The following is a 57,671-nucleotide window of genomic DNA, read 5'->3' as shown; positions in this document are numbered from 1 at the left end:
TTCCTGATCGCCAAGTTGATTCCGATTGCCGTCATCTTAATCTGCGGCTTGCTGATGGGTCAGCAGACGCCCAATTTAAGCCTGATCCCTGCTTCTCAGCCTTCGTTTGTGCAGCTCTGCGGCATGATTGCCTTTGCCGTGGTGGCAACCCTGTGGGCTTATGAGGGCTGGACCAACCTGAATACGATCAGCGAAGAAATCAAGAATCCTCACCGCAATTTGCCGCTGGCCATCATCTTAGCCATCACGGGCGTCACACTGCTTTATACCCTCTTCAATTTTGCCATTTACCGTGTGCTGCCGCTCGACGCGATCGCCGCCCTGTTCAACAGTAAAAGCTACTTTTTAGGTACCGAAGTTGCCGGCACCCTCTTCGGCAGCACCGGCCGGCTGCTGGTCAGTCTGACCATGGCCATCTCGGTTTTCGGCGCTCTCAACGGCTGTGTTATGGTTTTCCCCCGCACCTATTATGCTATGGCCAAAGACGGTCTGTTTTTCCCCTCCTGCGCCAAACTGCATGAAACCTATAAAACACCGGTCAATGCGCAAATCGCTTCTGCCGTCATTTCCATCCTGCTGGTACTCTCGCGCAATCTGGATCAACTGACCTCCCTCGTTGTCTTCAGTGCTTTTATCTTTAATATTCTGATTTTCTATTCCGTGATCGTCCTGCGTAAAAAATACCCCGACCTGAACCGTCCCTACCGCGTCTGGCTCTATCCGGTCAGCGTCATCCTGACCATGGTGATTATGTTTGGCCTGATGATCAATACCTTGATCGAAGATCCGACCACCTCCCTGATCGGCCTGGTTGTACCGGCGGCCGGCTTTGTCCTCTATGAAATCATTCGCCGCAGAAAAACGGCTGCGGCAGCATAGGAGAATAAAAAAATGACTACTATCCTCTATCATGGCAACATCTACGTCCGGCAAGGTCAATTTGCCGAAGCGCTGCTGATTGAAGACAACCTGATCCGCCGGATTGGCAGCACTGAAGAAATTCTGCAAGAGGCTCCGGCTGATGCGGAGCGCATCGATTTAGCGGGACGCACGGTCCTGCCCGGTTTCAATGATTCCCATATGCATCTGCAAATGGTCGGACGCGAGATGCAGACCGTCAACCTCTATGGTGCTACATCGATTACCGAAGTAATCCGCCGCGGCCGCGCTTTTCTCAGCCAGCATCCCGTCCCTGCCGGCAGCGTCGTCAACGGCAGCGGCTGGAATCAGGACTATTTCAGTGATGAAGTGCGTCTGCTCAACCGCCACGACCTCGATCAGATTTCAACGGAACACATCCTCATTTTCAGCCGTGCCTGCGGTCACGTTCTGACAGCCAATACCCTGGCGATCGAAACCGCCGGTGTAACCGCCGCCACGCCGCAGCCAGCCGGCGGCCATTTCGATACCGATGCGGATGGCTGTCCCAACGGTATTTTCCGGGAAAGCGCCAACGCCCTGATCTACCGGCTGCAGCCGGCAGAAAATCTCGCCGCCATCCGGCACAGTCTCCGGCTGGCGATGGCTTATGCGGCCTCGCAGGGAATCACCTCCGTGCAGACCATGGACGTCAACAGCAACAATACGGAAACCATGCTGGCTGCCTATACGGAAGTGCTGGCGGAACGCCCGACTTTGCGCGTTTATCATCAATGCAATATCACCACATTAGATGCTCTGCATGCTTTTGCCGCCAAAGGCTACCGTACCGGTCAGGTGAACGGCCTGCAAACGATTGGGCCGATTAAACTATTCATGGATGGCTCCCTGGGCGCGCGTACCGCCCTGATGCGGCAGCCTTATGCCGATGATCCCACCACCCGGGGCATTCAATGTGTCGATCAGAAGGAATTGAATCAACTGGTTGCCGCGGCGAATCAACTTGGTTTTCAGGTTACTGCCCACGCCATCGGTGACGGTGCCATCGAGCTGATCCTGAATGCTTACGAATCCACCCTGCAAAAAGGCCGGAATCCCCTGCGCAACGGTGTGGTTCATTGTCAGATCACCGATTTGGTACAGCTGCAGCGGTTTCTCAGCTTTGATATTCTGGCTCAGGTTCAGCCGATTTTCCTGCATTATGACCTGCATATCGTCAGAGAAAGAGTGGGAAGTACGCTAGCCGACACGTCCTACGCTTTCGGCAGCATGCATCAAATGGGCATCCACGTCAGCTTCGGCACCGACTCCCCTGTAGAAAATATGAATCCTTTTCATAATATCTATTGTGCCGTGACGCGCCGTGATCTCAACGGCAGCGCACCTTATAACCCAAGCGAAGCCTATACCGTGGCGGACGCGATCGACGCTTATACCACTGAAAGCGCCTATGTTAGCTTTGATGAAAACAAAAAAGGCCGTTTGCAGCCCGGTTTCCTTGCCGATCTGGTTGTGCTGAGTGATGACATTTTCAGCATTGCACCGATGAAAATTAAGGATGTCACCGCTGTGCTGACCATGGTGGACGGCAGAATCGTTTATAGAGTTTAGCTCAAATTTCTCCTGAGAGGAGAATACAAAAAGCCAAAGAGAATCTGCAGCAAAACGGGAAAATTGTTGCAGGTTTTCTTTTTTATATACCGGCATCACTTGTCAAAATCCGTCAAAGCTTTTTTATATACCTGCTTCCTGCTCGATCGCCGCACCACTCGGCCGGGAAGAGAAAGACAGCATCTTTAGCATAGACTTTACCTGTTTAGAACCATTCGATCATTTATCTCATCTATTGTATTATATCGAATATTCTTATTTATTTATGGATATATCAGTAGGTTAATAGATTTACGTTATAATTAATTTACTGAATAATCAAGAATTTATTTGTCTTATTTATAGATTCATTCTCATAACGGATGCTTTGCGGAGAATGCACGTTGATTAACAGTTATTCCATGGTTTTAATTCGTTTATTTTTTCTTAATATTCGTAAAATACCAAATTCCGGAAAGCTTGACTTCCCTTCTTATTTCCTATATATTCATAGCAGTTCATTGGATTATTATCTGGGAGACGTTCCCGTTGAACAAGATGCAATGCAAGCTCTGAAAAATTAAACAGAAAAAGAGCAGGATATTTTATGAAACGGAACTCACGATACCGCTCGTTTTTTTTGGCTATCTAGAAATGATGCCACGGAAAGGTGAATAAGATGGCAGCAGAAATGACTCAAACCGAGCCTTTCCCACTTTGGGATGTTGAAGCTTTTGAGAAGTATTTGCAAATAATGTCTGCTAAGGGCTGGCATTTGCAAGAACGCCAATCCAAACTGACGAATTCGCGAATTCGTTATGAGGAAGAAAAACCAAATTTCGCAATGAAGTATCGAATATGGTTAAGTGAGGCCGCACTAGACGAGCAATTCATCCATACGTTAACCAGCCAAGGTTGGGCACGAGTAACGGTTCTTCGCAGCGATTTCTGTCTTCGGAAGTATTATTTTAATATCTTCCAAAGCCAAGAAGATCAGGCGAGCCCAGAAAAGATGTTTGATGACCAACTAGAGTACGTCTACAATCGGTTGGGTAATGTCAAGCTGAAAGCTGCCGGTGGAGTTATCGTGATCCTTCTTTTTTGGATCGCAATCACCTTTTTTATCCGATTCATGCATTGGCCTGATCCATTGACATCGGCTGCTGCAGTTTTTCCCTATGCTATGCTCAGAACGATTTTTATTGCATGGACGATGATTCGTTTCGGCAGCCGCCTCAAGGCACCTCAAACGAATGAATTAACACAAATAGAAGTAGAAGAAAAAATCAAAACAAATCGGCTCTTGAAAATCTTAGGTTTCGTGATATCAGCATCGTTATTTACCTGCCTATACTATTTCCAGCTGGGTAAATGAAAGCAGGTACGCTAAGGAGGAGCTGCAGCAAAAAAAAACGCTGCAGCTCCTCTGCTGTTTTCATCAAGACAATCGATTTGGTTCACAGTGCAACCCCAATCTATTATTCTTGCTCGAACATCTCTTTTACTTTGACCAGTTCTTCGATAATGGCAATATGCTGCGGGCAGTGGCTTTCGCAATTGCCGCAGGCGATGCAGTCAGAAGCTTTGCCGCGTTCCAGTGTCTGGCGGGTATAATGCATGGCGGGGAAATTATTGCTGCCGAATTGCTGCACCATATTGTAAATGCTGAACAGGGAAGGAATATTGATCCGCATCGGACAGCTGTCGACGCAGTACTGACAGGCCGTGCAGGGGATTGCGGTCGATTGTTTGATGATCTCGACCGCCTCGGCAATCGTTTCGCGTTCTGTTTGTGTGAGAGGTTGGAATTCTTTCATGTAGCTGCAGTTGTCCTTCATTTGCTCCAGATTCGACATGCCGCTCAGGACCATAAAGACACCTTCCAGCGAAGCGGCATAGCGAATCGCCCAGGAGGCGGCGGAAGCGGTGGGATGCACGCTCTGAAAGAGTTCGCTGATTTCCGCCACGGGATTGGCCAGCGCACCGCCCTTGATCGGCTCCATGACAATGATCGGCTTGTTGTATTTACGGGCTACCGCATAACAGGCGCCGGACTGCACGCTGGGACGGTCCCAGTCGGCATAGTTGATCTGTAGCTGGACAAAGTCCACTTCCGGATGCTGTCCGAGAATTTTTTCCAAAACTTCGGCTGTATCATGAAAAGAAAAACCGACAAAACGAGCTTTGCCTGCAGCTTTCAATTTTTGCAAGTAATCAAAACCACCGGTACGCTCCGCACGCTGGTTATTCTCAATGCCTAAATTGTGCAGTAAATAAAAATCAAAATAATCGACGCCGCAACGTTCCAATTGTTCTGCGAAGAAGCGGTCATAATCCTCCGGCTTCTCGATCATAAACACCGGCATTTTGTCGGCAAGCAAGAATTGCTCGCGCTGATGGCGTTTGACCAAGCCTTCACGCAGCGCGACTTCGGATTTACCGCCATTATAGGTATAGGCTGTATCAAAATAGGTAAAACCTTGCTCTAAACAAGTATCTACCATTTGATTGACCTGCGCTTGATCAATGGTTTTACCATCTTCCAGCAGCGGTAAACGCATCGCACCAAAGCCGAGTCTCTGAGGATTTAAACCGGTTATCATATGTTTCTCTCCTTTTAATCTCCCTAATTTTGCTTTCTGAACCACTAAGACAACAGAGGGCGAAAAATGTTCCGCCCTCTGTATATTCTTGCCGTCCTGCCGTTTTTCCTGCTTTTTTTACTCTCCGAACTCTTTCAGATCCATCGCAACCGCAAAATCCGCTTCTGTCTTTTGGCGCAGCTCTGCCAATGACAGACCTTTGCGAATCTCCCGCAGCAACAATCCTGCCGCTGTTACTTCCAGCACTGCCAACTCGGTGATGATCAGATTCACTTTATTCTTTGCCGTCAACGGCAAACGGCAGCGTTTGAGAATTTTGGCTGCCTCACCTTTGGCTGTATGAGTCGTTACCACGATCACCCGTTTGGCACCCGCTGCCAGATCCATCGCACCGCCCATGCCCGGGATTAATTTGCCGGGGATGATGTGGCTGGCCAGGGAACCGGTTTCATCCACTTCCAAAGCCCCAAGAATTGTCTTGTCCAGATGACCGCCGCGAATGATGCTAAATGATTCAGCGCTGTCGAAAAAGCTGGCGTGACTGCGCACTGTCACCGGCAGGCCGCCGGCATTGACGATATGCGCGTTTTTCATCTCACCGGTCGCGCTGCGGTCCATCCCGATGATGCCGTTTTCCGATTGCAGGATCACATTATAGGCTGCCGGGATATAATCAGCGACCAAGGTCGGCAAACCAATACCCAGATTGACAACATCGCCGTCTGCCAGCTCCAGGGCAGCTCGGCGGGCAATCACTTCTTTCGCGTCCATCAGGCTACTCCTTTCAGAATATAATCCACAAAGATGCCGGAGGTCATAATATAATTGCAGTCCAGTTCGCCGACTTCTACCGTCGTCTCGGCTGTGGCGATTACCACATCGCAGGCCATCGCCATCAGATGATTGAAATTTTTGGTCGTTCCTTCATAAAAACAATTACCGGCCTGATCAATCACGGTCGCATGAATCAGAGCGATATCCCCGTGCAGCGGCAATTCCAGCAGGTAATCCTTACCGTTGACAGAGATGATTTGTTTGCCCTGCTCGATTTCGGTTCCCAAGCCGGTGGCAGTCAGCACGCCGCCCAAGCCGCTGCCGCCGCAGCGAATCCGCTCGGCTAACGTCCCTTGCGGCACCAGTTCCACTTCCAATTCGCCAGTGCTCATCTGCCGCCCGGTTTCCGGATTCATGCCAATATGGGAGACGATTAATTTCCTGACTCGTTTGGTAGCGATCAACTTGGCGATGCCAATCCCCGGCATTGCGGTATCATTGGCAATGACCGTGTAATCTTTTACATTCGTTGCAATCAGAGCATCCACCAACTGTTCAGAAGTGCCATTGCCAAGAAAACCGCCAATCATCACAGTCATCCCATCACGAAATAACTGCATGGCTGTGTTGAGATCGATCAATTTATTCTTCATGTCATCACCTTTCCCTGTTGCTGCTACTCATATAGGAAGAATCCTGCTTTGCTTTTGCGTCCCAGTTTTCCGGCTCGCACCATTTTTCGCAAGTAAGGCTGCGGCCGATATTTACTGTCTCCGGTTTCCCGCTGCAGTACCTCCATAATGTCAAGCACCACATCCAGTCCGATCAGATCAGCCAAAGCCAAAGGACCCATGGGATGATTGGCCCCCAGCTGCATGGCTGTGTCAATATCCGCAGCGGAAGCAGTCCCTTCCGCCAGAATCCCGATCGCTTCGTTGATCATCGGAATCAGGATACGGTTGACGACAAAACCAGGCGCTTCCTCCACCAGTACGGCTTGTTTGCCCAATTTCACACAGAACCCCCGAACCGCCTGGACCGTCGTTTCGTCGGTTTGGCTGCCTTTGACAATCTCCACTAATTTCATCAGAGGAGCCGGATTGAAGAAGTGCATGCCGATCATCCGCTGCGGACACTGCACAGCGGCAGCCAGTTCGGTTATGGACAGTGAGGAAGTATTACTGGCAAAAATCGTCTGCCTGCCGCAAATCAGATCGAGCTGCCGAAAAAGCTCTTTTTTGACTGTCGCTTTCTCCACCACCGCTTCCAGTATCAATTCACACGGAGCAGCTTCCTCCAGAACAGCAGCCTGATGCAGATTGTTCTGCAGAGCGCATTTTGCCTCTGCTGTGAGGCGGCCTTTCTCCACCTGGCGGCTCAGGATTTTATCGATGTTGGCAAAACTTCTCTCCATCGCCAGGGGATTGAGATCATAAAGGTACGTCGCATAGCCTGCCGCCGCAAAACATTGCGCGATGCCGCTGCCCATCGTGCCGGCGCCTATCACAAAAACACTCATTTTCAGCTTCTCCCCGTTTTTTTATTTTTGTCTGGATCTGCCGCGTTGCAAAAAGGCTGCCATCCGCTCCTGCCGGTCCTCTGTCGCAAAACAACGCTGAAATGCGCCGGCCTCCCGCTGACAGTCCGCCGCCAGTGACGCTGTCTGCTGCGCCATCAACAGTTGTTTGGCTTCCCTGACAGCGCTGCGGCTGCATTGACCGATCCGCTGCAGCGTTCGCTCCAGCAGTGCTTCCAGCTCTGCCGGTTCAGCCAGATATTCCACTAAACCAATCCGATATGCTTCCTCACCTTGAATGGTTTCACCGCTGAACAACAGGCGTTTGGCCTGACCTAAGCCAACCAAACGGGCCAAACGGAAACTTCCGCCAAAAGCGGGTGTAATGCCGAGCCCGGTTTCCGGCTGGCCAAACACAGCGCGGGTGGAGGCGACGCGCAGGTCGCAAGCCATCGCCAATTCCATACCGCCGCCCAGGGCGTAGCCTTGCACCAGCGCAATGCTGGGGATGCTCAGTTGTTCCAGTTGAGCAAAGACCCGATTCCCGTTTTGGGAAAATGCGTAGGCTTGTTCCGGTGTAAAATCCTGCATTTCGCTGATATCGGCGCCGGCCACAAAGGCCTTTCCCTCGGCGCCGCGTAAAACCAGACAACTGAGCGACTGATCGGCAGCGAGTGCGGCGAAGGCTTCTGATAGTTCCTGTAAAACTTCGCTGTTCAGCGCATTCAGCGCCTGTGGCCGCCGGATCGTCAGCGTAGCAATGTTCTCCCTGCTCTCCATAAAAACATAGTTCATTTCAATTCTCCCCGCAGCGCTCGTCGCGTTCGATAATTAAGGCTTCTCCCATACCGCCGCCGATACAAAGCGTTGCTAAACCATAACGCAGACTGCGTTTTTTCATTTCATACAGCAAAGTTACCAGGATCCGGGCACCTGACGCACCAATGGGATGTCCTAAGGCAATGGCGCCGCCATTGACATTGACTTTTCCCGGATCCCAGCCTAATTCTTGCATGACGGCCAGCGATTGAGCGGCAAACGCTTCGTTCGCCTCAATCAAATCCACTTGTTCCGCTGTCATCCCCGCTTTGGTTAAGGCTTGCTCTACCGCCGGGACCGGTCCCAGCCCCATGAAGGCCGGATCCAAACCGGCTGAACCGCCGGCCACAATCCGTGCCAGTGGTTTCAAGTGATTTTCCAGCAGAAAACGTTCGCCGCAGACAATCACCGCGGCTGCTCCGTCGTTGATACCGGAAGCGTTGCCGGCGGTGACAGTGCCTTCTTTGCTGAAAGCAGGCCGCAAGCGTTGCAGTCCCGCCAGGTTGCTGCCAAAACGAGGATGCTCGTCCTGCTGAAAAATCGTCACGTTTTTTTTGCGGTCCACCAACTCGAGCGGCACAATTTCATCAGCAAAACGTCCGCTCCGGATGGCAGCCTCCGCTTTCAGCTGCGAAGCCAGGGCGAATTGATCTTGGGCTTCCCGGCTGATCTGATAGCGCTCGGCGACATTTTCCGCAGTCAGACCCATATGATATTGCAAAAAGACGTCCGTCAGGCCATCATAAACCATCAGATCCGTGGCCTCGGCATTACCCATACGGACACCGTAACGCAAACCTTGCAGCGCATAAGGAGCAAGATCCATATTCTCCATGCCTCCGGCGACCACGCAATCGGCTTCTCCGGCTAAAATGCTGCGCTGCGCGTAAACAACCGCTGCCAAACCGGAACCGCAGACTTTATTGATGGTCATGGCTGGGCAAGTATAGGGAATCCCGGCTTTGACTGCTGCCTGGCGGGCAGGATTTTGACCCAAGCCAGCCTGCAGAACATTGCCCATAACCACTTCGCAAACCTGATTGCCCCGCAAAGCTGCCCGCTCCAGCGCGGCAGCGATCACTTTAGCGCCCAATTCTACCGCGGGCGTGTCCTTCAGACTGCCGTTCATCGTACCGATGGCGGTACGGCAGGCACTGACAATGTAGATTTTCTCCATTGTTTCCCTCTCCTTTGTTTTCTTCGCCGGATTTTTCATGCGGATCCGGTTCCGCTTGCACCCGCAAAAAAAGCCATCGTCTCAGGCAGCCATACTAAGTTCGCCGCAAAGCCTGCCGGCGAATCATTTCTTTGGCAATAAAGGTCGCCACATCATCGGCATATTTGCCGGCACCAAATCCGGCGTCATAACCCAGTTCTTTGGCCAATTCACTGGTGATACGCGCACCGCCGCAAATCATCAGCAGCTGCTCCCGCACCCCCTCCGCCTCGCTCAATTCAATCAGTTCGGTTAAGTTTCTGATATGAACCTCCTTCTGTGTCACAGTCTGTGAAACCAAAAGCACATCCGCCGCCACTTGCAGCGCTTTCTGCAGCAGCTCTTCATTGGCAACCTGGCTGCCGAGATTATAGGTTTCAAACATCTCATAGCGTTCCAGACCGTAATGACCGGCAAAGCCTTTGCGATTAATAATGGCGTCAATCCCCACCGTATGCGCATCACTGCCGGTAGAAGCGCCGACCACAACGATCTTGCGGCCCAATTCGCTGCGGATCAAGGCATCCGTTGCCGCCAGCGGCATGGCTTTTTCGCTGACTGCCGCAACCGGAAGCTTGCTGTAATCCACACTGTGCAAGAGAGAACCATAGAGAATATAAAAAGAAAAACTGCTGTCCAAACGCTTGTGATGAACCACGGAGGCGTTGGACAAACCCATTTGACCGGCCAGAGCCAGGGCGGCCGCCACGCCTTTTTCATCGTCGGCAACCGGCAGAGTAAAGCTCAGCTGCACTTTGCCATCATTCATCGTATCTCCGTAAGGTTTCAGGTGTTGCAGGTCCAAGGCAGTCTCGGCAGCAGAACTCTGCTGTTTGTACCAGCTCCCGCTCATCGTGCCATCCCCTCTCGCTGCATCGCTTCCGCAAACGGATTGAAGTAAACATATTCTTTGGCCATAACACCCTCCAAACCCTTGCCGCCTGTTTTACTGCGGCGGATATTGGCGAAAATGCCCTGCTCCAAAGCGGCAAAAAGCTGGATGCGGTCGATTTCCCGCAATAAATCACAGGCTTTTTGCAGCACTTCGGCGGCGCGTGTCTCGACGATCCCACCGGAACGGAAGCTGATTTCATCCCCTAAATTCTGCATGGTACGAAAGACATACTGGGCATTGGCAATGGAAAGAGCGCGGTCGGACATCAAAGGCGTATGAATGGCTTCGGTGAGCATCCCGAGCAGATGGATCTTCTGCCCGGTCAGGATGGTCACCATATTGAACAGGGTATCCTGAACCTGACCTTGAAAAATATCACCGGTCATAAATTTCGTGGGAGGCATATACTTCAGCGGTGCCTGCGGGAAGATTTCCCGGGTCATTTGAGCCTGTGCCAGTTCCAGGACAAAACCATTGGTCACCTCGGGTGAAATTTCAAAAGCGTGGCCTAAACCCATTTGCTGCGCGGGCAGCCCCGCCTGCAGGGCCAATTGCTCATTTAAAAACTGGGAAGCCAATACCGTATGCGCTTCCTCCACCGCATCGGCCGTCGTCAGATAATTGTCTTCCCCGGTATTGATGATCACACCGGCAAAGGCGTTGATCCGGCGCGAAAAAGCCTGGTCGATCAGCGTCCGCTGCATGTTGATATCGCGGAAGAGGATCCCGTAAAGCGCATCGTTGAGCATCACATCCAGGCGTTCCAGGGCGCCCATGGCGGCAATTTCCGGCATACAAAGCCCGGAGCAATAATTACAGAGACGGATATAGCGTCCCGTTTCCTCACCGACTGCATCCAGGGCTGCCCGCATCAGCCGGAAGTTTTCCTGGGTGGCATAAGTGCCGCCAAATCCTTCGGTTGTGGCGCCGTAGGGAACATAATCCAGCAGACTTTGCCCGGTGGTGCGGATCACGGCAATCACATCAGCTCCCTGTTTGGCAGCCGCGCTTGCCTGCGTGATGTCTTCGTAAATATTACCGGTCGCCACAATCAAATAGAGCAAGGGACCTTCTTTGTCGCCATGCTGTGTCAGAAAATCCTGCCGCGCTTGCCGGTTGGCTGTAATCCGTTGCAGTGCGGCTGCCAGAAAGGGAGCCAAAGCCCGGCGCTGCGCCGTTTGGTCCAGCCGCGGCATCCGACTAAGGTCGAGCGAATCGTCCGCGACCGCTTCGGCGATCTGCTGTGGGGTCAAGCCGGACTGAATAACAGCATTGGCAAGGGCATCGGCAGCACCGCAAGCCAACATATTCTTACGGACCAGGTGATCCACCAAAATATTCGGCAACGGTACCTGTGCCGCTGTAACGCCATCGATACCGAGCAAGCGGCAAATCGCCCGTTCCACACTGACGGTTGTGTGACCATCAATGAATTGTTGGGTATGCCGGGCAATACTGGCCGCATAGCCGCGTGCCTGAGTCACCAAATCATGGTTCAGATTTAATTTGCTTTGCATGAAGATGCCTTGCTTTCCTGCTGATTACGCAGATGGCGTGCCAAATGATCGGGTTCCAAAGAAAGTCCAATCCCCTGTCCCAATTGAGCGACTCCGCTGATGACTGCCGCCTGCTCTTTGCGGCAGACCGGACAATGACAGAGATTTTCATAATGACGCGGCTCGGTATAGGCGGCGGTCACACCTTCAAAATTGCGCAGGATGACGCGATCCGGCGTCTCACTGATCAGATAATTCGGCATAACCGGAATTTTGCCGCCGCCGCCGGGCGCATCGATCACATAAGTGGGAACGGCAAAGCCGGAGGTGTGTCCGCGCAAAGCTTCGATAATCTCAATCCCTTTGCTGACCGGAGTACGGAAGTGTTCCAATCCGAAAGAAAGGTCGCACTGATAAAGATAATAAGGCCGCACTCTGATTTTCACCAATTCCTGCACCAGATTTTTCATGACATAGATACAATCATTGACGCCGGCCAGTAAAACGCTCTGATTGCCCAGCGGAATCCCGACATCCGCCAGGCGGCTGCAGGCAGCCGTGGATTCGGCGGTAATTTCATTGGCATGATTAAAATGCGTATTCAGCCAAATCGGATGGTATTTTTTCAGCATATCAGCCAGTTGTACCGTAATGCGCTGGGGACAAACCACCGGCATGCGTGTACCGATTCGAATGATTTCAACATGCGGAATCGCCCGCAGCGCGGCAATGATCGCTTCCAGGCGATCGTCGCTCAGCGTCAGGGGATCACCGCCGGAGAGCAGCACATCCCGTATTTCGCTATGGGCGGCAATGTAAGCGATACCGCGCCGGATGCGGTCCATGGACACAGCGCTGTCATGCTGACCTGCGAAGCGCCGCCGCGTGCAGTGTCGGCAGTACATGGAACACTGATCGGTTACCAAAAAAAGCACTCGGTCCGGATAACGATGGGTCACACCGGCAACCGGAGCATCCTCATCCTCATGCAGAGGATCCATTAAATCGGCAGGTGCCCGCTGCAGTTCCTGCGCGGTGGGAATCGCCTGACGACGAATCGGACACCAGGGGTCAGTCGGGTCGATCAGGCTGAGATAATAAGGTGTAATCGCCATGCGCAGATTGCCTAAGCACTGCGCGATGCCCAGCTCTTCTTCCGGCGTGAGGGAAAGATAAGTCTTCAGCTGCGCAAGCGTTTCAATTCGATTTTCAATTTGCCAATGCCAATCCTGCCATTGCTGATCCGGGACATGCGGAAATAACTCGGTTCTTCTGGATACGCTGGACAAAATAATCACCCTTTCCTGTTGCAATACTGTTTGATCTGGCGGGCTAAAATCTAGACATATTTTTCCTCAAAATAAGCCCGCAGCGCTGCGTTTTCCCTTAATTCAGCTAAAGTCACTTCGGCATGTCCTTTGGTGTAGCCATTGCCGATGATCATAGTCACATCCTTACCGACTCCTTCCGCACCCAGGGCTGCCTTGGTAAAGCTGGTCGCCATCGAGAAAAAATAGACAATGCCATTCTCACGCACCGGCAGGATACAAGCCATCTCCGTGTTCGGAATATTGACGCAACTGATGGCAATATCCACTTCTTTACCCTGATTCGCCGCCAGTGTTTTCTCTAAAACATCCAACGGCTGCGTAGCGCTGGAAACAATAACCCGATGCGCTAAATTCAGTGTTTTCAGCTTGCCGATATCGCTTTCTTTGCGTACCATGGCGATGACATTACCGGTCGGTCCCGCACACTTCATGGCTTCATACAAACAAAGCATACCGGATTTACCACCTGCTCCCAAAATCAGCACACTGTCGCCTGGTTTGACCAGTTTGGCTGTTTGAGCGGGAGCTCCGGCAATATCGAGTGCGGCTAAGGCAAGGTTTTCGCTCATATCATCCGGTAATTTCGCATAGATACCGCTCTCAAAGAGAATAGCCCAGGCTTTCACATCCACACGATCGATCGCTTGATGTACCGCAAGAATTTCTTCGATGCAAAGCGGAGTCAGCGAAAGCGAAACCAAGGTAGCAATTTTATCGCCGATTTTCAGTGCGGTTTCTTGCAGGGCAGGGCCGATGGCGGCAACATATCCGATCAGCATTCCGCCGGAACCGGTCACGGGATTCTGCATTTTGCCTTTTTCGGCCACGATTGCCATGATTTGCGCCCGTATTTGTGCTTCATCACCATTGACCGCTCGTTTGATCTGATTAAAGGAAGCGGAGTCGATGTTCAAAGCCGTGACATTGATCAGAATTTCATTATCATAAAGCACCGACATATCATTGTTGATCCGAGTGGCAGCCTGCGGCAGCACCCCTAACGGTTCCAGCACGCGGTGCGTGCCATATTTATTGCCTAAATTCATGTTGAAAACAACTCCTGTTCCGGTTTCTTTTATTCTGCGCTTGGCAGTCCCAAAATGTTTCTCGCTTCCGCCGGTGTGGCCACCTGACGTCCGAATTCATTGGCCAGGCGAACCACTTTTTCAACCAACTCGCCGTTGCTCCTGGCTTTGATTCCTTTGGCCAGATAGATCGTATCCTCAAAGCCCACTCTGACATGCCCACCCAGGATAATCGCCATAGCGGCCAGAGGAAAAGCCGTGCGGCCGATTCCTGTCACCGTGTAACTGGCTTCGCGCGGCAGGCTTTCAGCCAGAAATATAAGATCACGCGGTTCTCCGCTGATGCCGCCATTGACACCGAACACCAAATTGAAATGCAGAGGTTCGCTCAAGTAACCTTGTTTTGTTAAACGCAGCGCCATATCGATCATACCCTTATCGAACACTTCGATTTCCGGTTTGACCCGGCGCTCCTGCATCCGGAGCGCAAATTCCTTTATCGTAGTCTCCGTATTGATAAAAATGTCATCACCGCCGAAATTGCAAGTACCGCAATCCAGCGAAGCCATAATCGGATTCAGGCTCAACGGCTGCAGACGTTCCGTATTGCTCATGCCAACAGCTCCGCCGGTTGAGGGCTGCACAATCAATGCAGCGGGACATTGCCGGTAAATTTCATCGATACAAGCCCGAAAACGATCCGCACTTTGCGTCGGTCTGCCGTCATCTTCTCTGACATGCAGATGAATGATGCTGGCTCCGGCCAGCCAGGCCCGCTTCGCTTCCTCCCCAATTTCCGCTATTGTGTAAGGAACGGCTGAATTCTGCTGTTTCGTCACCTCCGCGCCGCAGATGGAAGCAGTGATGATTAGTTTTTCCATCGCGATTCCCTGCTTTCTTTGCTTCTCTGCCTGTCTTTTGGCACAACGCAGGTACCGATTGCCTGACAAACCAGCACGGGTTCCGGCAGGACATCAGCGGCAGAAGCATTCAAATCGGGTCGCGGCATAATCACCTTATGAGCGAAAAATTCCATTTGCCGCGAGGTGTTGCCGATACGGATGATCTGCCCCGTTGCTTCGATAAAATCCCCGGCGTAAACGGGACTGAAAAACTCTACTTTCTCGTAGGCACGGAATAAACCTTCATCTCCGTCACTGCGGATCAAAAGCTCCGTAGCGACATCCCCGAACAATTGCAGCATTTTTGCCCCATCCACCAAATTGCCGCCATAATGGGCATCCTGGCTGCCCAGACGGACACGAATCATCACCTGCATTTTGTTCCCTCTCCTTTTTGTTTTGTTCTGTTTTTAACCGCAAAAAAAGCGCCGGGGTAATCAAATACAAGATTTGATCTCCAGCGCTCCATGGCTATTTTACCATGACAGAACCGTTGCTCTTGGCAGCGATTCCAAAGCAGGCAGCAAACGTGCCGTCAGCTTTTCGGCAGGCGTTACATTCGGCCAGTTCATTCAGGACGTTCCCTATCCCCGGTTTACCTTACAACCCGCTCCTCTAGCCCTATTCACTTATTTTACAATATAACAATTTTTTACAAAATAGTCAAGTAGCAGAACGGAATTCTCACAAATAATTTATTTTTCCAATTGATCTAAAATCCCGGCTTCCAATCCCAGCAACCGACAGATCCGGCGCGCTTCCTGCGGTATTGCCTCTTCACGATCAACCGGCAACAGCGTATAATCCATGCTGCGGTTCAAATAAAACACCGGGTCTTCTCCAGACTGTATGGCTTGGCTAAACTGCGCGGCATCCAGCTTCTGCAGTCCCGTCACTTGATAATGGGCATTGGCAAAGCTTGCCACGCCGTCATAATGCGTTGTCAGCACGGTCATGCCGGATTGTCGGTTAAAATATGCCGTGATTGCCTGCAGCAGCAGCGCACCTTCTTTGGGGTTGGTGCCTCTGACAAATTCATCCAGAGCCAGAAAAGTAAACTGGCCTTGATGATCTTGTATGAAGTGATTCAATCTGCTGATTTCCGCGCCGAAACTGCTTAATCCCAGTTCGACCGATTGCTGATCTTCTCCCAGATAAGCCAAATGGCTGAACAATGGCAAGACTGCCGCTTTTGCATAAATGAAAAATCCCATCTGCCAGAGCGTGAGATTCAGCATCAAGCTGCGTAGGAGAACGCTTTTTCCTCCCATATTGGCTCCTGTGATCACGGTGGCGCCCGGCTGCAAACGAATACTGACCGGGGTGAAACGGCGCTGCCAGTTCTGCAGAATTGCCGCAACTCCGGGGTGGATCATCTCCTGGAGAATGACAAACGGTTCCGGTGCCAATGCCGGTCTTGTGAGATGCTCTCCGATTGCTAAGCTTGCTTTGGCAAGATCCAATTCCAGGCGGCCTAACGAACGGATTGCTTGCTGCAGCTCCGTTGTGTAAGGCGTTAAATGTTCTGTGATCGCCCGTTTCGCCAGCATTTCTTCCGCTGCTTCGGCTGCCACCCATTTGCTCCGTTCGGCTAGCAGACCTGCCTGTTCTGCCGCTGAAGCGAGACGCAGCCGCTGCTCACAGAGCAGTTTCTGCTGCCGTACGCAAGCCAAAGCCGGATAGGACTGTTCATCCAGGTAAAAAGCCCTTAAGCCATATTGCTGCGGATCCAGCCAAAGCAGCGCCGCCGCCAGCGACGGCAGCTGAATTTGGTGCAAACCCAATCGGTTCAAGAGAGCGGCCCCCTGCGACTGTAAATCCTGATACTGCAGCAAGAAAACTTTCAACTGAAAAAGCGCTATTTCATCCAAAACCTCATTTCTGCTCAAAGCAGTGAGAATGCCTTCGATTTCCTGGACAGAGTGATAGAAATCCCGCAATTTGACGAAGAAAATAGGATAATTTTCCTGCGCCTGCATAAGAATTTCCACATTATCCAAAGCCAGCTGCTGCTCTTTTTCCTCTCCCGGCAGATAAAAAGCCATATTTTGCAAAGCACGCCGACCATACGGAGAACACACCTGCAACTGATCCAACACGAAGCTTAAATCCTGCGGATAGCAGGATGTGACTTGGCTAAATTGCATACAATTCCCTCCTTCACATCAATGATCGGTAAATGGATGGCTTCGGCCAGCTCTTGTATAAATTGTTCCGCTCTGTATACCGGATAATCAAACGCATAGGCGTTTGCCGTAATGGCCAGGATGGGAATCTGCTGCCTGACCCGAATCCCGGCGCCTGCCGCTAAAAATTGCCGGAGAAGACAATCCTGCGCCAGAATACAGCTGCCATTATTGACGATTAAAGTAAAATCCTGCAGTCGAATCCCGCTGTGCAGTAATTGCCGTAAAAGCAAATCGGTTACGGCACCGGCGGTATAAAAAGCGGTACTGTCCCGCTGCAAATAAACCGGTAAGGAAAATTCAGAACTGCGGGCCAGGGAAGCAGAAATATACTGTCGGCTGCCGTCTTTCTGACAAATCAGATACTGTGATCCTTCCAGGGCAGCAGAGGGCAATTCAGTCAATGGTAAAGAGAATAACTGAGTGATGCGCAGCGTTTCTCCAATGGTTTCCGCCATGCTTTGATGAAAGGCGGCACCGCTGCAAAGAATCACACCATCCCCACTTGCTTCCTCAGTGAAAACACGGCGTCCCATCGCCCCGTCAACCAAAATTCTTTCCGCTCCTAATTGCTTCAGTTCCTGTTGAATTTGCCATAATTGTTTCCGAATGGATGGTCCCGCTAATTGGATATACCCATCACTGCGGGCGCGCACCAGGACGATTCTACCTAACGGGGTGGCTATCTCCGTCACTTGTTCGATCTGTTTGGTGATATCACAAAGCGGCAAGAGATCTGCCGCCGTGGCAAACAAGCTTCCCTTTAAGACGTAAATTTCGGGTTTCAGCGTCTGACTGAGCAGATCATGGCTCTCACCGTCAAGGCCAATGGAAGTCAACCCGATGCACGGATGCGCAGCACTGCTGCTTAATCCTTGCAGCAGACTGTTCAACACTGTCGTTTTGCCGGCATTTTTCGACAAACCGATGATCGAAACGATCGGATAAGCGTCCGTTAGTTGTGCTAAAAGCAACGAGGTTTGTTTGGGTGAAATATGCTGCAGCATCGCAGAACCTCCTTTGCCATCAATCAATCTGCTCCTATTCAATTCGCGGATGACCCGCACTATCCCTGCCGATTTTCCCCGGCCGATAAAAAGCAAGGCAAAAGGGAATGCGCTGTTTCCCTTCGCCTTGCTGATTTATATGGCTGCCTTGCCGGCATAATCTTATAGTAGGATGAGTGTCACACCTTGATTTCCCCGGTTTAAGTCCCGATCTTTGCGTAAATCGGGGCAAGCGTTCAGCATGATGCGGGTAGCTTCATCAAAAACCGTGAAATTCTCTCCATATACAACCGCTTTAATTTTCTGCAGTTTTAATTGCTGATTCAAAAACGTTCTGCTGCCGCTGCGCAACGCGCCGCCTACTCCGGTTGAGCCATAGCCATGAATTACTTTCAGGATCTTGCCGCCCAAAGCCCGGCAGGTGAGGATTTCACTGCCCAGCAGGATTTTCGCTTCTTCCACAGTGGGATAATTGCGTTCCAAATTATAGACTATAATTTTCTGTCTGCTCATGTGACGCCGCTCCCCTACCGCAGAGAACGAATATGACCAAGCGGCCAGAGCACGGCAACCGCTCTGCCAATCACATCCGCTTCCCTGACAAACGAAGTCGTATGCCAGAAACGGGCATCCTCGGAGTGTTCCCGGTTGTCCCCCATGAAGAAGAGGTAACCGGGCGGTATTTCGTATTTTTGGGTGTAACTCACGGTAGTACCCACCGCATAACTTTCATTCAGCAATTCCCCGTTGCGATAAACCAACCCGCTGGAAAATTCCAGCACATCGCCGCCTTTGCCGATCAACCGTTTGACATAGGGAGCGACACTCGGCGGTTGATCCGGACAGGGAAAAACTAAAATATCACCGTATTCAAAATCACGGTAATATTTGCTGAATTTCTCGACGACGATCCGCTCGCCGGTCGCAATGGTTGGACTCATCGAACTGGTAGGAACCAACGGGAATACTGCCACAAAAAAATAAATAAACGCCACAATTGCGGCAGAAACCGCCAGTTCCACCAAAAATTCTTTTACATCTTTCAGTGTCAAACAACACAACCTTCTTTCCATAGAAAACAAAGACCCGATGCAACGTATTATAGCATGATCGCCTGCGCTTGTCATCTCTCTTTTTCGCGGAGTAATTCTCTTTTTTAAGCTGGCTGCTGAACAAGCCAAAATATCACCTGATATTTATTCTGAAATCAGGCAGGAAAGAACCGCGTAAAATTGAAAGTAAAGGTATCACTAACAGCTTTGCTGTTTCAATTATAAGGAGGGAAAAAACATGGCTTTGGTAATTAAGAGTGCGAACTTATGGAATGGGACTGGGGCAGCGTTGCAGGAGAATATGGGGATTGTGATGGAAAATGGTAAATTTACCCGGATTGCTCCCAGTGACGAAGTGATCCCGGCAGAAGGCGATACCGTCATCGACGCAGCCAGTAAGTTTGTTATGCCCGGCATGATTGACTGTCACGTTCACGTTTGCAGCAGTGGCGAACCCAACGAAGCGGTTGCGATGAGAGATGCCAGTGACGGCTATAAGGTACTGATTGGCACACAGATGATCCGTCAGGATTTGGAAGCCGGATTTACAACTGTCCGCAATATGGGTACCGAGCATTATCTGGATTTGGATTTAAAGAAAGCCTGGTCGGAAGACCGCATCACCGGCAGCCGGATCATTACTTGCGGACCTGCCATCACCATGACCGGCGGTCATGGCTGGACCTCCGGGCTGGAATCCGATGGGGAAGACGAATGCCGTAAGCATGCGCGGCAGCTGCTGCGTCAAGGCGTAGAGGTTGTGAAAATCATGGCGACCGGCGGCGTGATGACTCCCGGCGTGGAACCCGGGTCTCCTCAATTGACTGAACCGGAAATTCGGGCCGCCGTGGAAGAAGCACACAAAGCCGGCCGCAAAACCGCTACCCATGCGCAGGGAACCGAAGGAATTAAGAATGCCGTGCGCGCCGGTATCGACAGTATTGAGCATGGCATTTTTCTGGATGAAGAATTACTGGAAATGATGAAAACCCGCGCTACCGCTTTGGTTCCCACCCTGGTAGCTCCCTGGCACATTAATGATGGCGGCGTAGCCGCTGGAATTCCGGCCTATGCCGTGGAAAAATCCATGCGCATCGCTCCTTCCCATATGAAGAGCTTCCGTATGGCGGTGCAAGCCGGTTTAAAAATCGCCCTCGGCACCGACTCAGGCACACCGCTGAATTTCCATGGCTGTAATGCGTTCGAGCTGCAGTTAATGATCGAAAACGGAATGAGCAATGAAGAAGCACTGTTGGCGGCAACCAAAGTGGCCTCCGAAGTGGTTGACCGCGCCAATCTGATCGGCAGCGTTGAAATGGGTAAATTGGCTGATTTACTGATCGTTGAAGGCAATCCCCTGCAGGATATTCAAGTCCTGGTAGAAAAATCTCATATCAAGACCGTAATTCAAAACGGTAAGGTTGTCCACACCAGATAAAAAATAGCCGCGGCATCGCGCAGGATGACTTTGCTGCCATCACAACCGTGATGACTGCGGCTTTTCTTGAATGACCGCCGCCGGATTCTTAACCTCTCTGCTTTCCGATGCGCTCGCGGCTGCTTTTTCTCCCTCGAAAGAGAGCAAAAGCAGCGAAACCGCTTTTGTTCAATTTTCAGTTCAAGAACAGTAAAACTTTCTTTTCCGATCTTGGCCAGCTTCCAAAATGAAATAGAATCTTTTATGATCCGGCCATCGTCGCAAAAGGACTTTTAAGCGGAAGACAAGAATTTTATTACGATAAGTTTAAGAATATGTAAAATCCGATAACGAGCGCTAAGAGTGAGAAAAGCTTAGCTGTTAGCCGCTTTCGGGAGGGCTTTTATGGAGAAGTTTATTTTCGGTATTCTGGGGGGAGCCAGTCTGCTCATGATCGGACTCGACATGCTGGGGGACGGTCTGGAACGGGCTGCAGGAGATTCCATGCGGAAAATCCTGAGTATGTTGACCAACAATCTTTTTGTCGGTGTTTTGGTAGGTACTGCGCTTACCGCTGTCACCCAGAGTTCCACTGCCGTCACCGTTCTGACTGTTGGCTTTGTCAACTCTGGTCTAATGACATTAAAACAAGCTCTGGGTATCATATACGGAGCAAATATCGGTACTACGATGTCCGGTCAGCTCTTGCGTTTGAATATCACGAAATATGCTTTACCGATCATTTTTGTCGGGGTCATTTTTCAATCCATGGCCAAAAGCCAGAAACTGAAGAACCTTGCCGGTGCCATTATCGGTTTCGGTTTGCTATTTTTGGGCCTTTCCACACTGACTTCCGGCTCAAGTTACGTCTCCACCAATCCGGCTCTGAAAGAAATGCTGGTCCGTTATACCGCCAATCCGCTTTGGGGTGTGCTGATTGGATTGGTTGTCACGGCAATCATTGAATCCTCCGCTGCGGTAACCGGTCTGGTCATCGGCCTTGCTTCCTCCGGTTTGTTGGATTTTTCCGCAGCAACCGCGCTGATTTTAGGCAGCAATGTTGGAACTTGCGTCACATCGGTAATTGCTTCGCTGCGTTCCAATCGGGCAGCGCAGCGCACCGCGCTGGGTCACACGATTTTTAATGTGATCGGGGTTGGCGCCATGCTGATCATCTACAATCCCATGCTGACCTGGATGGCTTCCACCGCCACTAACATCATCGGTCAAATCGCCAACATGAACAGTATCTTTAACATTGGCAGCACGCTTATTTTCATCCCTTTTACAAATCTTTTTGCCAAACTGCTGTATAAAATAATTCCGGACCGTGAGCAAGACGCGCAGCGTATCGTCGGACCGCGTTATCTGGATAAAAATCTACTGGAAAGTCCCGGTTTGGCTCTGCAGGCTATGTATCGCGAATTGGTCGACTGCCTCGATTTGGCAGTCGGCATGTACCGCAAGGTTTATCTTTCTCTGATCAACAATGACAGAAAACCCTTGAGTGAAGTTCTGGATGATGAGGCCGTCCTGAATGAGCTGCAGGATGAACTCACCCGCTATGTGGTGGATTTCGGTCAGCACGAACTCACCGAAGACCAGGCGGCACAGATTCCTTCGATTCTGCATATTGCCGGTGATGCCGAACGGATCGGCGACCATGCCAAAGAAATGGTTGAGCATGCGGAAAAAAAGGTCGAACGCAAGATCGTTTTCTCTGCTGTCGCGCAGCAAGAGTTGATTGCCATCATCGCCAAGTTGGACGATCTCTCGTTGATCGCCAGAGAAACCCTGAGCGATCTTGCCAGACCCGTTCCCAGTACCATCCGCAGAACGCAGACAATCCAATGGGAAATTGTTGAAATGATACAGCAAAGCCAGCAAGGACATATCGAACGTCTGGAAGCCGGCAACTGTACAGTCAGCGCCGGTATCCTCTACATGGATATTCTCTCCCATATTGAGCGGATCTCCGAACACCTGATGAATATCGTACTGCGCGGCCCCGGTGATGTGCTGCGCTACAATGCCCTACCCAACAGAACACCCGCGGCCGGCTACCCTATCGGTTCGCTGGAAGTTTAGATTGAATTGCCCGAAATCAACCAGCCTGCCGACGATTCGCTCAGCAATCGTCGGCAGGCTGGTTGGTTTTTCAGAACATTTTTCGTTTGTAAAGCCAGATAGCACAGGCTCCGCTCAAAAAAGTAGCAGCCAAAACAATCAGCCAGAAAGAATACGGTGAAGCGGCAAAAGGTAAATACTCCACATTCATACCATAGAAGCTGCCAACAATCGTCGGTACTGAGAGTACAATCGTGATTGCAGCCAAAAAACGCATGACGATATTCATATTATTGGAAATAATCGATGCGAAGGCGTCCATGGTGCCGGTGATAATATTGCTGTATATATCGGTCATTTCGATCGCCTGGCGATTTTCTATAATGACATCCTCCAGAATCTCTGCATCTTCGGGATAATTCTTGACTTGTTCATGCCGGGTCATTTTTTCCAGAACCATTTCGTTGGATTGCAGAGCTGTGGAAAAATAAACCAGACTCTTCTGCAGCGCCATCATGCGATATAATTCTTTATTCTCGGTCGAGGCATGCAAGGCGTCTTCAATTTCATGGCTTTGTTTGGAAATCAAACGCAGATAATGCATGAAACGTGAATCATTGCGATACAGCATCTGCAAAATCGTCCGTGTTTTGTAGGCGGTCTGGATATTGCGTACTTTGCCGCTCATAAAATCATCCAGAATCGTACCTTGATACAAGCAAACCGTCAGCAGCGCTTTCGGTAAAATAATCATGGCAACCGGGATGGTGGTAAAGACGCCGACCTCCGCATCCGGTTCCTGAAACGGTGTATCCACGACAATTAATGTCTGTCCTTCATCGGTTTCAATGCGGGCACGTTCTTCATCATCCAGCGCTGCTCGTACAAATTCGGGTAGAACATCCAGAGTCTCGCAAGTTTGGCGAATTTCTTCTTCCGTGGGGCTCACAAGATGCACCCAACAGCCTTTTTCCTGTTCCTGTAACGTGATCAATTGACCATTCTCATCGGTTTTGAAAATAGTGATCATTTCTTTCAGCTCCTTTTTTGCCTGCAAAAAAAGAGTGCCGGATCAGGTCGAAAAAACAGATAAATCGGCAGCGGTTTTCATGCAGAACTTATTTTGTTTTAGAAGTATCCTGTGTATAGGGCAACTACTTCCGGGGTCGCCGTCCATTCAAACCACCTCCGCTGTTTAGTGTAACGCAACAGGTCAGAAAAAGCAAGAAGAAGATTGAAAATCAAGGAATATTTTTTGGTTTAAGTCTGTGGGGATCGATTAGGACCGATTTGCTCTCTTTTTTTCGTGATTGCAAGCTCTCAACCGAGATTCTTACCTTAAGTAAAAAGGCAGATCGAACTGTCTTCGATCTGCCCCGGTTCTATTGCTGTAACTGCATCACTGCGCAGACACTGTTGAGAAAGAGTGTCATGCCCAAATCAATTCCCTCGATCTGCAGCCATTCATCGGTGCGATGCGCATTGCCGCCATAGGCGCAGCCAAAGCAAACCGCCGGCACATGATAAGACATTGCGACATTGGCATCTGTGCTGCTGGCGCTGGTAGCTGTACTCAAGCCAAGCTGCGCCAATTGCTGCCGGATGGTGACGACCAAAGCATGGTCAGCAGCAGTCTCCCCACCGGGACGATCGCCTTTCAGGATCACCTCTACCTCAACACCGTCTGTTTTTTGAACCTCTGCGATGATCGCACGCACCTTGGCTTCCACTGCTTCCAAAGCCGAGCGCTGCGTTGAACGCATATCGATCAGCATGCTGGCCTGTGCCGCAATCGTATTGATCGAAGTACCGCCTTCAATCACACCAACATTATAGGTGGTTTTCGGATTCTGCGCTACTTTGATTTCCGCAATCTGCGCAATCATTTTTCCCAAAGTATGCACCGCGCTGGGAACGCCAAAATCACCGTAGCTATGACCGCCGCCAGTGTTGATTTTCACCTGCAGCCTGCGGCTGGTGATACCGCCATTGGTCACTCCACCCAAAGCGCCGTCAATCACCAGCACATAATCCACTTGCTGATGATAGGTTTTCATGGCTTCCTTCATGCCTTTCAGATCGCCAAGACCCTCTTCACCGGAGGTGGCAACACAAAGCAGATCACCGGGCAACTGTATCTCGAAGGCTTTCAGCGCTTCAATCAGCCAAATCATACTGGTGACGCCAAATGAATTATCCCGGATGCCAGGTGCATACAGCCTGCCGTCTTTTCTGGTGACTGTAAGATCGGTCCCGCGCGGAAAGACGGTATCATGATGCGCCGCCAGCATCACAACCGGACCTGAACCGCTGCCGGGATACCAACCAATCACGTTGAGTGCGCTGTCGATTGCAACATTCTGCAAACCAAGGCGGGTGAAGCGTTCCTGTAAATAGGCAGCGCGGTCTGCTTCATCCCAGCTTGGGGAAGGAACAGAGCAAATGCCAATATCCTCCTGCAGCATCTCTTCGACATGATCTAAAAACCACTGCCTTGTTTGTAATAACTGCGGATATTTGTGAGAAAGTTCCATGTTTGATTCCAACCTTTCCTTTTGATTTGATATCTGCCTCGGCATTGATAAAAAAGTCAGCTAGTCCCCCGGTTTTGCTTTCTTTTTCTCCTCCGCTTCGGATGATTCCCGAACATCCTTTGGCTCTTCTGTCAGCGCAAGAACCGGGGCTGCGGTTGTTGCGAGACAGCCCTGCCTGGCAGCGCTATCCTCTGCCTCGGTCAGCGGAAAAATCTCTGCCGCCATTTCCAGTTCCTGTAAAGGCTGCTCCGGCAGCGCTGCCATCACTGCCCGTTCCTCTGCCCAAAGATGTAAAGCCTGCATATACTCGCTCATGGTGCGCGACAGCGGTACTGTCTTTTTGATACCAGCCAGCAAGTCCTGCTGATCCAACTGCCTGTTGGCATCGAATGCTTCCACCATACCGGTAATCACTGCCTGTTCTATTTCCGACCCGCTGTAACCTTCCGATGCGTCAGATAAAGCCCTTAAATCAAATTCGCTTATTTTTTTTCTGCGTTTGCTCAAGTGAATTTGAAAAATATCCATCCTTTCCTGCGGTTGCGGCAAATCCACAAAAAAGATTTCATCAAAGCGCCCTTTCCGCAATAACTCCGGCGGTAGCTTTTCAATGGCATTGGCCGTAGCAAAAACAAAAACCGCTGTTGTCTTCTCCTGCATCCAAGTCAGAAACGTGCCGAAAACTCTGGCGCTGACACCGGAATCTCCGCTGCCACCAGTACCGGCCAAACCTTTTTCGATTTCATCAATCCATAAAATGCAGGGAGCAATTGCTTCGGCTGTTTGAATTGCCTTGCGCATATTTTCCTCGGATGATCCGACGATTCCGGCAAAAATCTTACCCATATCCAGGCGCAGCAGCGGCAATTGCCATAGTGCGGAAGCCGCTTTGGCGCACAGACTCTTACCGCAGCCTGGGATACCGGTGACCAAAACACCTTTGGGTGCCGGTAAACCAAAAGCCTTGGCTTCATCGGTGAAAGAACGCCCGCGCTTACGCAGCCATTCTTTCAATGCGCCCAAACCGCCTACCACTTCCATTCCTTCTGTGACCGGATAATAATCCAGAATACCGGTTTTGCGGATAACCTGCCGCTTTTCCTCTAAAATTAAATCGATATCCGCTGCGTCCAGCACCCCATCGGTGACTACCGCCTTGGAAAAAGCATTCTCAATCTCATCCAAGGTCAATCCCTGCGCTGCTTTCACCAATTTTTCCCGTTCCGCCCCGGATAAATTCACCTTATATTGATGCTCACCCTGTTCCTGCACCACGGTATCCAACAAGGTGTTGATTTCTTCTTCGCCGGGCAATAAGAAATCCACAACGGTAACCACCTTTTGCAATTCCACCGGGATGGTCAGAGTAGGACTGATTAAGATAATCGTTTTAAAATCCTGCTTGATCACGCCGGCCAAATTTTTCAGTTTTCTGACTGTCACATTGCGTGATTCCAGAAAAGGATGAAAATCCAAAAAACAAAAAATAGCCGGGCGGTTGAATTTTTCCACAAATTCCAAAGCCGCCAAAGGTTCAACCGTATTCGGTACCGCCGCCAACCCTCTGCGATACAACCCGGTCGCGACAGTCCAGGTATAAACAACCTTGGCGATCGGTCCGTTGCTTGCCACTTCCTGAATGGTATCGACAATGCGTTTTTCTTCCCAGGAAGGCACATACAACAAAGGGTAACGGGCTTTGATCAAAACAGAAAAAACTTCTCTGTTGATTTTATTCGTAACGATCTCTCCTTTCTTCTTCCGGCAGTGCGGACTTTTTCAGAATCAGCCGCTGCATCAATTCTGTCATCTCTGCCTGAAGATCAGCCAACGACCAATGAGCAATTCTTTCCAGGCTAAATTCAGGATAGCGATATTGAAATGTTTTTGGCGCCACATGGAAAACCATGCCGATGCCAGAGCTCAAGTAGCTGTAAATTGCCGGCGGCGCGGTTTCACCCAGCATTTGACGGCGTAAAATCTCTTCGACCTGCGTCTGTCGGAAAGCAATGCCATTCTCGTGCAGAAACGCAAGATGATACTGCACCGGCTGAGTCCACTCGGGCAACAGAAAACTGCTGAGTTTCAGATCCGGCTGAACCGGACGCTGTTTGCAAGCTAAATAGATGACTGGTGCCTGACCGACCGTCAAGGGAAACCGCAGCACCAACCCTCCAGCCGGTTCCAGGACTCGGGTCGTCTTTTCTTCATCAATAAAACGCAGCAAATTCTGTTCGGAACGGCTGACGTGCAACGGAAAAAAATCCTCCAGATCATACCCGGTTGCCGCCAGCGGTACTCCGGCTTTTAAGAAAACACTGATCAAGTTATACATGGAAGCTGCCTCAATTCGGGTAACACTGCCTTCCTGCACCCCGCTAACCTGCAGAATCGCTTCGGCATCCCGGCGAATCTCCATTCGTTCCTCAATAGAATAGGTGACATCTTCCCGCACAGCCAATCGCTCCTTTGTTCGAATTTTCTGATCCGGGAAGGAAGAAGCCAACCCGGCTAGAATTGAATAAGAGAATCATACTATTTTAAATAAAGGATAAAGGTTGATATCATATGCAAATCGCTCGTTTAATCCCCACCGATCTTCGCTTGGAACCGTTGCTCGGGGAAATCGCTGCCAGCCTGGAACATACCGTCTACAATAAAACGGCCACGCTCCGTAATTTAAGGGATCTGATTCAGAGTTACCAAGGCTTGGTTGTCTCAGACAGCAGTAAAATCTACGCCTTTCTCATCTATCATTTAAAGGGTTCGGTTTGTTTTCTCGACTTTGCCTTCGCCGGAACCGATCGGACACACAAAGCAATGCTGAACCACTTGATTGCGGCACTCATCCGCCTGAGCAGAGAGGATCCGGAAATCGACACCATACGCTGTGATTTTATTCCCTGGTTTGCGGATGCTTTGCCGGAAGCATTGCTTGCCAATCATTTTCTCCTGAGTCCCCGGCTTTTGATGCGGGCAGATGCCCCTTTCCGTTTTCCGGTTGAAGCCCATCCGGACAGATCCATGCTAGCTTGGCAGCCGGAATATCATCAGCCGGCAGCTCAATTGCTGGCGCAGATCTTCAGCGGCAGTGAGGAAAGCCTCTGGGATTCCTCCATCCGCAATGTTGCCGGCTGCCGACAATTTTTGTCGGAAACCTACAGCGGTCGCTTTGGCATTTTTGATCCGGGTATTTCCACTTTGTTACGCTATCAGGATCAACCGGCAGGACTGGCTCTGTGCACCTGGGGAGAAGAAGGGGACGGTTTTATTGCGGCTTTCGGCGTTCTGCCGCAATTTGCCGGGCTTGGTTTGGGCGGCAGCTTATTGCGTCATGTTCTGCATAAATTCGATACGATGCAAGCTCCGGCGGTGGAATTGGCTGTTAGTCAAACCAATGCAGCGGCAATCCGCTTGTACACCTCTCATCAATTCGAGATAAAAGACAAAGCTTCCTTGTATTACTTTTCGATCTTACGTGATTAATTTTCTCATTCCCTGCTTTCCTGTTTGTGGTAAACGGACCCGCAATCTTCCGTAAAATCGAATCTTCATGGCTGCATTCGCTGCGAAAAAGGCAGATACTGATCCTGCGGTATCTGCCTTTTTACCTGCCTCGAAAGCGCCGCGGCGTGGCGCTCAATATTTCCCTGTCTCTTCAGGGATCAACTGAAAACCCATTCCATATCGGATATATGGCAGTAAGGCAAGGCTTTTTTCGGCGACTTGACCGATCCTGTTCTGTCGCGGATCGGCTGGCAGCATCGATGCGGGTAAAATCCAGCCGCCAAGCTTTAAGCGCCGCGAGGTTCTGGCACTGCAGTTCCGTAAGGCTGACCGGTCCGCTATCGGCAATCAATTGCAAGTCATACTGCCGGGTTAATCCGGCTAGATAACGGAATTGCTGCCGCCAATGGACGGCGGACGGTCTGTTCGGGCAGATGCATTGAAGTAAAAATCCAGCGCATACCAATTTTAGCCGTCTGCGCAACAGACGACTCCATCTGCGCCCGGGAGCCATTCAGATAGACTCCAATTCCCAGGCCCGGCAGTTTGATCACGCTCCTATTGCGTCTTTTCCCGTTTGATAAATCTCATTGCTCGCCTGCGCCCAATTCGAGACGTCAGCCGCTTGCTTCTGTCCGGGTATCACCCGTATGTTCTCTTTTGTCGGCAGAACCCCGCAAAAAAGCCGCAGTCGCAAAAGGCTGCAGCTGATCATCGAAAGCACAGTAAAATCTGCGCTTCGGGCTAAAATCCACCCAGGAAAGCCAAAAAGGCCAGGACGGCTATCACAATCGCCATGCCACGGGCTGTCTTTTTTTTTGCTTTTTCCGGCTCGGTCTTTGCCATCCAAAAGAATAAGGCCGCTGTAATACTATAACTGAAGCAGGGATTCAATTCGACTCTGGCTATCAGCTGCAAAATGCTCAAACCGCTGATCACATAAGCATAAATGGTGATTTGCTTTTTTCGGCGCTGATAACCTGCCGGATCTGTACCAGTCAGCTTATCGGCAAATTGATTGATACCAAAAATCAAGAACCCGCTGAAAACCAGCCAAATAAATGCATTCCAGGGAATCGTACTCCAATCGATCATACTTTATCCTCCTCATTTGGTTTGCCGTTGGCAGAGATCCGAATTCTTGCAGCGGACCTGTCAGAGTTTTGCTGTTTTTCATACGGCTGTAAACCTTTTCCCGGTATCAATTTGATTTCTATACAGCATTTTCCTTCTTTTCTCCCGATATCTTTTCCGGATTACCCTCTTTACCATTTGCATTTATAAAGGTATAATGATAGGAGTATCCTAAGAAATACAGGAGGTCATTCTCGATGAAAGTGTTAGTTCTCAATTGCGGCAGCTCCTCTTTAAAATATCAATTATTTGATGCGACCGATGAAAGCGTTCTTGCCAAAGGCCGCGTAGAACGGATCGGTATTGACGGGTCTTTCCTGGTGCATAAAGGCAGCGGAGACGAAATTACAGTAGAGACAGCAATGCCCGATCACACAGTAGCTATTCAGAACGTTTTAAATATGCTCACCGATGAGAAATACGGCGTAATCAAATCCTTTGATGAAATTGGAGCGGTGGGGCACCGTGTTGTGCACGGCGGCGAAGATTTCTCCGGATCCGTGCTGATCACCGAAGCAGTCAAAGCCTCCCTGACCCGCAATATCGAACTGGCGCCGCTGCATAATCCGCCGAATCTGATGGGTATTGAAGCAGTGGAAGCAGCCATGCCCGGTGTGCCGAATATCGGTGTCTTTGATACCGCTTTTCATTCCACCATGCCGAAGTTCAGTTATCTTTACGCTTTGCCTTACAGCCTCTATGAAAAGTATAAAATCCGCCGTTATGGCTTCCACGGCACTTCTCATAAATTCGTTTCCCAGCGCTGTGCTGTGATCATGGGCAAACCAATCGAAACATTAAAAATCATCACAGCCCACTTAGGCAATGGCTGCTCCCTGACTGCCGTCGACGGCGGTAAATCCGTCGACACTTCGATGGGTTTCACTCCCCTGGAAGGCGTTATGATGGGAACCCGCTCCGGTGATTTCGATCCCGCCATTGTTGGCTATGTCATGCAAAAAGAAAATATGAGCTTCGATGAATTCAGCAAAATGGTCAATAAAGATTCCGGTATGCTTGGCATCACCGGTATTTCCAGCGATATGCGCGATGTGGAAACCGCTGCCGATGCCGGCAATGAGCGCGCCTTACTGGGTTTGGATATGTTTGAATATCAGATCCGCAAAACGATCGGCTCTTTTGTTGCCGTTCTCAATGGTGTCGATGCGCTCGTCTTTACGGCGGGGATCGGTGAAAATGATGCCGTTATGCGCAGTAAAATCTGCAGCCATCTGGGATGGTTGGGCGTCGAGATTGACGAAAACCTCAACAACAATCGTAAGATCAAAGAAAAAGAAATATCTACGGCAAATTCCAAAATTCGTGTTTTTGTCATTCCCACCAATGAAGAACTCGCCATCGCCAGAGATACCTACGCCATCGTGACCGGCAAAATGAAATAGCGAAAGCGAATCCAGTCATTCGAACGATTGCAGCAAAATCCGGACAGCCGCCTGTGACTATTTCCTCAGTATTACTGAAGATGGTCATAACAACTGTCCGGACTTTTTGATATCCATACTGCTATGAATCAATTTATTCAATGTCAGTAGAGGTCCATCTTAACGCAATATGCTGTTAGCCAAGGGTGATTAAATCTCTGGAAAAACCGGTAAGGATCCGCGCTCCGCCGGCTGTCATGACAGCATCATCCTCGATCCGAACTCCACCCAAACCAGGCAGATAAATTCCGGGTTCGATCGTGAAAACATTGCCAATGGCAAAGGGAATCTGATTGCCTTTGACCAGATAAGGTTCTTCGTGCGTATCGAGACCAAGACCATGACCGGAGCGATGGATAAAGTAAGCGCCATACCCGGCAGCCGTTATTTGATCACGCGCCAAAGCATCCAATTCTTCTCCGGTCATGCCGGGTTTGCTGTTCTGCCGGGCAAATTCCTGCGCTTCCTGTACAATCCGGTAGATTTTCTTCAGTTCAGCCGACAGTTCACCGATGGCAAAGGTTCTGGTAATATCCGCCGTATAACCTTGATATTTGGCTACAATATCGAGAATGACAGTTTCTCCTTCGGCTAAGGCTTTGTCGGAGGTAATCGCGTGCGGTAAACAGCCGCGTTCACCGGAAATCACACTGCCGCCGCCGCTGCCGCCAAAAGCCCGGATCGTTTTTTCCAAAAGAGCGGCTACTTCCAACTCTGTCACACCGGGTCTCATGGTTGCCTGCGCCGCTTTCAGCGCTTCTTCCACACAAATAACCGCCTTGCAGATCAATGAGATCTCTTCTTCTTCTTTCACACTGCGCATTTGATTCAAAATCGGATCCAAAGCCCTGATGCTGACCTGATGATTCATGGCGGTCAGAATTAAATCCCATTCCAGCAAACGTGTGCTGCGATATTCACAGGCAATCACTTTCCCGGCTAAATGACTGGCGTGAAAGGCTGCTTCGCATGCTTTTTGCGGTCCCTCTTCATCTGTCCAGGTAAATATCTGCACAATGCCGGTAATGCGGCGGATTTTCTCCGCTTCCAACTGAGGACAAACCACAAAAGGCTCTCCCTGCACAGGAAAAACCGCCATGGTGACGCGTTCGCTCAGATTCATGGTCAAACCGGTCAGATAGAAAAAATTGGAACCGGGAACGATGAGAGCGGCGTCAAAACCGGATTGCTGCAGCAAGAAACGTAATTTTTCCAGCCGATTAATCAATAAAAGCAACTCCTTTTCCAATTATTCTGCTTTATCATTTCGCTTTGATGATACGGAATCCTGCCGCTCCTTTACCTCCAAAGCCGGCGGTTTTCGCTTTTTAACCCGGAATAAAATCATAATACCCAAAATGATCATGACAACGCTGAAGACCTGCGCCGCTTTAAAAGGACCCATCCATTCGCTGTCCGTGCGCAGCTGCTCAATAAAAAAGCGTCCGACCGAGTACAGGATCAAATACCCGGCTGTTACGACCCCGTGCTCTTGTTTTTGTTCCCGCAGCATGGCATATAGGAAAGCAAAGAGCAAAATATCCCAAATCGATTCATAGAGGAAGGTTGGATGACGGTATTCCCCTGCAATCAACATTCCCCAGGGCAGTGTTGTAATACTGCCATAGGCTTCCTGATTGAACCAGTTGCCCCAGCGCCCGATGGCTTGCGCCAGTGCCATACAAGGCATTGCCAGATCCAGATAAGGCCAGATATTCGTTTTTCTGTGGCGAAAGTAAAAATAAGCGGCTGCGATTCCCGCGATAATACCGCCATGAATCGCCAGTCCTCCCTCCCAGATACGGATGATCTCATTAACATGACTGCCGTAATAATCCCAATGAAAGAGGACATAGTAAATACGCGCCCCCAGAACACCGCTGGGAATCGCCAACAAAACAGCATCCAACAGATATTCCTCATTCAATCCGGAACGTCTGGCTTGGCGTAAGCCAACGATCAACGCGAGGGCCATACCCAAAGCGATTAATACGCCATACCAGCGAATTGAAAAATAAGCCGATTGAAACAAATAAGGACTGTCAGGGACCGGCATTTTACCATCACCTTTCTTTATGAAAAATCTCCGTTGCAGGCGCCGTTCAAGAGAAAAACAAAGCTAGCCTGACACGGATTCTTTTTGCAGCCGTTCGGCCAAATCGCGTCTCTGTTCCAAACTGTAGCGTTCAGAGATTACCAATTCGATAATATCTTCAGCCAATTTGACCTCATCATGGCGTACATAATTCTGATACTTCAAATAATCATTTTGTATCACTTTTACTCCGAGCTTACTGATCGTGCCAAGATCCGCTTCCACCGGCGCGCCGCCTTCTTTGGAATAAGACTGCACCCATTTTTCGATGACTGTACCGGTATTGACGATGGCATAATCCAGCACATTCCGATCTAAAAACTGCATGATTGTTTTCACATAATCGGAAGCCCTATGATAATCGGTCTCTCCCGGCTGTGCCATCACATTGCAGACATAGATCGTCAAAGCCGCGCTGGCGGTAATCGCTTCGGAAATCCCCAGAACCAGCAGATTGGGAATGATACTGGTATAAAGGCTGCCCGGTCCTAAAATGACGGCATCCGCCTCATGGATTGCTTTTATGACTTCCGGCAGCGATTTGGGATGAGCAGGTTCTAATCTGACGGTACGAATCTTGGCATGAGCATGACCAATCGCTGATTCTCCGCGGATCAGCTGCCCATCCTGTGTTTCCGCCACCAAGGTCACATCCTCCAGAGTTGAAGGGTAAACCTGACCTCCTACCGCCAAGACTTTAGAAGTCTCCTGCACTGCTTTTTCAAAATTTCCGTCGTTGACCGCAGTCATGGCAGCCAAAAACAAATTGCCGAAATTATGCCCGGCCAGACTGCCTTCGCTAAAACGATATTCGAATAAGCGCTGCAGCGATGGCTCCGCATTCGCCATCGCCAAAATACAGTTGCGGATATCGCCCGGCGGCAGCGTGCCCAATTCCTCACGCAGCCGACCGGAAGAGCCGCCGTCATCGGCCATGGTAACAATGGCGGTCAAATTACTAGTATACTGCTTTAAACCGCGGATCAGGACAGACAAACCGGAGCCACCGCCGATGACGACCAGTTTTGGCCCGCGTTTCAATTGACGTTTCTGATAAAACAAATCAGCCAGATGCTGAGCGGAATCGGGCAGCATAATTGCAGTTACACTCTTCGTCAAGCGACGGACAGCATAGATGATCAGCCCAAGCCCTGCGATCAGCAGCAAACCACCCAAAGAAGGCCCGAAGCGAGTCCCGGTAATGCGATATAAGATCACTTGAATCTCGTCAGCAAAGCGCTGAAAGTCTAAACCGTAAACGATGAAGAAACCAAAGCCGATGAAGCAGAAACCCAGCAGAATCAACACCAGCCAACGTTTCACCCGCATTCCGGGTGAAAACCACCGACCGAAGCGTTTCATGGACTGCTTTTATCCTCCGATTCTTCCGTATCGTTATGCCTTTTTTTGACATCACGATGACTGACATCGACCGTATAGCCACGCAAACGCAGCTCCTCAGCCAGTTTCTCTGCAACAGTAACCGAACGGTGACGTCCCCCTGTGCAGCCGATGGCAATTACCAATTGATTCTTCCCCTCAAATTTTTAATTTGGTAAGAGGAAATCCAGCAAATCCACCAATTTATTGAGAAACATACGGCTGACCGGCCATTTCATCACATAATCGATCACACTGGCATGCAGTCCGGTGAATTCTCGCAAATCTTCTACCCAGTAGGGATTGGGCATAAAACGGACATCAAACAGCAAGTCAGCATCCAGCGGCAGGCCGAATTTAAAGCCAAATGAGACGATATGCACCTGTAACTGTGATTTTTCCTCCGGATGCATGAATAATTTCTGCACAGTCTCTACCAATTGATGCGGTGTGATCTCGGAAGTATCCAGGATATGATTCGCTCGCCCTTTGATAAAGCTGGTTTTGCTGCGCTCTTTTTCGATCCCCTCCAACAAACGGCCATTGGGCAGCAGAGGATGCGGACGGCGCGATTCTTTAAATCGGCGGATTAAAGCTTCATCACTGGCATCCAAAAAAAGAATCTCATAACGTACATCCTGCTTGTCGAGCTGCTCTAAAGCGGAAAAGATCGCATTGAAATACTCACCGCCCCGTACGTCGACACAAATCGCCGCCCTTCGGATGTGCTGCGGCTCCTCATTGAGTAATTTTGTAAATTGCGGTAAAAGTGCCGGTGGTAAATTGTCGACACAAAAGAAATCCAGATCCTCCAATGCATGCAAAGCAGAGGATTTGCCGGCTCCGGACATACCGGTTACGATCAATAAAAAACGATCGTTCATCATACAGCCTCCTATATCATTCATCAGCATCCAGATTGTCAGGATCCAGCGATGGAAAACAGACCGCCTTTCTCTATTCGCCGCTTGACAGAAATTATCCTTATCCTGAAAGAGAAATTTTCAAAAGGTTTCATGATCGATGCGACGGAATCTGTGATATAATCGTGGTGGTGCATCGCATCTTGAATGCCGGGAGGAAAAGCATGGAATTATTCTGGAATGGCAACAATTGGTCTCTGCAATTGGACGCACTGATTGCACTTGGCAGCTCAATGCTGCTTTTTCTGTTTGGCAAGAAAATAGCCCAATGGTTACCGGTCATCGGCCGTTCTTATATTCCGGCGGCCGTCATCGGAGGCGTACTTTTCGCAATCATCAATTTCATCGGTTACCGAACCAATTTTTTCACGCTCAGTTTTGATACCAGCGTGCAAATTCCGGCGATGGGCGGTTTCTTCGCCTGCATCGGCTTAAATTTGGCTTTCAGCAAACAAGCCAAATTGGAACGCAAGTTAATGATTTATTGGCTGCTCTGCATCCTGACCATCATCGGACAAAATCTGCTCGGCGTCACTCTGGCAGCGCTCTTCCGTTTGCCGCTGTTTTTTGGTGTATTGACCGGTTCAGCCTCCCTGGTAGGCGGTTACGGTCTGGCCGCTTCCATCGGACCCGCCGCTGAAGAGTTGGGCATGGTTGGCGCATCTGAAATTGGTATTGCTGCCGCCACCTTCGGCTTAATTGCCGGCGCTTTTACCGGCGGACCCTTTGCCCGTTTCCTCAACAGGCATTATCATGTGATAGAAAAGCAGACCGTTTCTGCCGCTTTACAAGAGGAAGCAGCCGTCCGGCCTGAACATCGCCAACCAGGTGACGAAGTGCTGCTTATTACCATCAATTCTTTTCTGCTGCACACAGTGCTGATCAGCTTTGTCCTGGCTGTCAGCGCCGCTACGGTACCGATTTTGCAAAAATTCTTCCCCGGACTGACCATTCCCAGCTCGGTTGCCGCCATGATCGTCGGCATGCTGATTGGCTATTTGATCAAACTCAGCGGCAAATTTCAATTAAATCATGCCATTCTTAATTTATACAGTGAACTCTTTCTGGCTGTTTTCCTGACCATGGCAGCCATGTCGCTGCAGCTCTGGGAACTCTCCAGCTTGGCTTTGCCTCTGTTGGTCATCCTCGTCTGCCAGGTTTTATTTACCTTTCTCTTTTGTTATTTTGTTACCTTCCCCGTCATGGGCAAAAACTATGAAGCGCTTGTGATGTGCTCCGGTATGATCGGTCATATCTTAGGCGCCACCCCCAATGCGATGGCTAACATGGAAGCCATTACTTCCCGGCACGGTCCTGCCGACCAGGCTAATTTCATCGTTCCTATGGCAGGCGGCTTCATGGGAGATCTGGTAAACGTGCCTCTGGTCATACTGCTTTTGAACCTGTTCACTTAATAATTAAAAAAAATATGAAAATCATGGTTTTCCGAACAGCACGGGTTGATTTCTTAAAGGAGCCAAAGAAACCGCCGGCGAAATAGAATTCTGATAAATAGGTTTCCCTACAATAAAAGGAGATGGCAGATCAATGGGTAATGTGAAACTGTTTTGGATCGATGAGAGTAAAATGGAAGAGCTGCGCATGGAAGATATTGCCTTAAGCGAAGAGCAGAAAAACCTGATTGAACAGAACATCAGTACGATGTTTGGTTTACGCCTCGTCACCGGCGACTACCAGATGAGCGACAGCCATACCTTAGCCATTGATACTTTGGCCTTAGACGCCAATGATCATCCTGTCATCGTCTACTACCGCCGTCCTTATGTAACCGATACCGTCAATCGCGGCTTAAGCGCCATGGCTTGGCTGCATTCGCACCACAGTGAATTTCAGCTGTTGGTCATGCATCATCTGGGTCAGGAAGCGGCCAATCGCATCCAATGGTTACAGCCGCGTCTCTTCTGCATCAGCGATGAATATACCAAATATGAACTGAACGCAGCCGCTCTCACCAGAGTCTCTACGGAATTGATCTGTTATTGTTTTTATGGTGAGAATTTATTGCTGATCGAACGACTTGCGCTGCCGGAAGCAAGCAGGCGGGAAAATCCGTTTCAACCTCAACTCGACCGCTATTTGGCCAACGCCAGCCTGCCCGTGCAGCATCTCTACCAAGAATTTACCAGCTTGATTGACAGTCAGGGCAATGACGCGAATGTCAGCATACAAATGGATTCGATTGCCTGGGCCAGATTACGCAATTTCGCTGTGCTGCAGGCGCAGAATGATACCTTACATATTTACCTCAACCTGCCATTGGAAGCCGTCAGTATTGAAGAAATGCAATATGACTTTGTGCATAACAACAAACTCAATGAATCGACTCTTGGCAGCATCGAATTGACCATTCGAACTTCGGAAGAACTGATGCTGAGCAGCGATTTGATCATACGCGCCTATAAATATAACTAAAAACGGCACTTCGCAATTGGAAAACCTAATTTTAGCCAAAATATTCCTGCTGCTGCCCTGTAACACACGGCAACAGCAGGGATATTTTTCTTGTTCAACGGTATCATTAGCAAAAAACCGCAGGTTTGCCGTTTTTTTATTTGTGATTGGCGACGGCTCCTGCTTACATTTCCTGGGCGGTGCGGGAAATGATCTCTTCCTGATGGAACTTATCCAGGTTGACAAAGTAATCGCTGTAACCAGCCACCCGTACCAACAAATCACGATATTCCGCAGGGGCCGCCTGCGCTTTGCGCAGCGTTTCGGTATCCACCACATTAAACTGAATATGATGACCGCCCAAGCGGAAATAAGTGCGCACCAGCTGCGTCAATTTCGTAATCCCCTCTTCGCCAGCCAAAGCCGACGGCAGAAAGCGCTGGTTGAGCAGAGTTCCGCCGGTCAGACTCTGATCCATTTTACCCAAGGATTTTACAACGGCGGTCGGACCGTTGCGGTCAGCACCTTGTGAGGGGGAAGTACCATCCGATTCCGGCAGCAGAGCAAGACGACCGTTCGGTGTCGCTCCCAGCATTTTGCCGAAGTAAACATGGCAGGTAGTAGAAAGCATATTGAGATGATAAGTAACACCTTTGGTGCTGCTGCGACCTTCGATGTTCTGAATAAGAGAAGCAAAAACGCGCCGCATCAGCAAATCCGCCTCGTCCTCATCATTACCGAAGAAGGGAGTTTTATTGAGCAGGTATTGGCGCAGAGGTTCTTGCTCGGCAAAGTTCTGCGCTAACGCCGTCAGCAGCTGTGCCATTGAAATCGTTTTCTCTTCAAATACATGCTTTTTCAGTGCCGACAGACTATCTGTAATGGTAGCGATACCGCAGCATTGAATATAGGTTGTGTTATATTTCGGCCCGCCGTCATAATAATCGTGTCCGCTTTCAATACAGCCGTCCATTAAAACAGAAAGAAACGTCGCCGGCGCGAAACGCCGGTAGAGATATTCCAGATAATTATTCACTTTGATCTTTGTATTGACAACAAATTCCAGCTGCCGTTCAAAAGCAGCATACAGGGCTTCAAAATCAGAAAACTGTGTTGGATCGCCGGTTTTCAGACCGATTGTCTTACCGGTCAAGGGATCGACACCGTTGTTCAACACTAATTCCAGAATTTTCGGCACATTCAGATAACCGGTCAGCAGATAGGCTTCTTTGCCGAAACAACCGGTTTCAATACAGCCGCTATTGCCGCCTTCCCTGGCATCTTCGATACTCTTACCGGCTCTGACCTGTTCCATTACAACCTGATCCGTGTTAAAAATAGAAGGATAACCGTAGCCTTTGCGAATAATCTTCGCCGCCGTCTTCAGGAAATGTTCCGGTGTCTTGGCGCTGATCTGCACGTTGCACTGCGGCTGCAGCAGATGCTGCTCCTCGAAGACTTCCAGCAGCAGATAGGAAACCTCGCTGACCGCGTCGCTGCCATCCCGATGCAGGCCCCCGATATTGATATTGACAAAATCGTTATAGGTACCGCTCTCCAGGGCAGTCACACCCACTTTCGGCGGAGCGGGGTGATTGTTGAATTTAATCCAGAGGCACGCCAACAATTCCTTGGCTTGTTCTCTGGTTAAAGAACCTTCGGCAATTCCTTTTTCGTAAAACGGCGTCAGATGCTGATCCAGGTGTCCCGGGCTCATCGCGTCCCAACCATTCATTTCTGTAATGGTGCCCAGATGCACAAACCAGTAGATCTGCAGCGCTTCCTGAAAGTCACGCGGCGCCTCCGCCGGAACCCGATGGCAGACTTGCGCGATTTTCAGCAGTTCCGCTTGCCGCTTGGTATCCTGACAAACGGCCGCCATGGCTTCTGCCCGTTCGGCATGCCGTTCGGCAAAGCGGATCACAGCCCGGCAGCTGATGATCATGGCTTTCCATTCTTCATTTTTACTGCCAGCCTCCGGATCTTCCAGCCAATCCAGCTTACTTTGCGCCAGCTCAATGGCGCGGATAAAATCCAGCATCCCTTTTTGATAGATTTTACCGTCCAAAGACGTATGACCCGGCGCCCTTTGCTCCATAAACTCGGTGAATAAACCAGCCTCATACAGCGATTTCCAGGTTGTATCGATTTCGGCAAATGCTTTGTCTCGCAGGCTGCGGCCGCGCCAATATGGGATAATTTCTTCTTCATATAACTGACGGTCCTGCGCTGTGACCCGATAACTCGCCATTTCCCGGGAATTGAGAATATCCAAATCCTCCAGAGAATGACAAGTCAGTTCCGGAAAAGAAGGTACGACGGCGGGAGCGCCGCCCCGTTCGCCGACAATCAACTCATCTTCGCCAAAATAGATGGTCTTTTGATCGCATAAATGATAAAAATTCAACGCCCGCATTACGGGGACAGAATACTTGCCGTCATTCGCTTTATAAAAATCAGTCACCAATTTCGCCCGCTCCGCTGAAAAAGCAGGCTGTGCCTCGCGGCTGAGCTGACGCAAGCGTGCAATGCGTTCATTCATCAAAAAATCCCTCTTTTCATTCTGTTAGATCATTCATGGTAGTCTAACCGCCAATTTGGGTTGACTAGACGATACTGCTCACCTGTAAACCAAAACTGCGCAGCAAAAGGACGGCTGCTTGTATCTCTGCTGCCGTTGGGATGGCTGTTTCGCTCAATTGGTAGGTGCGGCCTAATTTCTGATACTTACTCTTTTGCATTTGATGGAAGGGAAGCAGGTTTACCGGCCAACTGCCGCCGGTTGCAGCGAGGAATTTCCCCATTGCCTGCAAATTCTCTTCCGCGTTATTAATGCCGGGAATCAATGGCATTCTGATGATACCATGCTGGCCAGACCGGATCAGTTTCTTCAGGTTAGCCAGAATTAATGCGTTCCCTACCCCGGTATATTTTTTATGCTGCTCGCTGTCCATGATTTTTAGATCATAGAGGAATAAATCGGTTTCGGCAGCAATCGGCTGCAGCACTTCCCAAGCCGCAAATCCACTGGTGTCCACTGCCCGGTGAATGCCTTCTTTGCCGCAGGTTTGCAGCAGTTCCAGCAGAAAATCCGGTTGACAGAGCGGCTCTCCGCCGGAAAACGTCACACCGCCGCCGGATTGATCGTAGAATAAGAGATCACGGCGGATTTTTTGCATCACTTCACTTGTTGTTTGGATCGAACCTGCCATCACACGTCCCTGCGCCGGGCAAATTTCTGCACAGGCGCCGCACTGCTGGCAGGTATCCGTTTCACCTAAACTGACAGGACAAACCGTCAGGCAGCGCCCACAGCTGATACATAGCTCAGGCTGGCGCATCAACTCTGCCGCAAACGATTGACTCTCCGGATTGTGACACCACTGGCAGCGCAAAGGACAGCCTTTGAAAAAAACAGTGGTCCGAATCCCGGGACCGTCCTGTGTTGAATAGCGACGAACATCAAAAACCAGACCTTCCATGCCATTACCTCGCTGATTGAAATAAAATAAAAAACGTGTAAATCTCCGAAACCACAATGCTTCTCGTTTTGTATCGCTTGTTTATTTCGCTGTTTTCGCTGGAAATCCTGCTGCAGCAGCGGCAGCAAAATGGATAATGCCAGGCAAGAAGAAGGAATTCTCCCTATTTGACCGAACATTAACAGAGTAAGCTCATTCAAATTCAGACAAAGAAAGGGAAGCGATCAGATGATGGAAACCTCTGCTCTATTTAAATTGACTTACGGGTTGTTTCTGATTGGAGCAGCCGACGGCGGCCGGCAAAATGCCTGTATCACGAATACAATAATGCAAGTCACCAGCGATCCGCTGCGTTGTGTCGCAACCGCGACTAAAACACATTTCACCCACGAATTGCTGATCAAAACCGGCAAATTATCTGTTTCCGTACTCTCCCAGGAAGCGAAGCTCGATGTGTTCAATTGGTTTGGTATGCAGAGCGGGCATACTGTGGATAAACTCAGCAACTACCCGCACGAGACAGATGCCAACGGTTGCCCCTACCTGACGGAAGGTGTCTGTGCGGTCTATGAAGGAACCGTCGTAGAGACGCTCGATTTAGGTACTCATACTCTATTCCTCTTTGATGTCACAGCAGCGCGCAATATCAAAGATGTCCCTCCCATGACTTATGCCGATTACCGGATTCTCAAAAGCGGCAAGCAGAGTAAACCGGCAGAACCGGTCAAGCTGCCGGCAAAGTGGGTCTGCAGTGTCTGCCATTACGAGTATGATGGTACAATCCCCTTTGAAGAGTTACCGGATGACTATACTTGCCCTGTCTGCGGTGTAGGCAAAAACATGTTTGTCAAAGTTTAGTTCTATCTGAAACAGCAAATGCTCTATTCCAAAGATCGGAAGCACATAACTGCTTTGCATTGTTCGAGTAAAAACTATTCAGGAGGTCGGCTATCCATTCTTTGGGTAGCCTACCTCTCATTATATTGTACAACCAATTGGTGTATTATCTTTTTAGTTTAGAATTATCAACTATTAACAGACTATTGAAATAGTTTTTAGGAAGCTCTTGTTGGATCGTGCGACTTACGGATTACAGCCGCCTAATATAGCAAGCCAATATAAGCCAGGGCATCATGAAAATCTTATTATAGCTTACTGTATTTTTCAATCTAAAATTTACCACCCGGGTTCAACATTTCGATTAGCATATAAACCCGCTCTGTCTTCACTCAATTAAATTATTTGACTCTTTATGTTGCTTTGTTAAGCACTTGATTCCGTCAAAAAAGCCAATTAATTTTCTCATTGTTTGCAGCAGATCAAAAATAACATCCATCTTCAACCTACTGCAAAATCATGATTTCAGATCAATTCTGTTATTATTGAAATATTGTGTAATTTACATTGAATTATCAACAAAAATTGTATCTGTTATCTAAATTTCCAGTAATTCTTTTCCTCTATTTGCCCAATAAATGAAAGTAAAAAAATTAAAGCATGCTTTAATATTATTTTTCTATTTAATTTCATAATATTTCCACATAGAATATATTATTTTCGAATTTAATTTAATATTGACATTCGTATATAATATGATAAAATTCATATAGTGATAAATAGTTTCTAAATCCTCTATAGCATAGATTGCTAAAGACTCATGACAGGGTTGGCGGTTCAACATCCAGAACAAGATAGATATCTTTTACATTTCCGGAATTTCACACACTCTCAATCTACTGCTTGAAGATAAAAAGCAATCAATGACATTCGATTTATCCAAAGCACTTGGAATGTTGTAATGTTTGAATAAACCAGTATTTTTGATAACTTATATGAGAGGAGGATTTGTAGATATTTATCATTCTGAAGCGAGGAAGCCATTATCACTATTTAAACAAATAATAAAGGAGAAAAAATGAATAGAATATGAAAATATTTAACCTTCATACTCGTTGTTTCTTTCTTATTAAATGGTATTGCCTATGCAAATGAGATTAAAATTAATCAAGCTAGACAAATAATAGGAGATCAAAATGGAATAGGTAGGGAATTGACAGCACAGGAAATCAATTATTCGAAAGAAAAAGCCAAAGCATGTAAAGAAATAATGTTGATACGCGAAAAATACTTTAAGGATACAAATAGTGTAAACGCAAAGGAAATTGAAAAATTAGATAGTTTGTTAGGAAAGTTTTATCCAGATACTACGTTATCGGATTATTTACCTGGTTATGGTAATGATGTAGTATTAAGGACCAATCCTGGTGACTATATGTACAAAAACTTAGATTTGCCGGGGCAAGAGCAAGATGAAGAATTTAATTGTGGTCCAGCAGCAGCAAAAGCTGTTTTAGCTGGACGCGAAATTTATGTATCTTTTGATGATTTAGAAGAAGATATGTATACAACAATCGATGGCACATATTTAGGTAATATAGCCCCGGCTTTGAATCTTTATAATGGCGTTAACGGAAATTGGTTCAATTATGCTATCATGTATGGAAGCACTTTATCTTCATGGCCAATGGAGTTTGCAAATGCAACAATTACGACTTTGCTTGGAAATTACGGTGTAGTTATTAATGGTCATCAACTTGCCAATTCATCAGTCTATTTTGCTTATTATGACGGGGGGACAGGTCTTTCTCAATCCGAAATAGGTCACTATGTTGCTGGAGAAGGATTTGATAGCACTGACCCTTCGGCTCGTATACTATATTATTATGATTCGATTCCTTCAGAAGATATGTTTCTACCTACAAGACATGTAGAAATTTCTTTTCAGCGTATGGCAATATTAACGAATGACAGAGGGTTAGTCTACTAAATTTTAGGAGATTTTATGAAAAAAATATCTTTAAAATTGTTGCTTTTTCTAATTGCATTAGTTCTTACTAGTTGTAATAATCTTCCTACAAATGTTCCTGATTTGAATCAAACGAATATCGGTAAACCTCCTATCACTGTTGATAGTATTCCTGAGCCAACTCCATTAGATACAAAAGTTGAATACTTAACAAATGATCAGATCCCACAAGGTAATATCGAAGATGTTTTAGAAGAAAGTGGTGTGTTGGGAGAGACCGCTTATTTCGATTTTGAAAATGGTTTAATAACCTTCCTTGGCTTTGATAAGAATCGTAATTTAATCATGATTGAAGACGGAACTACTTTTGATCTCGTATCTATCCCAAAAGAAGGTAAGAAGAAAGTTCTTTTTGAAAACGTAATGGGGGACCGGAAGCGTGAGATAAAGTATGGTGTTTACCAAGAACCTTATGTTGTATGGTCTGAATGCCCTAATGCAAGAACAATACCAAATCCAACCAAAGGTACAGATTGGGCTGTGTATATGTTAAATATCCAGACAAAAGAACTCACCCTAATAGATTATGATCAAGGCCTACGTGTTGACAATAATTATCCTGACTCATATTTGTGTCCTAAGCTTATAGATATTGATGGAGACTTCATTGTATATCCTGGTTTCGCTAAGAATGCTAAAGGGATAATTGTTCCAATCATTAAAACTTTTCAGATTTCTACTGAGGAGATAAAGATAATTGGAGAATTAAAATCCGATCCCTTTAATAACTCATTTGGTGCACCAAGTATTTATGGTAATTTGATTACTTGGCCTGAAGCTTTCTTCAGAAAGGATGGATTGTATGAAGGTTTTTGCGTCTTATACAACATTGACACTGGCGAATCTAAGAAAATAATAACTCCAGAAAATGTAATTAATCCTACATTGACTAATGGTTATCTAGTCGCGTCCAGTCAACCAAATAAGACATTTTATGACGCTGAAGTTGTAGTTCTAGATCTAAGTGACTTTACTTGGAAATTAAAAGTCAATAGTAATCTATCAATCTATTCTAAACACGATCGTAATTCTTTTTCTATTACTGGATGTATTGATACTATGTGTGCTTGGTATGCCCTAAGCCCAGATACGGATGCTTTAGTTATTCTGGATATCAAGCAGCAGTTACTGTACACAATTATTGGAAAGGAAGAGGGGCATTTAGTCAATTATCCAATTTTACGTACTGGCAAAGTATTGACATGGTATGAACATGTAATGACAGAAAATGGCTTAAAACCTAGGCTGTATTATCATTATATAAAGTGAATTAACAATTAGGAATCAGCGGCTAAACGGTCGCTGTTCCTTTTTATTTAGGGCAACACCGCGCAATGCCATCCAATAAAAGCGAGTCCCTGCTCAATTGGAAGAAAAGTAAAAAATACCCTATGTTTGCCGTCACGCTGAAGTCAGATGATCCCTATCTGAGTACACCAGGTCCTTATGAGCCCGGTTTGGCGCTCCACAGTCGGAAATACTCACCCTATCCACTCGTTCCATGGTATGACGCGCTCCTTCTGCTCCAGTGACTCCTTTTTCCGCATTCTAACCTACGACAATTCATCGGTCAGTTCCGACAACGTTATTTGTCTATTCATTGCTCTGTTTTACCATTTTTCTTTCAATATTGCGTCTGTTGTGGTGTTACCTTAATCCTGCTTGTGAAGCATTTGATTTCATTAAAAAGCAAGTAATTTTTTCAAAGCCTGCAGCAAAATTGAAGTAACACCCTTCTTCTATCTACTGCACGATCATAATCTCAGATCAATATTACTATTATTGTAACATTGCGCAACTTACTATGAATCATCAGTGAAAATTGGCATCTGTAATCTGGAGTTTTTGGTTACACTCCATCGCTTTTTCCAGTAAATGAAAGCTAAAAAAGCCAAAGCATGCTATAATCTTATTTTTCTATTTCATATCATAATATTTCCGCATAGAATATATTTATTTTGAATTTAATTTAATATTGACAATTGTCTTTTATATAGTAAAATTCATATTGTGATAAATTGTTACTAAATCCTCTGTTGTATAGATTGCTGGAGGTTCATGACAAGATTAGCGGTTTAGTATCCAGAACAAGATAAATGTCTTATGCATGTGGTGCTATGAGGAGTTTTACTTTTGAGGATTTTATAACTATAGCTACAATGATAACAACTGGTAGATGGCAGATTGCTTTGTATGGAATAGCTATCTGTAGCTTTGAGCATTATCTTGGACAACATTTCATATCAAGTGAAGAGGTTTTGGCACCTTATTGCAATGCATGCCAAACATATGCAGATTGGCGGGAGAACTATAACTGGCAGTGCCCCATATGTCAAAATTGGTTTTAGTGCAAGATTAACCAGGATAAGCCTTACAGTAACATATTATTGTTTGATAATACAGGAGATAGTTTCTGCGCACTAGACATTAATATCTGATATGAAGAGCAACAATCAGCCTTTGATTTACGTTGATCAAGAATAACCAGCGCGCCTAATTGAACTATCCATTTTCATTACGGAAAGGTTTTGGTGGAGACAGATGAAAAGTGAGTTTGAAGTAAAAAAGAAATTTACAATGCTGGAAGTGGGTGGATTCCTTTTTTTGGTAAGCTTATGCCAATGCATCTCTGGTTCTCTATTTGTCTTTTTCGTTTTTCGTTACTTCGGCATCTCTGTATTTGTCCCCTTTACCAGGGCGTATTCCTGTGGCAGTCCCACTATTTTTCTGGCAGAACTGGCGACGGTTCCGCTTGCTGTTAGCTGTTTCCTGCAGATTCCGTTTTTTCTCAAACCTACCTCAAAAAAGTGGCTGTATTTCCCTATCGCAGTTGCTCTGACGTTTCTTGCGACAAAGGTTAGCGAAAGCTATGTAAATTCCCGGCTTGCTCCTTATCTGGCTATTGGGTTAGGAGTCGCTCTTTTACTGCTTTCCTATCGACTCCTGAACGCAGTAAAAAAAACAACCGTCGTTTGGGTTGTTTTTCTAGCTTTTACACTTGCTTTTACTTCACTGAATATCATGGCTGCCACACAGCTTCGCAATACTTTTACGATCAGCGTTTCTGAGGAAGGTAGTTATGCCCGCCTTTTGACAATTGATGACCGTGTCTATCTGGTTCGCTGTGAAGTTCTTGAAGCCGATGGCAAGGTGGTCATGCTCATCAACCAGGGAGACTATAAGATCGTTGATCGGCAGGAAGCTGAGGACCTTGCAAATGACGCTCAAGTTGCAGTAAAGACCATTCAAGCTGACTTAGTGTCAGTCAGTAGATAGACATTGTTCTTTTTCGTGTTCTTCAAGGGAAACACCGGTTTTCTCTTTTATAACCGCCGACGGTACAATTTCCTTCGGTGATTGCTTTACTTCCCCAAGCAGAGTTATCGGGTTTAAAAAAGCTCTTCTTCCGTGCAGAACACCGTTCGAATAGGACGGTGTTTAGTTGAACAGCTCCCCATAGCGTAGTCTCGAATTTTTGTTATTTCGAGTGTCTACTGCATGGAGAGCTGTTTATTTTTCTACATCCGGGATTGTCTTGTATTTACCTATTTTGAACTAATCGACAATCTGTGTCCAGCCGAATTCGTCGGGTATTCTGCCCCATTGGATTCCGGTTAAGGTATCATAGACTTTCTGGGCAATTTCGCCGTTTTTAAAGTTGTTGATGATCATTTTCTTGCCTTTGTAGAACAATTCACCAACCGGAGAAACCACGGCGGCAGTGCCGACAGCAAAGACTTCATCCAACTGACCTGCGTCATAAGCCTGCACGATTTCATCAATGGAAAGCTGGCGTTCGCTGACCTTCAATCCCCAATGACGCATCAAGGTCAATGCGGAATCGCGGGTAATGCCCGGTAAAATGGTTCCATCCAGGGGCGGAGTGATGATCTCACCATGAATCTTAAAAATGATATTGGTGGTGCCGACTTCTTCAACAAATTTCCGATGAATCCCATCCAGCCACAGCACCTGTGAATAGCCGAGCTTTTTCGCTTTGACCTGACCGATGATGGAAGCGGCATAATTACCGCCGGTCTTCGCTTCACCGGTACCGCCTTTGACCGACCGCACAAACTCATCTTCCACAAAAATCCTGACCGGATTTACACCTTCCGGGTAATAGGATCCGGAGGGCGAGAGCAGAACGATAAACTGATAGGTTTTGGAGGCAGACACACTGACGGAGGCTTGCGTTGCATAGCAGAAGGGGCGAATATAGAGAGAGGTTTCCGGCAGACGAGGCACCCAATCCTGATCTACTTTGACCAGTGCGCGCACTGCCTGCAGAAAGTCTGCTTTGGGCACGGGTGGCATGGCAATCCGCAGATTGCTGCGTTCCATCCTGGCAGCATTGGCTTCGGGGCGGAACAATTGAATGCGCCCATCGGCACGGCGATAAGCTTTTAAGCCTTCGAATGTTTCTTGAGCATAATGCAAAACCATCGAAGCGGGGTCCATCGCAATCGGCCCATAGGGAACGATTCTGGGATCATGCCAACCTTCTTCTTCGTTATAGTCCAGCAAAAACATATGGTCGGTAAATAGCTTACCGAAGCCCAGTTTGCTTTCGTCCGGCCGTACTTTGGGGTTGGTCGTGCGGGTAATCTTAATGTCCATTGATTAAAATCCTCTCTTTCATCTGAAAGGCTCTGCTTGCTTCTTTCTCTCTCTCTCTTCGAACCAGAAAGCCTTTCTTGTTTCGGGAATGCGCTGTGCCTGAACCCTGGCAGCGCATTCCCTTATTTTGTTCTACAGAAAGGCTCATTTCACCTTCATCAAACTGTTGAAGAACGGTTTGTAGGTGCCGTCCGTCTGGGCACGATATTGTGCGTTATAACCCAATAGGATGAGATCGCCTTCTCCATAAATAACCCGGACCGCCGCTGCTTTACCGGCAATCAAATCGCCGCCATACAATAATCCGCTCTGCAGAATATCACGTTCGGGATATTTTGCCAGAACTTGATAATTTTCAGCATGCTTATTGTCCGTAATCACATACGCCGGACTATCGAAATTGAGCGTATAACCCACTTCCGGCATACCCCAGTTGATGGGATTCGCCAGATGGATGGTGCGTAAGGTAGCGCCGTTGGTGAAGAATTCGTCCATCGTCTTGCCGTCTACCACGTTTTTCAGCCCAAGATCGAACGCTTTCACAAGCCAGTCACAGGATCCGGCTTGCGCAACCACACGGCCGCCGGCTTTGACGAATTCCTGGAGTGCCTGAATGCCTTCTGCTTTGATGCCGCTGATATACTCTTCCGGTATGGCACCCATATATTGACGCATCCTGCCGAAAGCAGCTTCTTTGGTCACATCTGTCAGCATTTCTTTGCGATCGGCCGGAATATAGATGACATCGTATTTTTCGATTAAATTACCTTGCCGGAGATCCTGATCCATAATAGTGATGAAGGGGAATTGGAATTGTTCCATCACGAGACGAGTCCAGCCTTCGTCCATGGCGCCACCCAGATAACGTTTGTAAATCGCGAGACGTACCGGCTTGTACTCCATTTTTTCCGTTTCCGCCAAAGAATGCGGGAAAACACTGACTTCAAAACCAAATTTGGCAGCGCCGGCCTGCAATACTTCTTTTGCCTCCGGCACCGTCAGGAAGTTACCGCAGCAACCAGACCGCCAAACGGGAAATCCTTGCGCCAGCAGCATATTGGCCAGGATAAACGAATCATTGTAATTGGCTTTGAAAGCGTAAGCTTCGATTTTCTTTGCATCCGCCACCTTGCCTTGCAGTGGAACCAGCTTCTCGATCTTATGGGTTTTGCCTAAAATGGGTTTTTCGGCTTCCAGGACTGTCACTCCCATGAATTCGGCATAGGTATCGGTGGTGGTATCATAGACATTTGACCTGCCGTCCACCCGTTTGCAGAACCAGTTGTCATTGTAGAAGGTTCGCGCTAAGAGGGTCCGAATGGCAGCCCGTTTTGGTTGAGCGGTAAACACAACGATACTGCCGGCAGCAGCGCTGAGATCGCCGGAGCTGATTGTCTCGTCGGCCAGATGCAGTTCAATGCCCTGCTGTTCCAGCACTCTCACCAACTTTTGAGCCGTCACTTTATCGTTTTGTTTGTCCATAGGAATAATAAAGCCATACGGTTTCTCACTGGCACCCAACGCGGTTTGCCGCTGCGCTTTTTTGACGGAGTTTCTCAAAATGATATCTTTGTTGCGGGCAGCACAGTCGAGCAAGGCCCAGGCTGTAACCTTTTGTTGTTCTACGATGTCTCTGAGAGTCCACCAACCACCCGGCCAGGGATGGACGAAATTGACCTGCTGTTGATATTCCGGGAAAACACGGTCTTTGGCGCCTTCCAACTGTTCCGGAGAAATATAGAGCGGCGTTGCTGTCTTGCAGCTGGCTGATTCGGTCAGCATACCGGCAATATTATGATGATTGGTAAACCAATGGAAACCCATATGCGCCCAGCCCGGGAATTGACCGCCGGTCAGCACGCCTTGCTTGCCCTCTTCTTCCAAACGGTAGGCCATATGAGAACCATACATTCTGAGTTCGTTCCAAACCAATGGATCGGGATTGGGATGAATCGGATCACTGTAAGGAGCGATATAAATACGGGCGCCATAGGATCCCATATGATGATGATCCTGGAAGGCCTGCGGATGCCAATTTTTGAACAGGATTTCGCCGACATATCTGGATTCGATCAAATTCCAGGCGAAAGCATCGCGGTTGTTATCGTGTCCGCAATATTTGTGATAGAGCCACGGCATGCCGCAGCCCTCATATTCGGTGCCCAGATATTTATTGTACCAATCGGTCACCATGATCTGGCCATCCGGATTGAAGCAGGGCACCATAATGAAAATAACTTCCTTGAGGATGCGTAAGCCTTCTTCGGTTTCGGCAGTCAGTAAATCATAAGCCAATTCGGGCGCCATTTGGGTGCCGCCTACTTCGCTGGCATGTAAGCTCATCGTCTGGACGACAATTGCCTTGCCTTCCTGCACCAGTTGATCGATGGCGGCTTGTTCCAGTCCGCGCGGGTCGGTCAGTTTGAGATTGATCTGACGATATTCTTCCAAACGAGCTAAGTTCTCTGGAGCAGAGATGTAAGCAACCAAAAAGGGATTTCCTTCGGTAGAAGGTCCGACATTTTGCAAAATCATGCGGTCGGTTTCTTTTGCGATTTGTTCAAAGTATTCCACGATTTTTTCCCAGCGAATCAGCTGACGCGCTGCACCCGGTTGATGACCAAAAAAACTGGTCGGACAGGTGATCTTAGCATGGCTCATGAACTATCACTCCTTTTTAATTTTGAAATTACCCCTGTCCAAAGCGACGGTTTCAGCCGCTGCTTTGGTCTCAAAGTAATCTCCTTTCTTATTTAATTAGCAATTCGGCCAGTAAAATCCTTCCGGTTACGTAATATTTTTTCATAACCTTTTGCGTTTGAGGGGCTGCCGGAAAAAGGGACCGGACTGCTAAAGAGAGAACTAAACAAGTATCAACTACCCTCATGATGAGAAAGGGGAAAATGCGGTTTATGCCGATGAAAATAAAAACGAAACTTCTGCTGCTCTTGCTGCTGATTGCTCTGCTCTGCGGCTGCAATCAAGTATCCGCCGAACCTTATGAATTTACCGGTTTTGCTTTCGGTGGTTTAATCCAGATCAAACTCTACGGTGAGACAAAGAACAGCAAAGCTGCCGGCGACGCTCTCATGCAACAATTTCAAAACTTGGAAACGCTAATGAGTGTGAACCTGACGGAGAGCGAACTGCTGACCGTCAACCGGCAAGCGGGCCTCGCACCGGTCAAAGTCAGCGAACAGACAATGGCAGTTCTGCAAAAAGCCTTGACGGTTGCCGGGGCCAGCAACGGCGCTTTCAATCCGGCCATTGGACCTTTGGTCAAACTGTGGCAGATCGGATTTGGCGGAGCGCATCGGCCGGCGGAAGCCGAAATTGTTGCTGCCTTACCTCTCTTGGATTATCGGGATATCGTCGTGAATGCGGCGGAAAGCACAGTGTTTTTAAGCAAAGCCGGGATGGGCTTGGATTTTGGCGCCATTGCCAAAGGTTTCGCCGCCGACCAGGCTTTCCGCATTTTGGCGGAGTATCAAATCGACAGCGCTTTGATCTCGATCAACGGCAATCTTTTGACCGTTGGCGAGAAACCCAACCACATCGCCTGGAAGGCAGCCATCGCCGATCCCAGAGGTACGGTCAATGACTATGTCGGCATTCTGCCGCTGACCGATTCTACCATTTCCACTTCCGGTGATTATGAGCGCTATTTTGAACAGGATGGTGTGCGCTATCACCATCTGCTGGACAGTAAAACCGGTTACCCGGCTGCCTCCGATTTAATCAGCGCCAGTATGATCTGCCGGGACGGCGCCTTAGCCGACGCGCTCTCTACCGCGGTCTTTGTCTTGGGCAAAGACGCGGGACTCACACTGCTGCAGCACTACCCGGAAGTCGGATACGTACTGATTGATCAAGCCAAAAACATCACGCTTAGCAGCGGCTTAAGCAACAGTTTTGAATTGACCAATCCGGCCTATCGGCTGAACAAATAGTACAAAGCAGGTGAGAGTAAAAATGACGACCAAACAATTGATTCGGCTGGGACTTTGTCTCAGTCTCAGTCTCGCTCTGCATATGGTAGAACAAATGCTACCGCTGCCGGCTCTGCCTTTTCCCGGTGCCAAACTGGGCTTTGCCAATCTGATCAATTTAGCCGCCCTTTTTTGGTTCCCTTTTGGTCAATCCGTGCTGCTGATTATGCTGCGTTGTTTGCTGGCGAGTTTTTTTGGCGGGGGCTTCTCTGCTTTTCTTTTCAGCAGCAGCGGTGCTTTGCTCAGTTTTGGCGTGATGTGGTGGCTGGCCAATCGTTTTGCACCCAGTTTTTCTCTGCCGGCCATCAGCGTAGCCGGTGCGGTGGCGCACAACGTGGCTCAAATGATACTCTCCATGCTGCTGATGCAGACCTTTGGTTTACTGATTTATTTGCCGGTTTTGATCCTGATGGGCAGTATCAGCGGCTTAGCGATTGGTTTCACTGCCCTTTTCTTACTGCGCTCGCTGCAGAAGAGCGGCCGCATGCCCAACTACAAAGAGCAGCTCCTGCCATTGCTCCGTTAATCACAAAGATCGGCTGCGATTCTTTGCTTCTGCTGCTAAAAAAGCGCTGCAAGTGGCGACTCACCCGCAGCGCTTTTTGTTCTCATATGCTTATTTTGTCAGCTGAATTACGCTATCGAGCAAAACCTGAGCACCTTTGGCAATGGCTTCCGGGCTGGTATATTCCACCGCACAATGACTGCGACCGCCTTGACTCGGCACAAAAATCATAGCTACCGGGCAGATTCTGGCTACAATCTGCGCATCATGCCCGGCTCCGCTGACCATTCTCTGCACTGTATAACCGTTCTGCCTGGCGGCCTGTTCGATCACATCCTGCAGATGTGCGTCCATGGCAACCGGCTCTTCCGCCATGGTCAGCGTGACCTGATGCTGTAATTGATCCCCGCAGACCTGTTCAACCTCCTGCAGAATGCGCGCCGCTACCATAGCTTTCGCTTCCACATTTTGTGAGCGGATATCGAGTGAGAAGATTACTTTGGCCGGCACTACATTGACAGCACAAGGTTCCACCTTCAGGTAACCCACCGTAGCTACCCCGTTGGGATCGGCCAGCCCTGCATAGCCTGGCACCTTGGCAATCACCGCAGCTGCCGCGGCCAAAGCATCCTTGCGCATTGTCATCGGCGTGGTACCGGCGTGGTCTGCCTGTCCGTTGATCTCTACAAAATAACGCGTCGTGCCTACAATTGCGGTCACCACCCCAATATCCAAACCGATTTGATCCAATACCGGTCCCTGTTCTATATGCAATTCCAAATAAGCGAAGATTTCTTCCGTCTGACGCTGAGCCGACGCGATTTGCTGCGGCACGAAACCTTGCTGCAGCATCAGCTCTGCCTGAGAAATTCCATTCATATCCTTACCACTGTATAATTCCGCCTCGCTCAGCTGGCCGATCAGAGCCAGACTGCCGCTGAATCCGCGTTTGAAGCGCACACCTTCTTCATCGTTGAAAGCGATCAACTGCAGCGAACGCTGTGGTTGGATACCGGCATCCCGCAGGGCACGGACTACTTCCAGACCGCAAACCACGCCTAGAATACCGTCATAAGCACCGCCGTTGATCACCGTATCGTAATGGGAGCCGATCAGCAAAACAGGCAATTCCGGCTGCAAACCCTGCCAATGCCCCACAACATTGGAAGCGCTGTCCAGATGCACCTGCAGCCCAGCCGCCTGCATCGCTTGCAGCAAATAGGCTCTGGCCGCCTTATCCTCGGCGGTAAATGGTAACCGCGTCACACCATCCTGCTCGGTTTTGCCGAACTGACGCAGGTTCTGCAAATCATTTTCGATTCTTTCGATAGAAACCATACTTTTCATAATGGATCTCTACTCCTTTCCAACCCGCTTGCCTCACGGATGCAGCGGCAATCGAACACAAGAAAAACAACTCTGACCGCCCAGCCTGCTGATCAAGTGAAAAAGCAGGCAGTGCCTTGCCCGTTTTCAAAAAAGGCGTTCAAAGCATTGCCTGCTGATTTTTTATAAATCGTAATAGCCGTTGCGGTCCATGATGGTAAAGTTTACTTTCACTTTTTCATAACCCAAGGTTTTAATCATCTCTACGATGGTCTTGGCGGTCTGATCCTGCACTTCCTGCGGTCTGACGAACCAATGTACATCCACATACGGCTTACTGACAATTTGACCTTCCGCATCAAAGAAAACCGCCGGCTGCCACTGCAGCGTTAAAATTTCCTTGCGGCATTGGATCACTTCGGTCAGTTTGTTGACCAGTGGTTTCGCCAGCACCTGTAATTCTTCTTGTTTGATTCCCTTAAAAATCAAGGTCGGCATCTGAAATCATCCTCCTTCTTTGCTTGTTTATTGCCTGACAATACCATATTTTTTATAGAGCGCCTTTGCCACGCAGAGCGGCACCAGACCATCCAGTTTGCCACCGTAGGAAGCAATCTCTTTCACGGTGGAAGAAGAAACAAAACCGAAATTCTGATGCGTCATTAAAAAACACATCTCAATATCATCATCCAGATACTGATTAGCCGCCGCAATTTGAAATTCATATTCAAAATCCATCATCGCACGTAAACCGCGGATAATCACTTCCGAACCGATCTCGCGGCAATAATCGACCGTAAGACCTGTATAATAAGTAACCTTGACCTGCGGCATGTCTGTGATTGCCTGGCGCATTAGAGCCAGGCGCTCCTCCAGCGTAAACAATGTTTTCTTGGTGGGATGCAGCAAGATCGTCACATAGACTTCATCGAACAATTTGCAGGAACGTTGGATGATATCCAAATGCCCGTTGGTGATCGGATCAAACGTCCCCGGATACATCGCAATATGCTTTTTCATAAGGTCAGCCTCCTCTTCAGCCACAGAACGGCAGCGAAGTTATTTTGCATACCATTCACAGACGATACAATCGCCGCCTTCCAGAGTAAAGCCAGCCTCAAGCACAGCTTGCTGCACATCGGCGGCCTGCGGCGGGAACATGATGGTCAGCTTGGGAACCTGCCGCTTCTTTGCTTCAATTTTAGCAAATTCGAGGCACTTTTTGGCATCGCCCCGGTATAAGCCAATATGCAAAGCTTGCTGCGGAATGAAACGGGCTCCTAAGACGACGAGATTATCTCCTTTTTCATCATAAAAGACTTTGTTTTCTCTAGCTAAGCCGCGGTAAAGTCCTGCATTCATCGGATAAAAAGTGCGGTTCATCACCATATGCCCATTCCACTTCTCCGCCATGCCTGCCAGCTGCTGCTCGGCTTCATCTTCATTCAGCAAACGAAAATCCGCTGCGACGGTTTCATCCACCGCGGTCTGCGCTGTGATTGCTAAATTAGCCCCCCGATACTGACCGGTGACTGTAAAACCATAACGCAAGGCCAAGCCTTTGCTGACCTGATTGGTAAAACCGGTATACATGCCCATACGTGTGATACCAAGGCGGGCGGCATTCTCAAAAAAACGATTATAAAACGCTTTGCCAATGCCTCTGCCCTGATAATTCGGATCGACACGCAACGTTTCCAACCAAGCGCCGCCATCGTAAAGCACAGTGAATTTGCCCACACCCACAATCTTACCGTCCACTTCGGCTACGCTCAGTTCACCGATTGGATCATTGATAAATTCGTCGGCAACCAATGAAAGATACTGCGCTCCTTTGATCGCGGCCCCTTCTACCACACAAGCAGCCTCCAAATCGTCCCATTTTGCCCGGCGGATGATCATATCCATGTTTCGCTCCTCCTGAACTTTTTTTCAACATCAAATGGATTAGCCACACCCTATTGCGCTAACATCAGTGCTTTGATGCGTCTTGTGGTAGTAAATTCTCTCCTCATTGAGGAAATACCTTTTCGGCTTTTGGCTTTCTTGCTCTTTTCCTTTGCTATTTTTAGCAGCTGCAAATTTCACAAAAAAAGCAGGAAACCCATTGCTGCCTTGGGAATTAAACTAAATAAACAGAACGCTAAATTGCTTTCTGATCTCAGCGATTACCAATCCCGCGATGACGACATGAGGAGGTTTTTTTAATGTCTTACGATGCACCTTATACTCTTCGTTTAACTGCTGCTGATGTTCCTGCGGCACAACCTGCTTTTGCAGCAGAAATACGCCGGGCTCCCAAACGCACCGCTAAATTATCAGCCAGCGATATTCGACTTGCCTTACAAAATGCGCTGCGTTATGTTCCCAACGAATTTCATGAAGAACTGGCGGCTGAATTTTTGGAAGAATTACTGACCCGCGGCCGGATCTACGGTTACCGCTTCCGTCCGGAAGGACAAATCCGCGGCAAAGCGATTGATGAATACCACGGCCAGTGTATTGAAGGCAAAGCATTTCAGGTAATGATCGATAACAACCTCGATTTTGCCACTGCTCTCTACCCCTATGAACTGGTGACTTACGGTGAAACCGGACAAGTCTGCCAGAATTGGATGCAATATCGGCTGATCAAGAAATACCTCGCCGAACTGACGCAAAGCTCTACCTTAGTGATGGAA

The 57,671-nt window shown here is 48.6% G+C and carries 49 protein-coding genes and 1 pseudogene (1 of these 50 running past the window's edge); 16 read left to right on the top strand and 34 right to left on the bottom strand.

Features of this window, described 5'->3' with window-relative positions; translation table 11 throughout:
- From LLG09_01430 to LLG09_01420, 3 genes are all read left to right on the top strand, one after another.
- A protein-coding gene (locus LLG09_01430; protein MCE5195781.1) for an amino acid permease crosses the window boundary here: on the top strand, window positions 1-879 show its 3' portion. The gene continues 504 nt to the left of window position 1, outside the view; 879 of the gene's 1,383 nt are visible here — the last part of the coding sequence; its start codon lies beyond the left edge, outside the window; the stop codon is at window positions 877-879.
- 12 nt (window positions 880-891) lie between these two features.
- Entirely contained in the window at window positions 892-2,490 is a 1,599-nt protein-coding gene (locus LLG09_01425) for an amidohydrolase (protein ID MCE5195780.1), read from the top strand.
- Window positions 2,491-3,148: 658 nt separating this feature from the next.
- Window positions 3,149-3,844 carry a DUF2812 domain-containing protein gene (locus LLG09_01420; GenBank protein ID MCE5195779.1) on the top strand — a complete coding sequence of 232 codons (696 nt, stop codon included), beginning with the start codon at window positions 3,149-3,151 and terminating at the stop codon, window positions 3,842-3,844.
- Between the two features lie 103 nt (window positions 3,845-3,947).
- Here the strand turns inward: LLG09_01420 and LLG09_01415 are convergent, their stop codons facing one another.
- The 16 genes from LLG09_01415 to lepB all read right to left on the bottom strand — a co-directional run bounded on the left by LLG09_01415 (window position 3,948) and on the right by lepB (window position 19,291).
- Window positions 3,948-5,072: an aldo/keto reductase gene (locus tag LLG09_01415; GenBank protein MCE5195778.1), complete on the bottom strand. Its 1,125-nt coding sequence runs from the start codon at window positions 5,070-5,072 to the stop codon at window positions 3,948-3,950.
- Window positions 5,073-5,189: 117 nt separating this feature from the next.
- Window positions 5,190-5,843, bottom strand: coding sequence for a 3-oxoacid CoA-transferase subunit B (locus LLG09_01410; GenBank protein MCE5195777.1), 654 nt, complete (start codon window positions 5,841-5,843; stop codon window positions 5,190-5,192).
- On the bottom strand, window positions 5,843-6,499 hold the full coding sequence (locus LLG09_01405) for a 3-oxoacid CoA-transferase subunit A (protein ID MCE5195776.1): 657 nt from the start codon (window positions 6,497-6,499) through the stop codon (window positions 5,843-5,845). The genes LLG09_01410 and LLG09_01405 overlap by 1 nt, the downstream gene beginning before the upstream one ends.
- A 23-nt stretch (window positions 6,500-6,522) precedes the next feature.
- Window positions 6,523-7,365, bottom strand: a complete 843-nt coding sequence (locus LLG09_01400) for an NAD(P)-binding domain-containing protein (protein ID MCE5195775.1) — start codon at window positions 7,363-7,365, stop codon at window positions 6,523-6,525.
- A gap of 21 nt (window positions 7,366-7,386) precedes the next feature.
- The gene (locus LLG09_01395; protein MCE5195774.1) at window positions 7,387-8,157 is read right to left on the bottom strand and encodes an enoyl-CoA hydratase/isomerase family protein; all 771 of its coding nucleotides are present in this window, start codon (window positions 8,155-8,157) and stop codon (window positions 7,387-7,389) included.
- Window position 8,158: 1 nt separating this feature from the next.
- Window positions 8,159-9,358 carry an acetyl-CoA C-acetyltransferase gene (locus LLG09_01390; GenBank protein ID MCE5195773.1) on the bottom strand — a complete coding sequence of 400 codons (1,200 nt, stop codon included), beginning with the start codon at window positions 9,356-9,358 and terminating at the stop codon, window positions 8,159-8,161.
- A 94-nt stretch (window positions 9,359-9,452) separates the two neighbouring features.
- Entirely contained in the window at window positions 9,453-10,250 is a 798-nt protein-coding gene (locus tag LLG09_01385) for a cobalamin-dependent protein (protein ID MCE5195772.1), read from the bottom strand.
- Window positions 10,247-11,809, bottom strand: coding sequence for a lysine 5,6-aminomutase subunit alpha (locus LLG09_01380; protein ID MCE5195771.1), 1,563 nt, complete (start codon window positions 11,807-11,809; stop codon window positions 10,247-10,249). Before LLG09_01380 ends, LLG09_01385 begins: the two co-directional genes overlap by 4 nt.
- Complete coding sequence (gene ablA, locus LLG09_01375; protein ID MCE5195770.1) at window positions 11,794-13,077, bottom strand: lysine 2,3-aminomutase; 1,284 nt, start codon at window positions 13,075-13,077, stop codon at window positions 11,794-11,796. Before ablA ends, LLG09_01380 begins: the two co-directional genes overlap by 16 nt.
- A gap of 50 nt (window positions 13,078-13,127) precedes the next feature.
- A complete protein-coding gene (locus LLG09_01370) occupies window positions 13,128-14,165 on the bottom strand; it encodes an L-erythro-3,5-diaminohexanoate dehydrogenase (protein ID MCE5195769.1) in 1,038 nt (345 codons plus the stop codon).
- A 29-nt stretch (window positions 14,166-14,194) separates the two neighbouring features.
- A complete protein-coding gene (locus LLG09_01365) occupies window positions 14,195-15,025 on the bottom strand; it encodes a 3-keto-5-aminohexanoate cleavage protein (GenBank protein ID MCE5195768.1) in 831 nt (276 codons plus the stop codon).
- Window positions 15,013-15,423 carry a 3-aminobutyryl-CoA ammonia lyase gene (locus tag LLG09_01360; protein MCE5195767.1) on the bottom strand — a complete coding sequence of 137 codons (411 nt, stop codon included), beginning with the start codon at window positions 15,421-15,423 and terminating at the stop codon, window positions 15,013-15,015. Before LLG09_01360 ends, LLG09_01365 begins: the two co-directional genes overlap by 13 nt.
- A gap of 318 nt (window positions 15,424-15,741) precedes the next feature.
- Complete coding sequence (locus LLG09_01355; GenBank protein MCE5195766.1) at window positions 15,742-17,193, bottom strand: hypothetical protein; 1,452 nt, start codon at window positions 17,191-17,193, stop codon at window positions 15,742-15,744.
- On the bottom strand, window positions 17,151-18,239 hold the full coding sequence (locus LLG09_01350; protein ID MCE5195765.1) for a hypothetical protein: 1,089 nt from the start codon (window positions 18,237-18,239) through the stop codon (window positions 17,151-17,153). The genes LLG09_01355 and LLG09_01350 overlap by 43 nt, the downstream gene beginning before the upstream one ends.
- Before the next feature lie 162 nt (window positions 18,240-18,401).
- The gene (locus tag LLG09_01345) at window positions 18,402-18,752 is read right to left on the bottom strand and encodes a hypothetical protein (GenBank protein ID MCE5195764.1); all 351 of its coding nucleotides are present in this window, start codon (window positions 18,750-18,752) and stop codon (window positions 18,402-18,404) included.
- Window positions 18,753-18,766: 14 nt separating this feature from the next.
- Window positions 18,767-19,291: a signal peptidase I gene (gene lepB / locus LLG09_01340; GenBank protein ID MCE5195763.1), complete on the bottom strand. Its 525-nt coding sequence runs from the start codon at window positions 19,289-19,291 to the stop codon at window positions 18,767-18,769.
- Window positions 19,292-19,529: 238 nt separating this feature from the next.
- On the opposite strand from lepB, the gene LLG09_01335 reads away from it, so the two are divergent.
- Both LLG09_01335 and LLG09_01330 read left to right on the top strand, forming a co-directional pair.
- Window positions 19,530-20,729 (top strand): amidohydrolase family protein, encoded by a 1,200-nt coding sequence (locus LLG09_01335; protein ID MCE5195762.1) that lies wholly within the window; start codon window positions 19,530-19,532, stop codon window positions 20,727-20,729.
- A gap of 384 nt (window positions 20,730-21,113) precedes the next feature.
- The gene (locus LLG09_01330; protein MCE5195761.1) at window positions 21,114-22,796 is read left to right on the top strand and encodes a Na/Pi cotransporter family protein; all 1,683 of its coding nucleotides are present in this window, start codon (window positions 21,114-21,116) and stop codon (window positions 22,794-22,796) included.
- 70 nt (window positions 22,797-22,866) lie between these two features.
- Here the strand turns inward: LLG09_01330 and LLG09_01325 are convergent, their stop codons facing one another.
- The 4 genes from LLG09_01325 to LLG09_01310 form a co-directional block, all read right to left on the bottom strand.
- Window positions 22,867-23,805 (bottom strand): magnesium transporter CorA family protein, encoded by a 939-nt coding sequence (locus LLG09_01325; protein ID MCE5195760.1) that lies wholly within the window; start codon window positions 23,803-23,805, stop codon window positions 22,867-22,869.
- Between the two features lie 352 nt (window positions 23,806-24,157).
- The gene (locus tag LLG09_01320) at window positions 24,158-25,309 is read right to left on the bottom strand and encodes a M20/M25/M40 family metallo-hydrolase (protein ID MCE5195759.1); all 1,152 of its coding nucleotides are present in this window, start codon (window positions 25,307-25,309) and stop codon (window positions 24,158-24,160) included.
- Between the two features lie 60 nt (window positions 25,310-25,369).
- On the bottom strand, window positions 25,370-27,016 hold the full coding sequence (locus LLG09_01315; protein MCE5195758.1) for an AAA family ATPase: 1,647 nt from the start codon (window positions 27,014-27,016) through the stop codon (window positions 25,370-25,372).
- A gap of 25 nt (window positions 27,017-27,041) precedes the next feature.
- A complete protein-coding gene (locus LLG09_01310; GenBank protein MCE5195757.1) occupies window positions 27,042-27,764 on the bottom strand; it encodes a hypothetical protein in 723 nt (240 codons plus the stop codon).
- A gap of 113 nt (window positions 27,765-27,877) precedes the next feature.
- Between LLG09_01310 and LLG09_01305 the strand changes: the two genes are divergently transcribed.
- Window positions 27,878-28,795 (top strand): GNAT family N-acetyltransferase, encoded by a 918-nt coding sequence (locus tag LLG09_01305; protein MCE5195756.1) that lies wholly within the window; start codon window positions 27,878-27,880, stop codon window positions 28,793-28,795.
- 380 nt (window positions 28,796-29,175) lie between these two features.
- Here LLG09_01305 and LLG09_01300 read toward each other — a convergent pair whose 3' ends face one another.
- Together LLG09_01300 and LLG09_01295 are read right to left on the bottom strand one after the other, a co-directional pair.
- Window positions 29,176-29,370 carry a hypothetical protein gene (locus LLG09_01300; GenBank protein ID MCE5195755.1) on the bottom strand — a complete coding sequence of 65 codons (195 nt, stop codon included), beginning with the start codon at window positions 29,368-29,370 and terminating at the stop codon, window positions 29,176-29,178.
- Window positions 29,371-29,560: 190 nt separating this feature from the next.
- The gene (locus LLG09_01295) at window positions 29,561-29,911 is read right to left on the bottom strand and encodes a hypothetical protein (protein ID MCE5195754.1); all 351 of its coding nucleotides are present in this window, start codon (window positions 29,909-29,911) and stop codon (window positions 29,561-29,563) included.
- 236 nt (window positions 29,912-30,147) lie between these two features.
- Between LLG09_01295 and LLG09_01290 the strand changes: the two genes are divergently transcribed.
- A complete protein-coding gene (locus tag LLG09_01290) occupies window positions 30,148-31,353 on the top strand; it encodes an acetate kinase (protein MCE5195753.1) in 1,206 nt (401 codons plus the stop codon).
- A gap of 175 nt (window positions 31,354-31,528) precedes the next feature.
- On the opposite strand, the gene LLG09_01285 is transcribed toward LLG09_01290, so the two are convergent.
- The 4 genes and pseudogenes from LLG09_01285 to rapZ form a co-directional block, all read right to left on the bottom strand.
- On the bottom strand, window positions 31,529-32,620 hold the full coding sequence (locus LLG09_01285) for a Xaa-Pro peptidase family protein (protein MCE5195752.1): 1,092 nt from the start codon (window positions 32,618-32,620) through the stop codon (window positions 31,529-31,531).
- Window positions 32,621-32,641: 21 nt separating this feature from the next.
- Window positions 32,642-33,448 (bottom strand): prolipoprotein diacylglyceryl transferase, encoded by an 807-nt coding sequence (gene lgt / locus LLG09_01280; GenBank protein ID MCE5195751.1) that lies wholly within the window; start codon window positions 33,446-33,448, stop codon window positions 32,642-32,644.
- A 63-nt stretch (window positions 33,449-33,511) separates the two neighbouring features.
- Window positions 33,512-34,849, bottom strand: coding sequence for a YvcK family protein (locus LLG09_01275; GenBank protein MCE5195750.1), 1,338 nt, complete (start codon window positions 34,847-34,849; stop codon window positions 33,512-33,514).
- Window positions 34,846-35,751: pseudogene (gene rapZ, locus LLG09_01270) on the bottom strand (RNase adapter RapZ). Before rapZ ends, LLG09_01275 begins: the two are co-directional and overlap by 4 nt.
- A 203-nt stretch (window positions 35,752-35,954) precedes the next feature.
- Between rapZ and LLG09_01265 the strand changes: the two are divergent.
- Both LLG09_01265 and LLG09_01260 read left to right on the top strand, forming a co-directional pair.
- Complete coding sequence (locus LLG09_01265) at window positions 35,955-37,205, top strand: hypothetical protein (protein MCE5195749.1); 1,251 nt, start codon at window positions 35,955-35,957, stop codon at window positions 37,203-37,205.
- Window positions 37,206-37,338: 133 nt separating this feature from the next.
- Window positions 37,339-38,223 carry a DUF5655 domain-containing protein gene (locus LLG09_01260; protein ID MCE5195748.1) on the top strand — a complete coding sequence of 295 codons (885 nt, stop codon included), beginning with the start codon at window positions 37,339-37,341 and terminating at the stop codon, window positions 38,221-38,223.
- A gap of 163 nt (window positions 38,224-38,386) precedes the next feature.
- On the opposite strand, the gene LLG09_01255 is transcribed toward LLG09_01260, so the two are convergent.
- Together LLG09_01255 and LLG09_01250 are read right to left on the bottom strand one after the other, a co-directional pair.
- Window positions 38,387-40,744 carry a glycyl radical protein gene (locus LLG09_01255; GenBank protein MCE5195747.1) on the bottom strand — a complete coding sequence of 786 codons (2,358 nt, stop codon included), beginning with the start codon at window positions 40,742-40,744 and terminating at the stop codon, window positions 38,387-38,389.
- A gap of 64 nt (window positions 40,745-40,808) precedes the next feature.
- Window positions 40,809-41,684 carry a glycyl-radical enzyme activating protein gene (locus tag LLG09_01250; protein ID MCE5195746.1) on the bottom strand — a complete coding sequence of 292 codons (876 nt, stop codon included), beginning with the start codon at window positions 41,682-41,684 and terminating at the stop codon, window positions 40,809-40,811.
- Between the two features lie 228 nt (window positions 41,685-41,912).
- Here LLG09_01250 and LLG09_01245 point away from each other — a divergent pair, with 228 nt between their 5' ends.
- The 4 genes from LLG09_01245 to LLG09_01230 all read left to right on the top strand — a co-directional run bounded on the left by LLG09_01245 (window position 41,913) and on the right by LLG09_01230 (window position 47,826).
- Window positions 41,913-42,542 (top strand): flavin reductase, encoded by a 630-nt coding sequence (locus LLG09_01245; protein MCE5195745.1) that lies wholly within the window; start codon window positions 41,913-41,915, stop codon window positions 42,540-42,542.
- Between the two features lie 1,192 nt (window positions 42,543-43,734).
- Window positions 43,735-44,511 carry a C39 family peptidase gene (locus LLG09_01240; protein MCE5195744.1) on the top strand — a complete coding sequence of 259 codons (777 nt, stop codon included), beginning with the start codon at window positions 43,735-43,737 and terminating at the stop codon, window positions 44,509-44,511.
- 15 nt (window positions 44,512-44,526) lie between these two features.
- Window positions 44,527-45,819, top strand: a complete 1,293-nt coding sequence (locus LLG09_01235; GenBank protein MCE5195743.1) for a hypothetical protein — start codon at window positions 44,527-44,529, stop codon at window positions 45,817-45,819.
- A gap of 1,272 nt (window positions 45,820-47,091) precedes the next feature.
- Window positions 47,092-47,826 carry a hypothetical protein gene (locus tag LLG09_01230; GenBank protein ID MCE5195742.1) on the top strand — a complete coding sequence of 245 codons (735 nt, stop codon included), beginning with the start codon at window positions 47,092-47,094 and terminating at the stop codon, window positions 47,824-47,826.
- 279 nt (window positions 47,827-48,105) lie between these two features.
- Here the strand turns inward: LLG09_01230 and LLG09_01225 are convergent, their stop codons facing one another.
- Both LLG09_01225 and LLG09_01220 read right to left on the bottom strand, forming a co-directional pair.
- Window positions 48,106-49,170, bottom strand: a complete 1,065-nt coding sequence (locus tag LLG09_01225; GenBank protein MCE5195741.1) for a branched-chain amino acid aminotransferase — start codon at window positions 49,168-49,170, stop codon at window positions 48,106-48,108.
- A 144-nt stretch (window positions 49,171-49,314) separates the two neighbouring features.
- Entirely contained in the window at window positions 49,315-51,831 is a 2,517-nt protein-coding gene (locus LLG09_01220) for a peptidase M14 family protein (protein ID MCE5195740.1), read from the bottom strand.
- 251 nt (window positions 51,832-52,082) lie between these two features.
- On the opposite strand from LLG09_01220, the gene LLG09_01215 reads away from it, so the two are divergent.
- Together LLG09_01215 and LLG09_01210 are read left to right on the top strand one after the other, a co-directional pair.
- The gene (locus LLG09_01215; protein MCE5195739.1) at window positions 52,083-53,120 is read left to right on the top strand and encodes an FAD:protein FMN transferase; all 1,038 of its coding nucleotides are present in this window, start codon (window positions 52,083-52,085) and stop codon (window positions 53,118-53,120) included.
- Window positions 53,121-53,142: 22 nt separating this feature from the next.
- Entirely contained in the window at window positions 53,143-53,685 is a 543-nt protein-coding gene (locus LLG09_01210; protein ID MCE5195738.1) for a Gx transporter family protein, read from the top strand.
- 90 nt (window positions 53,686-53,775) lie between these two features.
- On the opposite strand, the gene LLG09_01205 is transcribed toward LLG09_01210, so the two are convergent.
- From LLG09_01205 to LLG09_01190, 4 genes are all read right to left on the bottom strand, one after another.
- Entirely contained in the window at window positions 53,776-55,011 is a 1,236-nt protein-coding gene (locus LLG09_01205; protein MCE5195737.1) for a Zn-dependent hydrolase, read from the bottom strand.
- 162 nt (window positions 55,012-55,173) lie between these two features.
- Window positions 55,174-55,488: a DUF1904 domain-containing protein gene (locus tag LLG09_01200; protein MCE5195736.1), complete on the bottom strand. Its 315-nt coding sequence runs from the start codon at window positions 55,486-55,488 to the stop codon at window positions 55,174-55,176.
- A 27-nt stretch (window positions 55,489-55,515) separates the two neighbouring features.
- Window positions 55,516-56,010: a pantetheine-phosphate adenylyltransferase gene (gene coaD / locus LLG09_01195; GenBank protein MCE5195735.1), complete on the bottom strand. Its 495-nt coding sequence runs from the start codon at window positions 56,008-56,010 to the stop codon at window positions 55,516-55,518.
- A 39-nt stretch (window positions 56,011-56,049) separates the two neighbouring features.
- A complete protein-coding gene (locus LLG09_01190) occupies window positions 56,050-56,898 on the bottom strand; it encodes a GNAT family N-acetyltransferase (protein ID MCE5195734.1) in 849 nt (282 codons plus the stop codon).
- Between the two features lie 299 nt (window positions 56,899-57,197).
- On the opposite strand from LLG09_01190, the gene LLG09_01185 reads away from it, so the two are divergent.
- A partial coding sequence (locus tag LLG09_01185; GenBank protein ID MCE5195733.1) for a urocanate hydratase occupies window positions 57,198-57,671 on the top strand: 474 nt, incomplete at its 3' end.

It is taken from the genome of Negativicutes bacterium, from assembly GCA_021372785.1.
Lineage (GTDB): Bacteria > Bacillota > JAAYKD01 > JAAYKD01 > JAAYKD01 > JAJFTT01.
Note: the sequence above shows the minus strand (reverse complement) of the source record. Positions and strands in the feature narration are given on the sequence as shown.

Excerpts from the sequence above, each read along its gene's own strand:
- LLG09_01425 (MCE5195780.1), top strand. The coding sequence starts at position 892 with ATGACTACTATCCTCTATCATGGCAACATCTACGTCCGGCAAGGTCAA.
- LLG09_01420 (MCE5195779.1), top strand. The coding sequence starts at position 3,149 with ATGGCAGCAGAAATGACTCAAACCGAGCCTTTCCCACTTTGGGATGTT.
- LLG09_01415 (MCE5195778.1), bottom strand. The coding sequence starts at position 5,072 with ATGATAACCGGTTTAAATCCTCAGAGACTCGGCTTTGGTGCGATGCGT.
- LLG09_01410 (MCE5195777.1), bottom strand. The coding sequence starts at position 5,843 with ATGGACGCGAAAGAAGTGATTGCCCGCCGAGCTGCCCTGGAGCTGGCA.
- LLG09_01405 (MCE5195776.1), bottom strand. The coding sequence starts at position 6,499 with ATGAAGAATAAATTGATCGATCTCAACACAGCCATGCAGTTATTTCGT.
- LLG09_01400 (MCE5195775.1), bottom strand. The coding sequence starts at position 7,365 with ATGAGTGTTTTTGTGATAGGCGCCGGCACGATGGGCAGCGGCATCGCG.
- LLG09_01395 (MCE5195774.1), bottom strand. The coding sequence starts at position 8,157 with ATGAACTATGTTTTTATGGAGAGCAGGGAGAACATTGCTACGCTGACG.
- LLG09_01390 (MCE5195773.1), bottom strand. The coding sequence starts at position 9,358 with ATGGAGAAAATCTACATTGTCAGTGCCTGCCGTACCGCCATCGGTACG.
- LLG09_01385 (MCE5195772.1), bottom strand. The coding sequence starts at position 10,250 with ATGAGCGGGAGCTGGTACAAACAGCAGAGTTCTGCTGCCGAGACTGCC.
- LLG09_01380 (MCE5195771.1), bottom strand. The coding sequence starts at position 11,809 with ATGCAAAGCAAATTAAATCTGAACCATGATTTGGTGACTCAGGCACGC.
- LLG09_01370 (MCE5195769.1), bottom strand. The coding sequence starts at position 14,165 with ATGAATTTAGGCAATAAATATGGCACGCACCGCGTGCTGGAACCGTTA.
- LLG09_01365 (MCE5195768.1), bottom strand. The coding sequence starts at position 15,025 with ATGGAAAAACTAATCATCACTGCTTCCATCTGCGGCGCGGAGGTGACG.
- LLG09_01360 (MCE5195767.1), bottom strand. The coding sequence starts at position 15,423 with ATGCAGGTGATGATTCGTGTCCGTCTGGGCAGCCAGGATGCCCATTAT.
- LLG09_01355 (MCE5195766.1), bottom strand. The coding sequence starts at position 17,193 with ATGCAATTTAGCCAAGTCACATCCTGCTATCCGCAGGATTTAAGCTTC.
- LLG09_01350 (MCE5195765.1), bottom strand. The coding sequence starts at position 18,239 with ATGCTGCAGCATATTTCACCCAAACAAACCTCGTTGCTTTTAGCACAA.
- LLG09_01345 (MCE5195764.1), bottom strand. The coding sequence starts at position 18,752 with ATGAGCAGACAGAAAATTATAGTCTATAATTTGGAACGCAATTATCCC.
- LLG09_01335 (MCE5195762.1), top strand. The coding sequence starts at position 19,530 with ATGGCTTTGGTAATTAAGAGTGCGAACTTATGGAATGGGACTGGGGCA.
- LLG09_01330 (MCE5195761.1), top strand. The coding sequence starts at position 21,114 with ATGGAGAAGTTTATTTTCGGTATTCTGGGGGGAGCCAGTCTGCTCATG.
- LLG09_01325 (MCE5195760.1), bottom strand. The coding sequence starts at position 23,805 with ATGATCACTATTTTCAAAACCGATGAGAATGGTCAATTGATCACGTTA.
- LLG09_01320 (MCE5195759.1), bottom strand. The coding sequence starts at position 25,309 with ATGGAACTTTCTCACAAATATCCGCAGTTATTACAAACAAGGCAGTGG.
- LLG09_01305 (MCE5195756.1), top strand. The coding sequence starts at position 27,878 with ATGCAAATCGCTCGTTTAATCCCCACCGATCTTCGCTTGGAACCGTTG.
- LLG09_01295 (MCE5195754.1), bottom strand. The coding sequence starts at position 29,911 with ATGATCGATTGGAGTACGATTCCCTGGAATGCATTTATTTGGCTGGTT.
- LLG09_01290 (MCE5195753.1), top strand. The coding sequence starts at position 30,148 with ATGAAAGTGTTAGTTCTCAATTGCGGCAGCTCCTCTTTAAAATATCAA.
- lgt (MCE5195751.1), bottom strand. The coding sequence starts at position 33,448 with ATGCCGGTCCCTGACAGTCCTTATTTGTTTCAATCGGCTTATTTTTCA.
- LLG09_01275 (MCE5195750.1), bottom strand. The coding sequence starts at position 34,849 with ATGAAACGCTTCGGTCGGTGGTTTTCACCCGGAATGCGGGTGAAACGT.
- LLG09_01265 (MCE5195749.1), top strand. The coding sequence starts at position 35,955 with ATGGAATTATTCTGGAATGGCAACAATTGGTCTCTGCAATTGGACGCA.
- LLG09_01260 (MCE5195748.1), top strand. The coding sequence starts at position 37,339 with ATGGGTAATGTGAAACTGTTTTGGATCGATGAGAGTAAAATGGAAGAG.
- LLG09_01255 (MCE5195747.1), bottom strand. The coding sequence starts at position 40,744 with ATGAATGAACGCATTGCACGCTTGCGTCAGCTCAGCCGCGAGGCACAG.
- LLG09_01250 (MCE5195746.1), bottom strand. The coding sequence starts at position 41,684 with ATGGAAGGTCTGGTTTTTGATGTTCGTCGCTATTCAACACAGGACGGT.
- LLG09_01245 (MCE5195745.1), top strand. The coding sequence starts at position 41,913 with ATGATGGAAACCTCTGCTCTATTTAAATTGACTTACGGGTTGTTTCTG.
- LLG09_01235 (MCE5195743.1), top strand. The coding sequence starts at position 44,527 with ATGAAAAAAATATCTTTAAAATTGTTGCTTTTTCTAATTGCATTAGTT.
- LLG09_01230 (MCE5195742.1), top strand. The coding sequence starts at position 47,092 with ATGAAAAGTGAGTTTGAAGTAAAAAAGAAATTTACAATGCTGGAAGTG.
- LLG09_01225 (MCE5195741.1), bottom strand. The coding sequence starts at position 49,170 with ATGGACATTAAGATTACCCGCACGACCAACCCCAAAGTACGGCCGGAC.
- LLG09_01220 (MCE5195740.1), bottom strand. The coding sequence starts at position 51,831 with ATGAGCCATGCTAAGATCACCTGTCCGACCAGTTTTTTTGGTCATCAA.
- LLG09_01215 (MCE5195739.1), top strand. The coding sequence starts at position 52,083 with ATGCCGATGAAAATAAAAACGAAACTTCTGCTGCTCTTGCTGCTGATT.
- LLG09_01210 (MCE5195738.1), top strand. The coding sequence starts at position 53,143 with ATGACGACCAAACAATTGATTCGGCTGGGACTTTGTCTCAGTCTCAGT.
- LLG09_01205 (MCE5195737.1), bottom strand. The coding sequence starts at position 55,011 with ATGAAAAGTATGGTTTCTATCGAAAGAATCGAAAATGATTTGCAGAAC.
- LLG09_01200 (MCE5195736.1), bottom strand. The coding sequence starts at position 55,488 with ATGCCGACCTTGATTTTTAAGGGAATCAAACAAGAAGAATTACAGGTG.
- coaD (MCE5195735.1), bottom strand. The coding sequence starts at position 56,010 with ATGAAAAAGCATATTGCGATGTATCCGGGGACGTTTGATCCGATCACC.
- LLG09_01190 (MCE5195734.1), bottom strand. The coding sequence starts at position 56,898 with ATGGATATGATCATCCGCCGGGCAAAATGGGACGATTTGGAGGCTGCT.